Below are 57,671 nucleotides of genomic sequence, written 5' to 3' on the forward strand. Positions count from 1 at the left end.
GACTGCCCGGCGACCACCCCCGCGGACGAGACCCAGCGCCCATGGCACCGCGGACCCCGTCGGTGTTCAACCCCGGGTCAGTGACAGCAGGTCACGCGCGGGACCGGTCGGGCGGTGTCCCACCGGCCACACCGCCCTGAGGTCCCGGGTCAGGGCCACCCCTTCCACCGGCACCCGCACCAGCCGCCGCATCGCCAGCTCCTCCCCCACCGCCAGTTCGCTCAGCACCGCCGGGCCCGCGCCGCTCACCGCCGCCGCCTTCACCGCGGTCGTCGAGGACAGCTCGATGAGCGGCCGGGCCAGTCCTCCCAGCGCCGCGTCCAGGACCTGGCGGGTGCCGGAGCCCTTCTCGCGCAGGATCAGCGGTGTCGAGGCCAGTTCCCGCGCCGCCAGGGGCTGCCGGCGGCGGGCCCAGGCGTGGCCCGGGGCCGTCACCACGATCAGCCGGTCGTGGGCGATGACCACCGAGTCCAGCCCCGTCGGCACCGTCAGTCCCTCCACGAAGCCCACGTCGGCCTCGTCGGACAGGAGGCGCTGGGCGACCACCGTGGAGTTGCCCGCGTGCAGTGAGACCGCCGTGTCGGGCCGCTGCGTCCGCAGCGCCAGCAGCCACCCGGGCAGCAGGTACTCCGCGATGGTCATGCTCGCCACGACCCGCAGCCGCGAGTCGCGCCGGTCCCGCAGCGCCTGCGCGCCCGCGTCGAACGCCTCCGCCGCCTCGACGATCCGCCGCGCCCAGTCCGTCACCAGCGCGCCCGCGTCCGTGAGCCGGGAACCGCGGGGCGACCGGTCGACCAGCGCCACCCCGAGCTGCCGTTCCATCGACCGGATCCGGCTGCTGGCCGCGGGCTGGGTGATGCCGAGCTCCCGCGCCGCCCCGCCGAGGCTGCCGACCCGTGCCACCGCCAGCAGCAGCTCCAGGGCGCCGAGGTCCGGGACCCGGTGCGCCAGGGAACCGGTGACCGACGGGCCGGCCTGCTCATCCGCGTTACTCATAAACCCAGCTTATGCCGCCATAGAGGCGACCTCCCTGGTGGTGCGCCTCCCCCGTCCGGACCGTTGAGGCATGGTCACCGCCGCCCAGCCCTTCGCGCTCCCGAGGTCCGTCCGTCAGTTCGGGCCCGACTGGTACGCCACCGTCATGGGCACCGCCGTCGTCGCCACCGCAGGAGCGGGCCTGCCCCCGCACCTCCCGGGACTGCGCCCGGCGCTCGCCGCCGTCTGGGCCCTGTCCCTCGCCCTGCTGCTGACGCTGCTGTGCGCCCGGGCGGTGCACTGGGTGCGCCACCATGACCAGGCACGCGCCCACCTCCTCGACCCGGCGACCGCGCCCTACCACGGCTGCCTCGCCATGGCGCTGCTCGCGGTGGGCGGCGGTGTCCTCGGCGTCGGCCGGGACTGGATCGGCCTGCGGGCGGCCGTCGCGCTGGACGCGGTGCTCTTCACCGCCGGCACGGTCCTGGGGCTGGCCGCCGCCGTGGCCGTGCCGTACCTGATGGCCGTACGGCACAGGGTGGAGCCGGGGCAGGCCGCGCCCGTCTGGCTGCGGCCGCTGGTCGCGCCCATGGTCTCGGCCGCCGTCGGGCCGCCCCTCGTACCGCATCTGCCGCCCGGTCAGGCGCGGGAGACCCTGCTCCTGGTCTGCCTCGCGCGGTTCGGGCTGAGTCTGCTGGCGACGCTGGTGATGCTGCCGCTGGTCTTCGCCCGCCTGCTCACCGGCGGGCCGCTGCCCCTCGCCCTCACGCCGACCCTGTTCCTGGTGCTGGGCCCGCTCGGGCAGTCCACCACGGCGGCCGGCGCGTTCGCCGACGTCGCCCCCTGGGTCGTGCCGGCCCCGTACGACGAGGGGTTCGGGGTCCTCGCCGTGCTCTACGGGGTGCCCGTGATGGGGTTCACGCTGCTGTGCCTGCCTGGCCACGGCCCATGTGTGGCGCGCCCGGCGGCACGGGATGCGGTGCGCGATGACCTGGTGGTCCTTCACCTTCCCGGTCGGCACGTGCGTCACGGGCGCCGAGGCGCTGGGGCGGCACACCGGGCTGGTGGCGTACACGGGGCCGGCGGTGCTGCTGTACGGGGTGCTGGTCCTCGCGTGGGGCGCCGCGGCGGCGGGGACCGTGCGCGGGCTGGTCAGGGGCGAGCTGCTCGCAGCGCCCGCCCCAGCACCCGCGGCGCCTCGGCCAGCGACGGTCCGTACCAGGTCAGGTGCCGTCCGCTGACGAGCGCGCAGGGCAGGCCCCGGAAGGCCTCCGGGCCGTCGTCGGCGGTGAAGCGGTACGGCTCGTCCGGCAGGACCACCACGTCCGGGGCGGCGGCCCGCAGCTCCTCCAGCGGGATTCGGGGGTAGCGGTCGGGGTGCGTCGCGTACACGTGGCCGACGCCGAGGCGGGCCAGCACGTCACCGGCGAAGGTGTCGCGGCCCAGGACCATCCAGGGGCGGCGCCAGACCGGCACGACGGCCGTCCGCCGCGTCGCCGGCGGCGGCAGGGACGACCAGACGTCCTCGGCCTCGTCCAGCCAGCGCGGGTGGGACGGGACCCCGCAGGCGTCCAGGACCCGGTCCAGTTCCCGGAAGGCCTGCGGCACGTCGCGGACCTCCGTCACCAGGACCTCCGCACCGGCCTCGCGCAACGCCTCCAGGTCGGGTGCGCGGTTCTCCTCCTCGTTGGCGATCACCAGGTCGGGTGCGAGGGAGAGGATCCGGCCGGTGTCCGGGTTCTTGGTGCCGCCGACACGGACGACGTCCAGGTCCGGCGGGTGCGTGCACCAGTCGGTGGCACCGGCCAGTGCGCCGGGCGCGGACCTGGCGATGGCCTCGGTCAGCGACGGGACCAGCGAGACGGCTCTCACCGGTGTCCTCACCGGTCTCCTCACCGGTCTCCTCGCCGGCGCGGCCGGTCCCGGACCGCCTCGATGTGCTCGGCCACGGCGACGACGATCACGCGGGTGCCGGACTCGGCCGCCCGCCAGCGGTGCCGCACACCGCCGGTGAGGTAGAGCGTGTCGCCCCGGCCCAGACGGTAGGCGCGGCCCTCCGCCTCGATCTCCACCGCGCCGTCGGCGACGTACATCAACTGGTCGTTGCGGTACTGGAACTCACGGCCCGCGTCGTGTTCGCCGGTGAACTCGGAGGCGTGCATCTGGTGGTGTCCGCGCACCAGGGACCGGGTGCGCGGCCGGGACGGCGGTTCTGGCCCGCCGGCCCGGACGACGTCCACGCTGCACGCCGGGTCGGCCGCGGCGAGGAGTTCGACGGCGGTGGTGCGCAGGGCGTCGGCGACCTTCTCCAGGGAGCTGGTGCTGGGGCGCGCCCGGTCGTTCTCGATCTGGCTCAGGAACGGGACGGACAGGCCGCTGCGCTCGGCCACGACGGCGAGGGTGAGGTCCAGCGCGCGGCGCCGGCGGCGCACGGCGGCGCCCACCCGAAGGGGCTGTTCCTTGTGGTCGCCCATCGCTCCGGCTCCCTCCTTCGCGCGTCGATCCGCTCCCCGTGCCCCGGCGTCCCGGCGCACGCCGTGTGTCGAGTCGTGTGTCGAGCTGTCTGCACCCTACGCATGTTCGGCGAACCGTTTCATGCGCCCGTCACATCGGGGTCACGCGGGGAGGTGCGCGACCTCGCCTTTCGCGCCAGGGGATCCGCCGCGGGAGGCGGTGGGACGGGTGTTCCTCCGGGGGGAGAAGCAGGCGGGACAAGGAGGATCGGGGGGTGGTGCAGCGCTCTGTGGTTGTCCGGATCCCGTTCGCGGATCCCGGGGTGCGGGGCGGGACGCGGCGTGTCGCGGCCCGCCCCAGAACCCTACTGCGGTGTCATCCGGTTCAGCATGTCCGGGTGTTCCTCCAGCCACGCGGCGACGGCTTCCTCCTCGTGCCCCTGGCCGCGGTCCTTGATCGCGCTCTCCAGGCTGCCGAGCTCGTCCTCGCTCGTCCTGAAGTTCCTGGTGCACTGAGTGAGCTGCGGGTAACGCGCGGGGAACCGCTCGTTGGAGACGGTGCGGATGGTGCTGCCCTCGCCGAAGGCCTTGCGGGGTCCTCCAGCCTGGTCAGCTCGTAGTCGCGGTACGCCCAGTGCGGGGACCAGAGCGTGACGGCGATCGGCTCCTTCTCGGCGTAGGCGCGCTTCAGCTCGGCCAGCACGGCCGGGGTGGAGCCGTCGACGACCTTGTACTCCCCGTCCAGGCCGTAGCCCGGCAGGACCTCCTTCTTCAGCAGGTCCATCTCGCCGGTGCCGGGCTCGATGCCGACGATCCTCCCGTCGAAGCGGGCGGCCTCGCCCTTGAGGTCGTCGAGGGAGTCGATGTCCTGCATGTACGACGGGACGGTCAGCTCCAGGGACGTCTCGTCGTACCAGGAACCGAGGTCGTCGAGCTGCTCGCCGTACTTCTTCCAGTACTGCTCGTGGGTGGTGGGCAGCCAGGCGTCGGTCTGGAAGTCGAGGTCGCCGCTCGCCAGGGAGGTGTACAGCGGTCCGGCCTCCAACTGCTTGGTCTCGACGTCGTAGCCGCGCTGCTGGAGGGCCTCCTTCCGCAGGAAGGTGGAGGCGACGCCCTCGTCCCAGGGGATGGAGCCGATGCTGATCTTCTTGCCCCGGCCCACGTCGCCGTTCGCCGCGGTGGCGGTGCCCTTGCCGGCACCGCCGAAGACGCCCATGCCGCCCGCGACGAGCGCGAGCAGCACGACGCCGATCACGGCGACGGCCGGGCGGGGCCGGTACGACCAGATCGGCATGCCCTGGGCGGCGCGCGCCCGGGCCGCGGCGCGGCGGCCGAGCGGCGAGACCTGGGTGCCGAGGGCGCTGGTCATGCGGTCGAGGTAGATCGCGAGGATCACGATGGCGACACCGGCCTCGGAGCCGAGACCCACGTTCAGCTGCCCGATGGCCTCGTTGACGTCGCCGCCGAGACCGTCGGCGCCGACCATGCCGGCGGTGGCGGCCTTCGACAGGCCGAGCATGATGACCTGGTTGACGCCCGCCATGACGGTGGGCAGGGCGAGCGGCAGCTGGACGCGCAGCAGGATGTCGCGCCGGGACGTGCCGAACGCCTCGGCGGCCTCGACCAGTTCCCTGTCGACCTGCCGGATGCCCAGCTCGGTGATGCGGACGCCGGGGGCCAGCGCGAAGATCAGCGTGGCGACGATGCCGGCGGGGGCGCCGCTGCCGAAGAACAGGATCGCCGGGATGAGGTAGATCATCGCGGGCAGCGTCTGCATGAAGTCGAGCACCGGCCGGACCAGGCCTCTGACCGGGCTCCACGGTGAAGGACGCGTCGATCACGGCGGGGGTCGCGCCCTCGGCGCGCAGGTCCTCCCGGCCGGCTCCCTCCCTGAGCCGCTCGACCGCCCGGTCCGGTCTCCTGCCGAACACCTTGTACAGGCTCTCTGCCTCAAGCCTCGCTGACACGTTCACCTCTGTTCTCGACGGCAACGGAACGGAGCGAGGACAGGGCGCACAACAGTTGAAATGCGCAAACCGGCCTCGCTCCGGGGCGGCGCCCCCCTGGATCGCGGAAGGCAAACGCATACGTGGGGCGCCTCACAGGAGACGCGCAGGACGCAACGCGTCTGCGCACCGCGTGAGGCTGTCAGTGGTGTACGGCATGATGCGTGGCGTGACCGGACGACTGATGCTCCTCGACACCGCCTCCCTGTACTTCCGCGCCTACTTCGGTGTGCCCGATTCGGTCAGGGCACCGGACGGCACGCCGGTGAACGCCGTGCGCGGCCTCCTCGACTTCATCGACCGGCTGGTGAAGGACCACCGGCCGGAGGGGCTGGTGGCGTGCATGGACGCCGACTGGCGGCCGCACTGGCGGGTGGAGCTGATCCCCTCCTACAAGGCGCACCGCGTGGCCGAGGAGCGCGCGGCGGGACCCGACGAGGAGGAGGTGCCCGACACGCTGTCGCCGCAGGTGCCGGTCATCGAGGAGGTGCTGGACGCGCTCGGCATCGCGCGCGTGGGGGTCGCGGGCTACGAGGCGGACGACGTCATCGGCACGTTCACCGCGCGGGCGAAGGGCCCGGTCGACATCGTCACGGGCGACCGGGACCTGTACCAGCTGGTGGACGACGCGCGCGGGGTGCGCGTGCTGTACCCGCTGAAGGGCGTGGGCACGCTGCAGCTCACCGATGAGGCGGTGCTGCGCGAGAAGTATGGGGTCGGCGGCAGCGGGTACGCGGATCTGGCCCTGCTGCGCGGCGACCCCAGCGACGGCCTGCCGGGCGTCCCGGGCGTCGGCGAGAAGACGGCCGCGAAGCTGCTCGCCGAGTTCGGCGACCTGGCCGGGATCATGGCGGCGGTCGAGGACCGGCGGTCGAAGCTGACGCCGACACAGCGCGGGCGGCTGGACGAGGCGCGTCCGTATCTCGCGGTCGCGCCGAAGGTGGTCCGGGTCGCGGACGACGTTCCGCTCCCGGCGGTGTCGACGGCTGTGCCGCGCACCCCGCGCGACCCGGCGGCGCTGCGGACGCTGGCGACCCGCTGGGGGCTGGGCGGGTCGCTGGAGCGTCTGCTGGCGACGCTGGCGGCGTGAGCCTTCCGGGAGGAGGGTGGCACGACCTCCCCCGGGAGGTGTGAGAGGGGACCGAGGTGCTAACTTAGGTAACCCTAACCATGCGAGACAGGGAGGTCCTCATGGCAGAGCGACCGGGACGCCAGCCGCGCAGGACATACTCCGCCCAGGTCGTCCGCACCGAGCGGCTGACCCCTCACATGCAGCGTGTGGTGCTCGGCGGACAGGGCCTCGCCGACTTCGCGGCGCAGACGTGCACGGACCACTACGTGAAGCTGCTGTTCGCGCCCCCGGGCGTGACCTATCCGGAACCCTTCGACGTGCAGCGTGTCCGCGACTCGCTGCCGCGCGACCAGTGGCCCGTCACCCGGACGTACACCGTCCGCCAGTGGGACGCCGAACACCGCGAGCTGACGCTGGACTTCGTCGTCCACGGCGACGAGGGCCTGGCCGGGCCGTGGGCCGTGCGGGTCCGGCCGGGCGAGACCGTGCGGTTCATGGGACCCGGCGGGGCGTACGCGCCCGACCCGGAGGCCGACTGGCATCTCCTCGCCGGCGACGAGAGCGCGCTGCCCGCGATCGCCCGCGCCCTGGAAGCCCTGCCGCGCGGTGCCGGGGCCCACGCCTTCGTGGAGGTCTCGGGCCCCGAGGAGGAACAGAAGATCGACTCCGACGTGGAGGTCGTCTGGCTGCACCGCGGCGGCCGGCCCCGGGGCGAGGCCCTGGTCGAGGCCGTACGGAACCTGGAGTTCCCCGAGGGCCGGGTGCACGCCTTCGTCCACGGCGAGGCGCACTTCGTGAAGGAGCTCCGCAGTCTGCTGCGGGGCGAACGCGGCATCCCCCGCGAGGACCTGTCCCTCTCGGGTTACTGGCGGCTGGGCCACAACGAGGACGGCTGGCAGGCGTCGAAGCGCGAGTGGAACGCCCGGATCGAGGCGGAGCAGGAGAACACGCCGGCGGCCTGAGGCCCACCCCCCGGCACGGCCGGGCACTACCCCGGCACGACCGCCGGTCGTCCCGCACACGTGCTGTCCGCCGTCGCGCTCCGGCCTCGTACGCTGGGCCGCGATGAGACGCAAGAGCCGCATCCCGCCCTCTCCGCTGCCGCAGCGCCACGGTGTCGACCCGGTGCGCGTACGGCTGCCCGCCTCCGGCGCGTGGGGCACCGTGCGCGAGCACCTGGTGGAGCGGCTGTCCGGGGCGGGTGACGGCGTCGTCGACGGGATGTTCGAGGCGGGGCTGATCGTGGGAGCGGACGGTGCGGCCGTGCCGGCGGACGCCCCCTACGTGCCCGGGATGTTCGTGTGGTTCCACCGCGAGCTGCCCGCCGAGGTGCCGGTGCCCTTCCCGCTGGAGGTCGTGCACCGGGACGAGCACATCGTCGTCGCGGACAAGCCGCACTTCCTCGCCACCACGCCGCGCGGCGGTCATGTCGCCGAGACCGCGCTGGCCCGGCTGCGCCGCGGGCTGGACCTCCCCACGCTCGGCGCCGCGCACCGCCTGGACCGGCTCACGGCCGGACTCGTCCTGTTCACCGTGCGCCCGGAGGAACGGGGCGCGTACCAGACACTCTTCCGCGACCGGCGGGTGCGCAAGGAGTACGAGGCCGTCGCCCCCGTCGATCCCGCCCTCGCGCTCCCCCGGACCGTGCGCAGCCGCATCGTGAAGGAGCGCGGGGTGCTCACGGCCCGGGAGGTGCCGGGCGAGCCCAACGCCGTGAGCCGCGTCGAACTGGTCGAGCACCGGCCGCGGGGCACCGGCCGGCTGGGCCGGTACCGGCTGCTCCCCGCGACCGGCCGGACGCACCAGCTGCGCGTGCACATGACCGCGCTGGGCGTGCCGATCCTGGGCGATCCCCTCTACCCCGACGTGACCGCGCCCGAGCCGGCCTGTGACTTCTCCCGCCCGCTGCAACTGCTGGCGCGCTGCCTGGAGTTCACCGACCCGGTCACCGGCGAGGAGCACCGCTTCCGCAGCGCCCGGGTGCTCGCGGCCTGGGCGTCGTACGACCGGTGGGCCGCCGGGGCGGACAGCGGCCCGTCGGACGGTCGCTGACCGCGTCCCCCGGCAGCCCAGCGCCCGCGGCCCGGACGCCGTACGACCCGTGGACCGTCCCGGCGGTCAGCAGCCCGGACAGGTCAGCAGCCGCGCCACCAGGTCAGGAAGCGCTGCCGGACGCCCTTGCCGCGCACCGGCTCCCGCGGAACCGGCCGCGGGGGCGCCGCCCAGGGCTGAGGCTGTGCGGGAACCGGCTCGGGCTGTGGTTGGGGCTGGGCGACGGCGGCCGCGGGCTGCGGCGGGACCGTGCCCGTCGCGGGCTGGGGCTGGGCGGCCGCCGGGGCCGGTGAGGTGCCGATCGGCCAGTCCGCACGCTGGGGCGGGACCACCCCGTGGTGGGGCCTCTCGCTGACGTCCTGCGGCGGCTTGGGCGAGAACTGCACGGGCAGTTCCACCAGGTGCCGGGAGGCGATGGACGCCGTCCAGCGCAACTCGTCCTCGTGGCAGTCGAGTTCGACGTCCGGCAGCCGCAGCAGCAGCGCGTCGACGCCGACGTCGGCGATGGAGCGGCCGATGTCCTGCCCCGGGCACTCGTGCGGGCCGGCGCCGAACGCCAGGTGGGAGCGGTTGCCCTGCATGCCGGCCTTCAGGTCGGGCCGCACCCGCGGATCGACGTTGGCCGGGAGCGGGGCGAAGAGCAGCCCGTCGCCCCGGCGGATGCGCTGCCCGCCGAGCTCGGTCTCCTGCTTGGCGAAGTAGGCGAAGACCGTGCTGAACGGCGGCTCGTCCCACAGCGACTGCTCCACCGCCTCCGGCACCGTCAGCCGGCCGCCGTTGAGCTGGGCCCGGAAGCGCGGGTCGATCAGCACCGTGAGCAGCACGTTGGACAGCAGGTTGGTGGTGGCCTCGTAGGCGGCGAAGAGCACCAGGCGCAGGTGCTCCCGGACCTCGTCGTCGGTCAGGCGGGCGGGGTGGTTGATCAGGTAGCTGGCGAGGTCCTCCTCCGGCTGGGCGCGCCGCCGGGCGGTGAGCCGGCCGAGGGCGTCCATGACGTGGGCGTGGCTGGTGATGGCGGTCTCTGTGCCCTTGAGGGCGTCGCGGGCTGCCTCGACGAGACGGTCGTCGTACGCGTCGGGCATGCCGAGGATCTCGCACACCACGGCCATCGGCAGATGCTCGGTGAACTGGCCGACGAGGTCCGCCTCGCCCTGCTCGCAGAAGCGGTTGACGATGGCCTGGGTGCTGCGGTTGATGTAGCGGCGCAGGCTGCGGAAGTCGATGGTCGAGATGGCGCCCACGACCGCGCCGCGCAGCCGCCTGTGCTCGCCCTCGGCGTGCGAGGCGATGGGCTGCCAGGCGATGTGCGGCATCAGCGGGTGGTCGGGCTTGACCAGGCCGTCCCGCAGCGGGGTCCAGATGCGGCTGTCGCGGCAGAACTGCGAGGGCGAGCGGACCATGTGCAGGGGGACTTGCTGGTGGATATGTCAGGCAGCTGTCGGACTTTCCACACATAGAGGAACAAGCGCACGAATTCGCCTCAAGACGGTGCGCTGCGGGCGAGCTTAGTCCGAGCGGATCATCGCCGTGTCATATTCGGCATCCACCGGAAACCGGTCAGGAGGGAGAGTAGGCTCACTCGTTTACACGCTGCGACATCGTTCGAATGCTCTGCGTAACGACGAACGCGCGCACGAAAGCCCACTCGCCGTGACGGGTGAGTGGGCTTCAGTACGTTGCCGTGCCGGGGGCGGCGATCACCCCACCGACGAGTAGGCGACGACCCCCCGCAGCAGCAGATCGACGCCCTTGCGGGCGTTCTTCACGACGGAGGACCCCTGCGGCGCCGCCGCCGCGATCTGCCCCAGCACGTCGATGACCTGCTTGCACCATCGCACGAAGTCGCCCGCCGGCATCTCCGCCTCCCGCAGCACCTCGTCGAGCCCCTTGCCGTTGGCCCACATGTACGCCGCCCAGGCGAAGCCGAGGTCCGGCTCGCGCTGCCCGACCCCTTCGGTCTGGGTGATCCGGAACTCCTCCTCCAGCGCGTCCAGCCGCCCCCAGATCCGCACCGTCTCGCCCAGCGCGGCCTTGGCCTTCCCGGAGGGCAGCTTCGGCGCCAGCGCGTCGTCCCCGACCCGCGACTCGAACACCAACGCCGAGACGCATCCGGCGAGTTCGGCCGGGCCGAGCCCCTCCCAGACGCCCTCGCGCAGGCACTCGCTGGCCAGCAGGTCAAGCTCGCCGTAGAGCCGGGCCAGCCGCTTGCCGTGCTCGGTGACCTCGTCGCCGCGCAGATAGTCCAGCTCGGTCAGCAGCGCGACGATACGGTCGAACGTCCGGGCGATCGTGTTCGTCCGGCCCTCGATCCGCCGCTCCAGCTGGGAGGTGTCCCGCAGCAGCCGGTGGTACCGCTCGGCCCAGCGGGCGTGGTCCTCACGGTCGTTGCACCCGTGGCAGGGGTGGGCGCGCAGCGCGGTGCGCAGCCGGGCGATCTCGCGGTCGTCGGCCGCCTGGGAGCGCGGCTTGCGATGCCGGTCGGCCGGGATGTGCCCGGCCTTGGTGCGCAGCGCCGACGCCAGGTCCCGACGCGACTGCGGGGAGCGCGGGTTGAAGGACTTCGGGATCCGCATCCGCTCCAATGGCTCGACCGGCACCGGGAAGTCCATCGACGCCAGCCGCTTGACCTGCCGCTCTGCGGTCAGCACCAGCGGGCGGGGACCGTCGTGGTGGTCGAAGCCGCGGTGCCCGTTCGAACGGCCCGCGGGCAGCCCCGGGTCCAGCACCAGCGCCAGTCCCGCGTACTTGCCGGTGGGCACGTGGATGACGTCGCCGGGCTTCAGCTTCTCCAGCGCCACGGCGGCCTCCGCGCGCCGCTGTGCCGCGCCCTGCCGGGCCAGATCGTTCTCCCGGTCCTTGAGCTCGCGGCGCAGCCGCGCGTACTCCTCGAAGTCGCCGAGGTGGCAGGTCATGGAGGCCTTGTAGCCCTCCAGCCCTTCCTCGTTGCGCTGCACCTGACGCGAGATGCCGACGACCGACTTGTCGGCCTGGAACTGCGCGAACGACGTCTCCAGCAGCTCGCGCGAGCGGTGCCGGCCGAACTGCTCGACCAGGTTGACCGCCATGTTGTACGACGGCTTGAAGCTGGAGCGCAGCGGGTACGTGCGCGTGCCGGCCAGGCCCGCCAGGTGCTCGGGGCTCATGCCGCGCTGCCAGAGCACCACGGCGTGGCCCTCGACATCGATGCCGCGCCGCCCGGCCCGGCCCGTCAGCTGGGTGAACTCGCCCGGGGTGATGTCCGCGTGCTGCTCGCCGTTCCACTTGACGAGCTTCTCCAGCACCACCGAGCGGGCGGGCATGTTGATGCCGAGGGCGAGCGTCTCGGTGGCGAACACGGCCTTGACCAGGCCGCGCACGAACAGTTCCTCGACGACCTCCTTGAAGGTCGGCAGCATGCCGGCGTGGTGGGCGGCGATACCGCGCTCCAGGCCCTCCAGCCACTCGTAGTAGCCGAGGACGTGCAGGTCCTCCCGGGGGATCGACGCCGTGCGCTCCTCGACGAGGGAGCGGACGCGCTCGCGCGCCTCCTCGTCGTTGAGCCTCAGGCCCGCGTACAGGCACTGCTGGACGGCGGCCTCGCAGGCGGCGCGGCTGAAGATGAAGGTGATGGCGGGCAGCAGCCCTTCGGCGTCGAGCCGCTCGATGACCTCGGGCCGGCTCGGCGTCCACACCCGGGAGCGCTGTCGGCGCTCGCGCTCACGGTCGGCCTCGCGCAGCGACCGGCCGCGCCGGCGGTCCTGGTACGAGGGCCGGCTCGCCTCCATGCGCGCCATGCGCGTGAGGTCGGGGTTGACGGCCTTCTTCTGACCCTCGCCCTCCTCGAACAGGTCGTACATCCGCCGCCCGGCCAGCACGTGCTGGAACAGCGGCACGGGCCGGTGCTCGGAGACGATCACCTCGGTGTCGCCGCGGACCGTGTCGAGCCAGTCGCCGAACTCCTCGGCGTTCGACACCGTCGCCGAGAGCGAGACCAGCGTGACCGACTCGGGCAGGTGGATGATCACCTCTTCCCACACGGCGCCGCGGAAGCGGTCGGAGAGGTAGTGCACCTCGTCCATGACCACGTAGCCGAGGCCCAGGAGGGTCTGGGAGCCGGCGTACAGCATGTTCCGCAGCACCTCGGTGGTCATCACGACCACCGGGGCGTCGGAGTTCACGCTGTTGTCGCCGGTGAGCAGGCCCACCTTCTCCGTGCCGTAGCGGCGGCACAGGTCGGCGTACTTCTGGTTGGACAGCGCCTTGATCGGTGTCGTGTAGAAGCACTTCCTGCCCTGCCCGAGGGCGAGGTGGACGGCGAACTCGCCGACGATCGTCTTGCCGGAGCCGGTGGGCGCGGCGACCAGCACGCCCTTCCCCGCCTCGAGCGCCCGGCAGGCCTCGATCTGGAAGGGGTCGAGGCCGAAGTCGTACATCTCGCGGAAGGAGGCGAGCGCGGTGGCCTGCTCGGCAGCGCGCTTACGGGCTGCCGCGTACCGCTCGGCCGGTGAGAGATCCTCTGTCATCGTGGTTTCGAGCGTACCGGGCCGCACTGACAACAGGACGATCATTATCCGGATCCGTCCCCGTGGAACCGGGGAACGGCGCAGCTCAGCGGCGGCGGGCCGGGCGGGCCTCAGGGCCCGACGACCCGCACGCCCCCGCGCACGCAGCGCGCGCTCAGCGGCAGAGGCCCCAGCGGCTCCCCGTCCGCGTACCCCGTGATGCCCTCTGCGGCCAGTTCCACCCGGGCCGCCCTCAGCACGCTCACCTTCGGATGCTCGACGTGGGTGCCCCGGTAGACCCGCGGGAACACCCGCAGCAGCGTCCTGCGGTCGCAGTCCCCCACCACGGTGATGTCGAACAGCCCGTCGGTGAGGTCGGCGCCGGGGCAGATCCGCATGCCGCCGCCGTAGGACGGGCCGTTGCCGACGGCCACCAGGGTCGCCTCCAGCTCGCGGACCTCGCCGCCGTCGAGCCGGATCCGGTACGGCACGGGCCGGAACCCGGCGAGCTCGGGGACCATCGCGAGTTCGTACCGGAAGCGGCCGGCGATCCGGCCCATGCGGTTGCCGCGGTCGTTGACCCGGGAGTCGAGGCAGGCGGCGAGGACGGTGCCGAACCAGCGGTCGCCCACCCGGCCGAGGTCGATGTCGCGGACCCGGCCGCACTTGAGCGCGTCGGCGATCATGCGGCCCGCCGCGGCCGGTTCCCGCACCGGCAGGCCGAGGGCCCGGGCGAAGTCGTTGCCGGTGCCGACGGCGACCAGGCCGAGCGGGGTGCGGGTGCCCGCGACGGCCTGCAGGGCGAGGTTGGCCATGCCGTCGCCGCCGACGGCGATCAGCGCTCCGGTCCCGCCTGCGACGGCTTCACACGCGCGCCTGAGGGCGTCCGGGGCGTCCTCCCCGAGCACGGTGCGCACCGAGAAGCCGGCCGCCCGCAGAGCGGAAGCGGCCGGCTGCGCCGCGCGGGCGCCCCGGCCGCGGCCCGCGGTGGGGTTGACGAAGAGGGTGAGCTCGCTGGTCACGTGAGAGACCCTACGAGCTGCCCGGTGATCTTCAGGTCACGTCGTCATAACCGTTGACCCGGTCCGAACGGTCCGCGCCCGCCTGCTCCGGCAGCGCCGCACGGCTGGTCGTCACGGGCTCGATCCCGCCGATGTCCTCGGGCGTGAGATCCAGCACGGAGGCCTCGTCGTCGGCGGGCCCGAGGGCCTCGCGGCGGCTGCGCCGGCGGTCGTTGAGCAGGGAGAGGAGCGTGGCGCCGAAGTACAGGATCCAGATCGGCCCGGCGAGCATCAGCATGGTGAGCGGGTCGGTGCTGGGCGTGGCGATGGCCGCGAACACCGTGATGCCCATGATCATGCCGCGCCACCAGCCGAGCATGCGCTTGCCGGTGATGGCCCCGGTGAGGTTGAGCATCACCAGCAGCAGCGGCAGCTCGAAGGAGAGGCCGAAGACGAGCACCATCCGCATGACGAGGTCGAGCAGTTCGTCCAGCGGGAGGAGGTTGGACGTGCCGCCCGGGGTGAACTCCAGGAGCACCTTGGCCGTGGTGGGCAGGACCGTGTACGCGAAGTAGGCGCCGGTGACGAACAGCGGGGCGCCCGTGGCGACGAAGGCGTAGGCGTACTTCTTCTCGTGCCGGTGCAGGCCCGGCGCGACGAAGGCCCACAGCTGGTAGAGCCAGACCGGCGAGGCCAGCACGACACCGGCCATCAGCGACACCTTCAGGGCGAGCGTGAAGGGGGTGAGGAGGCCGTTGATCGTGATCTGCGCGCACGGCTCGGTGCCCGCCTGCGACCGGGCCAGTTCGGCGAAGGTCTTCTCACAGCCGACCGAGTCGAGGATCGGCTTGGTGATCAGGTTGATGATGTCGTTGTAGAAGAAGGCGGCGAAGACCGTGACGACGACGATCGCCAGAATCGCCTTGGCGAGCCGGTTGCGGAGCTCGCGAAGGTGCTCCGCGAGAGGCATCCGCCCCTCGGGGTCCTTCTCCTTCTTGCGGGCAGACTTCAGCAACCCACGTTCCCATCTCGTGCGGCGGGCCGGAGGTCACCGGCCCTGCGTCAGCGCTTGGTCGTGTCCGTCGGCTCGTTGACCGGGCGGGAGCTGGTCACGTCGCCGGGGGCTGCCTGGATGGTGCGCTGAGAGGGCTCGTCGTCGGAGGGAGGGCCGGCCGGGGTGGTGGACGACTTGTTCTCGTCCTTCATCGCCTTGGCCTCGCTCTTGAGGATGCGGGCCGACTTGCCGAGCGACCGCGCCATGTCCGGAAGCTTCTTCGCGCCGAACAGCAGGATGATGACGACGAGGATGAGAATGATCTCGGGGGCTCCGAGCCTTCCGAACATAAGTCTTTACCTTCTCACCGAGGCGGCTGTGGTGGGATGCCGTCCGACCGGTCGGACACATGTCCGAACGATCGTGCTGACAGCGATCGTAACGCTCGGGGGTGAACGTGAGGCAATCCCTCTGCGTCCCCCGTGCGTACTCCCGTCCGCGACCAGTGCCTCGTTAACCGGGTCGCGACCAGCAGCGTACCTGTCCGAAGCGCACGGGTGACAGGGCGAACCGCCCCAAAGCGCAACTCACGGGCACCGCTCGGACGGCTCACAGGGCGTCGGCGGACCGGGCCGCGCTCTCCGCCGCCCGCTCCAGGTCCTCGGCGGCCCGGTTGATGCGGCGCGCCGAGTCGGTGACCTGCCTGCCCAGGCGCTGCGCCTCCACGAAGACCCGTACGGCGAGCACCCCGAGGACGGCGAGACCCACGGACCCCAGAGCAATCGCGAACATCGGCCAGAACATGACGTCGAGCCTAGACCGTCCGGACGGGCCGGCCGCCCCGCCCCTCCGGACGGCGTCTGCCCTGCGGACCGGGACCGTCCCGGCCCCTCAGACGGTGGAGTGCAGCCGCAGCGTGCGCACGCCGCCGGCGGTGAGGAGTTCCACGATCCGCTCCCCCGCGGGCTTGCGGACGGACGCGCCACACGCCGGGCAGGTGAAGGAGTAGAACGTCGTACGGCTGGAGGCGCCGATGGCCAGGCGCAGGGCGCCCGCGGTCAGCTCGAAGCGCTCCCGGCAGTCCGGGCAGCCCGCCCGGAACACCACCGGAGCCACGCTTCTCATCCCGGAGAACGCGGACTCCACCGTCATGCCCCGCACACCGGACGTCGCCGACTCGCTCACAGTCGCTCCTCTTCCTGGGGTCGTTCGCCTCGGGGGCGGCACGGCAGGCCGCCCCGGACGCCCGCGCCGGGCCGCCGGCGCCGGCGCCGGTGAGCGCCTCGGCTCACGCGGGTCCGCCGTCGGGCCCGTCCGCGGCCGCGTGCGCCACGGGCACCGCGTGCGGCCCGGGCACCGCGGCCGGTTCCGCGCCGCCCACCTCGGCCGTCTCGATGCCGTCGTAGGCCGCCAGCGCCTCGCGCGCGGCCTGCCGCGCACTGTCGGCGAGCTCCGGCGGAGAGACGATCCGGCCGTCCCGGCCGAGCCGCAGCGCCAGGCGGCGCAGCGACGCCGGGTCGGGCGTCCGCAGAGTGATACGCAGCCCGCCGTCGGCCAGCTCATCCGCACTGTCGTGCGGGTAGTACTCGGCGACCCAGCGGCCGCCGGGCCCGACCTCGACCACGACCTCCGGGTCCTCGGCCGCGGGCTGCACCAGCGCCTCCGACAGGTCGCGCAGCTCGATCTCCGGGGGCGCCGACGGCTCGTCCAGGATCCTGATCTCGGCGACCCGGTCGAGGCGGAAGGTGCGGCGCGCCTCCGAGCGGCGGCACCAGGCCTCGACGTACGTGTGCCCGACGCTGACCAGGCGGATCGGGTCGATCTCCCGCTCGGTCACCTCGTCGCGCGCGGGCGAGTAGTAGCGGATCCACAGGCGGCGGCGCTCGGCGATCGCCCGGTCGACGTCCGCGAAGACGCCGCCCTCGGACTCGAAGGTGACCGACAGCCGTGAGCTGGCGCCCGCCGCCTCGCCGGCCGCGGTCTCCACCTTGGCGGTCGCCCGCAGCAGCGCCTGCCGGTCACTCTCGCGCAGTCCGGGCAGGGTGGCCACGGCCCGGGCCGCGACGAGCAGCGCGGTGGCCTCGTCGGCGGCGAGCCGGAGCGGTTCGGCGGCCTCCGCCGCGAGTGCGGCCGGGTTGTGCCACCAGATGCGCTCGCCGTCGGTGTCGATGTCGAGCAGGTCGCCACCGCGGAAGCTGGTGCCGCACATGGGCAGCACGTCGAGGTCGGAGACCAGCTCGTCCTCGGTGATGCCGAAGGCGCGCGCGACGTCCTCGACCCGCGCCCCGGGGCGCTCCCTCAGGTACGTCACCAGCGAGAGCATCCGCCGGGTCTGGTCGATGGCGTTCACGGGCCTGACCGGTTTGCCTGCCACTGTCTTGCTCCGCTCCCCCTCAGCCCTTGGCCACGGCCCGCAGCCGGTCCACGACGTCGGCCCGCAGCTCGGCGGGCTCCAGCACCACCACGTCCGGCCCGAACTCCACCAGCCAGGCGTCCAGCCCGTGGCCGTACGGAATCTCCAACTCGTCCCAGCCGTCGCCGAGTTCCCGGACCGCGGTGGCTTTCGCCCGAAGGGGGTACCCCGCGTCCGAGCGCAGCCGGATCCGGGCCGAGCGGTCGGCGATCTCCCCCGCCCAGCCGGCGACGGTCTCCCGGACGGTGACGACGTCCGGCACGGGAGCCGTGTAGCGGCCGCCGCGGGAGCGGACCTTGCCGGTGATCCGGGACAGCCGGAAGACCCGCTCGGCGCCCCGGTCGCGGTCCCAGCCCGCCAGGTACCAGTGGCCGCGCCAGCACTCCAGCGCCCACGGCTCGACGTGCCGCTGCTGGGGGTGGGCGGCGGTGGCCTTGCGGTAGTCGAACACGACGGGGCGGCGGTCCCGGCAGGCCAGCATCAGCGGTTCGAACGCCGCCTCGTGCACGGGGATCCGGGGCTCCAGCGCGCCGTGCGGCCCGTACGGGTCGACGTCCTCGGGGAGTCCCGCGGCGCGCAGCTTCTGCAGGGCACCGCTGGCCGCGCCGGCGAGCCGGGCCTGCTGCCACACCTTGGCGGCGAGGCCGAGCGCGGCGGCCTCCTCGGCGTCCAGGGTGATGGCCGGGAGGCGGTTGCTGTCGCGGCGGGCCAGGTAGCCGATCTCGCCCTCGAGGCTCTCGACGGTTTCGATGACCAGTCCGAGTTCGCGCAGGTCGTCCTTGTCGCGCTCGAACATGCGGTTGAAGGAGTCATCGGACCCGGTCGCGCCGTTGCCGGGCCCGAAGGTCTCGACGTAGGCCTCGATGGAGTCGCGCAGCTCTCGCTTGCTGAGCGGACGTCGCGTCCCGAGCAGACACAGCGCCAGGTTCATCAGCCGCTCGGCCTTGGCAATGGCCATCGACGCCCTTCGCCTCCCTATGGTGCTTGACGACGTCGACCGTACCGCTCCGCGGTGGCCCGGCAAAAGCCGAGGCCCATGCCCGAACAGGCATGGGCCCCGCTTGATCGGGTGTGTCGGACCCTGCTCAGACCCCGAGCAGGTCGACCACGAAGATCAGCGTCTCACCGGGCTTGATCGCCGGGGTCGGGCTCTGGTTGCCGTAGGCGAGGTGGGCGGGAATGGTCAGCTGGCGGCGGCCGCCGACCTTCATGCCCTGCACGCCCTGGTCCCAGCCCTTGATGACCCGGCCGCCGCCCAGCGGGAAGCGGAAGGGGGTGCCGCGGTTCCAGCTGGCGTCGAACTCCTCGCCCGTGCTGAAGGCGACACCGACGTAGTGGACGGTGACGGTCTGGCCGGCCTGCGCGACGGGGCCGTCGCCCTCCCAGATGTCCTTGATCTCGAGGTCCGCCGGGGGCTCGCCGCCCGGGAAGTCGATCTCGGGCTTGTCGATGCTCACTTCATCTCTCCTTGTTGCGTGACCTGCGTCGGGAACAGTCTCACAGACGATCGGGTCAGACCGTGCCGAGGATGTCCACCGTGAAGACCAGTGTGTTCTTGGCGAGCTCGCTGCTCGGGTTCGCGCCGTAGCCGAGCGAGGGCGGGATCACCAGCAGGACCCGGTCGCCCACGCGCTTGCCGACGAGGCCCTTGTCCCAGCCCGCCACCACGGAGCCGTTGCCGATCTGGAAGGCGGTGGCGCCGCCGTGGTCCCAGGAGGAGTCGAACTTCTTGCCGTCCTCCCACTTGACCCCGGTGTACTGGGCGATGAGCCCCTGACCGGCTTCGACCTTCTCGCCGTCGCCCTTGATCAGCACCTGCTCCCCGAGCTCCTTGGGTGCCTTGGCGCCCTCGGGGATGGTGATGGCCGCCGCCTTCCGCGACGGGGACTCCACCTCGGGCAGGCCCGCCTCGGAGGAAGCCTGCTCGCCCTTCACCTCGGCCCTGGTGTCGACGGAGGCGGCACCGACCGGGTCGACCACCCAGACCAGCACGTCCTTCGCGGCGATCCCCGAGGAGGTGTTCAGGCTCTGGCCGATCAGGTCGCCCGCGGTGCCCTGCACGAGGATCCGGCTGCCCGGCTTCTTGCCCTTCACCGCGTCGAGGACCTTCTCGGGCAGCTGCTGGCTCGGCTTGCCGATCTGCTCGACGGACTGCCGCCGGGGCCCCTGGCCGCCGGCCGACTGGGCGGACCAGGTACCGCCGAGTTCCTGGTCACCCCCCCACTTCTCGACGGTCCAGTCCAGGCGGACGAAGTCCGAGGCCTTGATCGCCTCGCCGGTGCCCTGCGACACCGTCTTGACCACGGTCTCCTCGGACGGCTCGGCGTCCTTGGGCACGGAGATCTCGGGCTTCGCCCCGACCTTCCCCTTGACCTCGGCGACGCCGCCGGCCGAGTCGCCGTTGTCACCGTCGTCCGATCCGCACGCGGCGGTGAACAACAGGGCGGGAACGGCCAGCAGCGCGGCCACGCGTCGTTTCGTGTTGTAGTTCATCAGTCCAACTGGGATCGGGGGTGGGGGGCCAACGGCCGCCACTCTACGGCGTGGGCGGCTCCGAGCACGGTTCACCGGGACACGGCGTCGCCCGGGCGGCTCACGAGGCCCGGGCGACGTCACCGCGTGTGCCGGTTCACCGGCGGCCGGTCAGGAAGCCGTGCCACCCTTCAGCGAGCGGAGCTTGCCGAGGAACTTCCCGCGGTCCATGCGGTCGGCCGGGCCCCCGTCGTGCGCTCCGTCCGCGTAGGTGGCGTCGACGACCGTGTCGCCGGTCTCCCGGTAGAGGAAGTTGGGCGTCATGGCCGGGGCCTTCTCCGAGTCGACCTTCTCGTAGGCGCTGCCGAAGACGACGAGCGAGGCGCCCTTGCGGAAGGTCTTCTTCGCCGGAGCCTCCTCGATCTCGTAGCGGACGCCGTCGGCGGTGCCGCCCATCGAACGGACGACGACCTCGGAGCCCTCCTTCAGGTGGCCCTTGTGCACCTCGTCGACCCGGACGACGACGGGCGTGTAGACGACCTCGAAGGCGGATCCGTCGTCGAGCAGGTCCTTGGCGTACACGTCGGGACGCGTGGCTACGACCGTGCCCTCGAAGACGTTCTCGTTCATCGGGAACGCGAGGGCGGCCGCGGGGCTGCTGTCGACCGCGTACGGGTGCCCCGAGACGACGCTGACGGCGTCGCCCGCGTCCTGCTCGGCCGCCCGGTCCCGGCTCTCGCCGCCGGTCCCGGCGCACGCCGTGGCGCCGAGGGCGGCCAGCGCGAGAAGCGCGGCGACGCGCGCCGGAGTGCTGTGCCGCTTGCTGCGTACTGCGCTCATCGTTCGTTTCCCCCGTTCAGTAGATGGCCCGGACGCCCGCGATGTCGTCGCTGTTCAGCGCGCGGCGGGTGCCGGTGTTGATCGCCGTCATGACCGACTTCTTCTCGGCGTCGGTGTACGACGTGCCGTCCGGGCAGTGCGGCGCCCACGGGTGGGCGAGGCCGGTGAAGTGGCCGACCTCGTGCACGGCCACCGTCTGCACGTCCGCCTTGCCCTGGCTGATGTTCTGGCTGCCGTTGACCCAGCGGAACCGGTTGGACAGGTACAGCGTTCCGCCGTTATGGGTGCGGCCGGAGCGCTGTGCTGCGGCGTATCCGGGCGCGCTGCCCATGAGGCTGGTGTAGCTGCAGGAGGCGCGGAAGGCGTAGATCTGCCAGCCGCTGGTGTAGACGGGCGTGTTGTAGCGCAGTGCGGAACCGCTGCGGTTCCACTGCCTGAGTCCGCCGTTCAGACCGGCCCGCAGGCCGCTGGGGAACGTGGTGTTGGCGGCTATGGTCCAGCCGTTGGAGGTGCTGTTCCACTTCGTCACGCCGGTGCGGCAGTACGCCTCGGCGGACGAAGCGCTCACCCCCACCAGCGCCGTCGCGATCACGGTTCCCGCGGTGGCGAGGACGGCCGCGTGACGAGTCCTTGCCGTGACAGAGCGCACGATGAGCCGCCGTTGTGTGTCGATGCTTCCGGGGCCCCGGGCGGGGCCCCACAGCGATGCCGTCAAACTGGTCATGGTCATGACGGCTGACCCAGAAGCTAACACCGGGCCACTGACAGGGACATGCGGTTTTGTGCGGGGCGGCGCACGAGGGCGGAACTCCCCCGGCGGACACCCCGTGCGCGTCACACCCGGCTGCCGGGCCGCGTGTGATAGAGGCGCGCCCGCGCTCAGCGCTGCACCATCGCCGCGAATCATTCCAAAGCGTGCGTGAATCAATGATTCCGGTCAGTGCGGCGCAGCACGTCGGCAAGTGAGATCCTTCACGCCAGATCTACGGAAAGACCCGATGCCCGGAGGTACGGGTACCTCCGGGCATCGGGTCGGGGGCGGGCCGGAACGGGCTCGCGGACACCGGCTCACATACCGGCGATCAGCTTCTCCACCCGGTCGTCCACCGAACGGAAGGGGTCCTTGCACAGGACGGTGCGCTGGGCCTGGTCGTTGAGCTTGAGGTGCACCCAGTCGACCGTGAAGTCACGGCGCTGCTCCTGGGCCCGCCGGATGAAGTCGCCGCGCAGCCGGGCCCGAGTGGTCTGCGGCGGAACGGACTTGCCCTCGAAGATCTTCAGGTCGTTGCAGACCCGGGCCGCCTGGCCCTTCTTCTCGAGCAGGTAGTACAGGCCACGACGGCGGTGGATGTCGTGGTACGCGAGATCTATCTGAGCGACCCGCGGATGCGACATGGTCATGTTGTTCTTGCTGCGGTAGCGCTCGATGAGCTTGTACTTCATGACCCAGTCGATCTCGGTGCCGATGCGGTCGAGGTCCTCGGTCTCGATCGCGTCCAGCGTGCGGCCCCACAGCTCCAGGACCTGCTCCACGGTGCCGGTGCGGATGCCGCGGCGCTCGCAGAAGTCCAGCGCCTTCTCGTAGTACTCGCGCTGCACCTCCAGGGCGGAGGCCTCCCGGCCGCTGGCCAGGCGGACCTTGCGGCGGCCGGTGATGTCGTGGCTGACCTCGCGGATCGCCCGGATGGGGTTCTCCAGGGTCAGGTCCCGCATCACCGTGCCCGCCTCGATCATGCGCAGCACCAGGTCGGTGGCGCCGACCTTGAGCAGCATGGTCGTCTCGGACATGTTGGAGTCGCCCACGATGACGTGCAGCCGGCGGTAGCGCTCGGCGTCCGCGTGCGGCTCGTCGCGCGTGTTGATGATCGGCCGGGACCGGGTCGTCGCCGAGGAGACCCCTTCCCAGATGTGCTCGGCCCGCTGGCTCACGCAGTACACGGCCCCGCGCGGGGTCTGCAGCACCTTGCCGGCACCGCACAGCAACTGCCGGGTGACCAGGAACGGGATCAGAATGTCCGCGAGACGCGAGAACTCCCCGTGCCGCGCCACGAGATAGTTCTCGTGGCAACCGTAGGAGTTGCCCGCCGAGTCGGTGTTGTTCTTGAAGAGGTAGACGTCGCCCGCGATTCCCTCCTCGTGCAGGCGTCGTTCGGCGTCCACCAGGAGTCCTTCGAGAATGCGCTCGCCGGCTTTGTCGTGGGTGACCAGTTCGATCACGTTGTCACATTCGGGTGTCGCGTATTCCGGATGCGATCCCACGTCGAGATAGAGGCGGGCGCCGTTTCGCAGAAAGACATTGCTGCTGCGGCCCCATGACACGACACGGCGGAAGAGGTACCGCGCCACCTCGTCAGGAGACAGGCGGCGCTGTCCCCTGAACGTGCACGTGACGCCGTACTCGTTCTCCAGCCCGAAAATGCGGCGGTCCATGAGGGAACATTACGCCCGATCCCCTGAACTGAAACGGGGTTCGGGGGCACGGTTCGGATCATTTTCCGAGCCGGCCGCAACGACCGCTCCCTGGCCGGGAGCTGCGACTACCCGTCCTGTGGCGGTCAAGACCAGCAGGGACACGCCACCCGCGGCGGCCGGGACGGCGAAGCCCCACAAGGCCCCGCCCGCCTCCACGACGGGCCCCGCGACACCCGCTCCGACCGAATGGCCCACGGTGAACGTCGTCACCAGCCAGGAGAACGCCTCGGTGACGGTGCCGCGCGGGGCGTGCCGGTCGACCAGGACGAACGCGCAGGCGATGGCGGGGGCGAGGAAGACCCCGGCGAGCGCCGCCAGCGCCACCATGGGCACCGCGTCCGGCATCAGCATCAGCGGCAGGTAACACACCACCAGAAGGGCCACGAGCACCCGCAGTCGCCGAGCGGGCTCACCGGCCCACTGCCGCGCCCCGTAGACCGCGCCGCCGACCAGGGCCCCGAACCCCAGGGCCGCCATCAGCCAGCCGTACACGGCGTCCCCGCCGTGCGCGTCGGCGTACGGCACGGAGGCGACCGTGATGGACCCCAGCGCCATGCCGATGAACAGGAACGCCGCGAGCAGGGCCAGCAGCCCCGCCGAGCGCAGCGCGCCCAGCCAGTGGGCCTCGCGCGGCGCCGACCGCCAGGCACGCGAGGGCGGCGACACCACCACCGACAGCGCCCCCAGCACCCCCACCCCGTTCAGCACGAGCAGCGCGGCCTGGGCCGACCAGAGGGACACGCACAGCGTCACCAGCAGCGGCCCGACGGTGAACATCACCTCCTGGGCCACGGCGTCCATCGCGTACGCCGTGTGCACCTGGTCCTCCCGGCGCAGGACCGCGGGCCACAGGGCCCGCAGCCCGCCCTCCAGGGGCGGCGTGAAGAGCCCGGCGGCCGCGACGGCCGCGTACGCGAGCGGCAGCGGCCCGGTCCCGGCGAAGGCGAAGACGGCCATGGCGAGGGCGGACAGGACGGCCGCGGGCAGTTGCACCAGCGGCTGTCCCCGCAGGTCCACCAGCCGCCCCAGCACGGGCTGCCCCACGGCGTTCGCGGCGCCGTACACGGCCGCCAGCGCTCCCGCGAGGCTGTACGAGCCGCCCTCGGCGCGGACGAACAGCACGATCGCGATCGCCGCCGTGGCGTTGGGCAGCCGTCCCACGAGCGTGCCGGCGAGCAGACGTGCGGCGTGTCGCGCCCGGAGGATCTCGAGGTATCCCGTGGCCATGTCCCCGCCTTAGGTTTTACGTATAACTCCGGCTTCCATACGTACCATGTCCGCTGTTCACGAGTCCAGACGAAGGAGCGGTCCCACGGTGGCACGAGGCAGCACCCGCCCCACGAGCCGGGACGTCGCCCGGGCCGCCGGTGTGTCCCAGGCGGCGGTCTCCCTGGTCCTCGGTGACAAGTGGCGGGGCCGCGTCTCCGAGGCGACCGCCGAGCGCGTCCGCGAGGCCGCCCGCGACCTGGGCTACCGCCCGAACCTCGCCGCCCGCAACCTGCGCCTGGGCCGCACGCGCACGGTCCTCCTGGTGGTCCCCGCCCTCACCACGGAGTTCTTCGCCGGCGTCTACACGGGCGCCACCCGCGTCGCCGCCGAGCACGGCTTCGGGGTGGTCCTCTACCCCTCCCCCGAGGGCATCGGTCCCGCCCGCGACCCCTTCGCCTCCGCGCAGGCCGCGCTGGACGGGGTCATCGCCTCGTCCATGGCCGCGGACGCCCTGACGGCCATCCGCGGTGAGGCGCTCCCCCTGGTCATGCTGGACAGCGACCCGGCGGGCAGCCTCGGAGCGGCGACGGTGAACCTGGACATCGCCGATGGCGTCCGCCAGGTCGCGGAGCATCTCCTCGCCCTGGGCCACCGCCGCTTCCTCCATCTGGCGGCGGACGTGCCGTCGTGGACCTTCGAGGTACGCGCCCGGGAGCTGGCGGCACGGCTGCGCGGGGTCCCGGGCACGTCCGTATCCACGGCCCGCTCCCCCATCTCCATCGAGGGCGCGGTGACGGCGGCACACACCGCCCTGGCGTCCGCCGACGCCCGTCCCACGGCCGTGGTCTGCGACGACGACCAGCTGGCCGCCGGCGTCTACAAGGCGGCCCGCCGCCTGGGCCTGCGCGTCCCCGACGACCTGTCGGTGACCGGCCTGGACGACCTGGCCCTCGCCACGGCGATCGACCCGGAGCTGACGACCGTCCGCCTGGACGCGGAGCGCTTCGGGGAGCGCGGGATGCAGGCGCTCCTGGCCGTGCTGGAGGGCCGTACACCCGGGGGCGGCGACATCCCGGTGGAGCTGGTGGTACGGGGCTCCACGGCCCCGCCTCGGTAAGGACACCCGGCGCTTCCGCCCGGGCCGGGTGGTTCCGCAACCCGGCGCAACGGGGTACCGCTGCGCCCACCCTCCCCCAAGCTCTCGGCTTCGCTCGAGCAGGGGGGACCCCCATCGCCCCAGCGGCACGCATGTCCGCAGCTGGGTGGGCGGGACCGGCACCCGCGCACGCACGGAAGGGGACGTGCCGGGGGGGGTGCCCGCCCGCAGCGGTCGGCGCGTCAACGAACAGCCAGCCGTTACGCAACTCCATCGCGCCGATCCGAGGACGGACACCCCCCGGCGCGGCCCCGCCCCACCACACGCGAAGAGGCGCAACCCGCACCCCCACCGAACAGCCACAGGCCGCCGCAGGCACACAAAAGCGCGCCCCGGCGGACGAACAGCCGGGGCGCGCCACTCCGCGACACGTCCTACTCGTCGGAGGACTCCTCCTCGGAGTCCGACTCGGCGGCGGACGCCGAGGCCGCCCCGCCCGCCTCCAGCAGCCGGGACAGCTGACGCCCACCGATCCGCTTGAACTTGCGCTTCTGCGGGCGCGTGCGGTCCAGCACCGCCACCTCCAGCCGCTCGGCGGGGATCTCCCGCTCGCTGCCGTTGGTGTCGCGGGACAGCGCCTGCACCGCGAGCTTCAGGGCCTCGGCCAGCGTCATACCGTCCTGGTGCCGCTGGTCGAGGTAGCCGCTGATCTGCTCCGCGTTGCCGCCCACCGCGACCGAGCCGTGCTCGTCCACGATGGATCCGTCGTGCGGCAGCCGGTAGATCTGGTCGCCCTCCGGCGTCTCCCCGACCTCCGCGACGACCAGTTCCACCTCGTAGGGCTTCTCCGCCGAGCTGGAGAAGATCGTGCCCAGCGTCTGCGCGTACACGTTCGCCAGGCCCCGGGCGGTCACGTCCTCCCGGTCGTAGGTGTAACCCCGCAGGTCGGCGTAGCGCACACCGCCGATCCGGAGGTTCTCGTACTCGTTGTACTTGCCGGCGGCCGCGAAGCCGATCCGGTCGTAGATCTCGCTGAACTTGTGCAGCGCACGGGACGGGTTCTCCCCGACGAACACGATGCCGTCGGCGTACTGCAGCACGACCAGGCTGCGGCCACGGGCGATGCCCTTGCGGGCGTACTCCGCCCGGTCGGCCATCGCCTGCTGGGGTGAGACATAGAACGGCGTCGACACCGGTTATCCGTCCCTCTCTTCAGAATTGCGTCGATTCACTGGACCACCTCGTCAGCACAGCCGGCCGCTCACAGCAGCGCGGCCCGCGGACCGTCCGGCTGTTCCAGGCGGCGCTCCAGGATCGAGCGCGCGATCTCGGAGGCCTCGCCGTCGGAGAGCCGGCGGAAACCGTCCTCGGTGATCACGGTGACGATGGGATAGATCCGGCGGGCGACGTCGGGACCACCGGTCGCCGAGTCGTCGTCTGCCGCGTCGTAGAGCGCCTGGACCACGAGCGTCGTGGCCTCGGCCTCGCTCAGGTCGTCCCGGAAGAGCTTCTTCATCGCACCGCGCGCGAAGATCGAACCGGAACCCGTGGCCGCGTACCCGTGCTCCTCGGAGCGCCCGCCCGTGACGTCGTAGGAGAAGATCCGCCCCTTCTCCCGGTCCACGTCGAACCCGGCGAACAGCGGGACGACGGCCAGGCCCTGCATGGCCATGCCCAGGTTCGAGCGGATCATGGTGGACAGCCGGTTCGCCTTGCCCTCCAGGGACAGCTGGGCGCCCTCGACCTTCTCGAAGTGCTCCAGCTCCAGCTGGAACAGCTTCACCATCTCCACGGCCAGACCGGCCGTGCCGGCGATGCCCACCGCCGAGTACTCGTCGGCGGGGAAGACCTTCTCGATGTCCCGCTGCGCGATGACGTTTCCCATGGTCGCCCGCCGGTCGCCGGCGAGGACGACGCCGCCGGGGAACGTCACGGCGACGATCGTGGTCCCGTGCGGGGCCTCGATCACGCCCTGGGTGGGGGGCAGCTGCCGGTTGCCGGGCAGCATCTCCGGCTGGTGCTCGGACAGGAAGTCCATGAAGGAGGAAGACCCCGGCGTCAGGAAGGCAGCTGGTAGACGCCCGGTGCTACGAGTGTTGGCTTCCACGCGATTCCTCCCACGTAAGCGACAGCCCGCCCTGTGACGTCGGGCCGATCCTTGGAACAACCCCGGCCCGGTTACGACCGGGGGCACGGTATGGCAGGGACCCTACCCGCCCTCCGCCGATGATCCACATGCCCGGCGGCTCCAACTCCACCGGGCGGCGGCGCACGTGCCGTGACGCCCGCCCTCCCCCTCAGGAGGGGCCCGGCGGGGCTCCGGACGCCACCGACGCCCGGAGCGCCGCACACGAAGGCATCGCATCACCCACTGCCCCGCGCGCAGCGCTCCGCGCTTCGCCCGTCCATTACCCGCGCGCCCCGTTCACCTTCGGTACGAAGGTGAAGGCGCCTTACTGGCCACCCTTTTGAACGAAGGACCGCACGAAGTCCTCGGCGTTCTCCTCGAGGACGTCGTCGATCTCGTCCAGAACCGAGTCCACGTCGTCGCTCAGCTTCTCCTGACGCTCCTTGAGGTCCTCCGAAGCCTGCGACTCCGCCGCCTGCTCCTCGACCTCCTCGGTGGACCGGGTGGCCTTCTGCTGTCCGCCGCCGGTGTCCTTGCTCGCCATATCCCTCACCCCGCTCGGTTCGCCCGACACAGTTGCTCGGTACAAGATCAGACCCTACTCGCCGGGTCCGACAACGGCCCCGTAGTTGCTCCAACGTACGGGGACCACCTCGATGATTCCCGGACCTGGGGTTTTCCACCCTGCCCGGCGGGCCCCACCCGAGTACCCCCGATGCGCGCTCACCCCCCGGACAGGACCCTGACCAGGTCTTCCGCCGTACGGCAGCGGTCCAGGAGCTCCTTGACGTGATTACGCGTTCCGCGAAGCGGTTCCAGGGTTGGAACACGCTGCAGGGAGTCCCGGCCCGGCAGCTCGAAGATCACCGAGTCCCAGGAGGCCGCGGCGACGTCGTCCGCGTACTGCTCCAGGCAGCGGCCGCGGAAGTAGGCGCGGGTGTCCTCCGGCGGGCTCGTACGGGCCCGCTCGACCTCCGCCTCGTCCAGCAGCCGCTTCATGCGCCCGCGGGCCGCCAGGCGGTTGTACAGCCCCTTCTCGGGCCGCACGTCGGCGTACTGCAGGTCGACCAGGTGCAGCCGGGCCGCGTCCCAGTCGAGGTCGTCGCGGCGCCGGTAACCCTCCATCAGCTCCCGCTTGGCGACCCAGTCCAGCTCGCCGGCCAGACTCATCGGGTCGTGCTCCAGACGGGTGAGGGTGTCCTCCCAGCGGGACAGCACGTCCTTCGTCTGGTCGTCGGCGTCGGCGCCGCAGCGCTCCTCCACGTACTTGCGCGCCAGCTCGTAGTACTCCATCTGGAGCTGGACCGCCGTCAGCGTACGGCCGCTGCGCAGCGTGACCAGGCGCTTCAGGGACGGGTCGTGCGAAACCTGGTGGAGGGTGCGGACCGGCTGGTCGACGGCCAGGTCGACGGCGATGAAACCGTCCTCGATCATGGCCAGGACCAGCGAGGTCGTGCCCAGCTTGAGGTAGGTCGAGATCTCGGAGAGGTTCGCGTCGCCGATGATCACGTGCAGGCGCCGGTACTTCTCGGCGTCCGCGTGCGGCTCGTCGCGGGTGTTGATGATCGGGCGCTTGAGCGTCGTCTCCAGGCCGACCTCGACCTCGAAGTAGTCGGCTCGCTGGCTCAGCTGGAAGCCGTGCTCGTGCCCGTCCTGGCCGATGCCGACGCGGCCCGCTCCTGCGAAGACCTGACGGGAGACGAAGAACGGCGTCAGGTGGCGCACGATGTCCGAGAAGGGGGTCTCCCGCTTCATCAGGTAGTTCTCGTGCGTGCCGTAGGACGCGCCCTTGTTGTCGGTGTTGTTCTTGTACAGGTGGATCGGCTGGGCACCGGGCAGCTGGGCGGCCCGCTCCGCGGCCTCCGCCATGATCCGTTCGCCGGCCTTGTCCCACAGGACGGCGTCCCGGGGGTTGGTCACCTCGGGAGCGCTGTACTCGGGGTGGGCGTGGTCGACGTAGAGCCGTGCGCCATTGGTGAGGATCACGTTGGCCAGGCCGATGTCCTCGTCCGTGAGCTGGCTGGAGTCGGCGGCCTCGCGGGCGAGGTCGAAGCCTCGCGCGTCCCGCAGCGGGTTCTCCTCCTCGAAGTCCCAGCGGGCCCGGCGGGCCCGGTGCATCGCGGCCGCGTAGGCGTTCACGATCTGGGACGAGGTGAGCATGGCATTGGCGTTGGGATGGCCGGGGACGGAGATCCCGTACTCCGTCTCGATGCCCATTACTCGCCGTACGGTCATGCGGCCCTCCTTGCCCGGCGGCACCCTCGGTCGTGGGCGCCACTCAGATACCGCTGGCGCTCGGCTGCGTGTGCGGTGCCCGTCCCCGCACTGCGCGACTCGGCGGTACGCAAGAGCCTAGAACGCCTTTGCGCTGGTGGGGAGATCATTTGCGTCATTGCGTTGCTCCAGCCGTGGCCTGAAAAACAGTCGGCTGCGGGTACCCGCCGAGGGCACCCGCAGCCGCCCTGCCTTTTACAGGTACTGACCGGTGTTCGCCACCGTGTCGATGGAGCGCCCGGTGTCCGCGCCCTGCTTTCCGGTGATGAGCGTACGGATGTACACGATCCGCTCGCCCTTCTTTCCGGAGATCCGGGCCCAGTCGTCGGGGTTGGTCGTGTTCGGCAGGTCCTCGTTCTCCTTGAACTCGTCCACACAGGCCTGGAGGAGGTGGGAGACGCGGAGACCCTTCTGGTTCTTCTCGAGGAAGTCCTTGATCGCCATCTTCTTGGCTCGGCCCACGATGTTCTCGATCATGGCGCCGGAATTGAAGTCCTTGAAGTAAAGGACTTCCTTGTCACCATTAGCGTAAGTGACTTCCAGGAAGCGGTTCTCCTCGGACTCGGCGTACATCTGCTCCACGGCGGTCTGGATCATGCTCTGGACCGTGGAGGCCTTGGAGCCGCCGTGCTCGGAGAGGTCGTCGCCGTGCAGCGGGAGGCGCTCGGTGAGGTACTTGCCGAAGATGTCCTTGGCCGCCTCGGCGTCCGGACGCTCGATCTTGATCTTCACGTCCAGCCGGCCGGGACGCAGGATGGCCGGGTCGATCATGTCCTCGCGGTTGGAGGCGCCGATCACGACCACGTTCTGCAGGCCCTCCACACCGTCGATCTCGGCGAGCAGCTGCGGGACGATGGTGTTCTCCACGTCCGAGCTGACACCGGAGCCGCGGGTGCGGAAGAGGGACTCCATCTCGTCGAAGAAGACGATGACGGGCGTGCCCTCGCTGGCCTTCTCACGGGCCCGCTGGAAGACGAGGCGGATCTGCCGCTCCGTCTCACCGACGTACTTGTTGAGCAGCTCCGGGCCCTTGATGTTGAGGAAGAAGCTCTTGCCGGCGGCCTGGCCGGTCACCTCGGCGACCTTCTTGGCCAGCGAATTGGCCACGGCCTTGGCGATCAGCGTCTTGCCGCATCCGGGCGGTCCGTAGAGGAGGACGCCCTTGGGCGGCCTCAGCTCGTGCTCCTTGAACAGGTCCGGGTAGAGGTAGGGGAGCTCGACGGCGTCCCGGATGGCCTCGATCTGGCCGCCGAGACCGCCGATCTGCTCGTAGCCGATGTCGGGGACCTCTTCGAGGACGAGCTCCTCGACCTCGCTCTTGGGCACGACCTCGTAGACGTAGCCGGAGCGGGGCTCCAGGAGCAGGGCGTCGCCGGGGCGGATGGTGACGTCCAGCAGCGGCTCGGCGAGCCGCACCACCCGCTCCTCGTCGGTGTGCCCGAGCACCAGGGCCCGCTCGCCGTCCTCGAGGATCTCCTTGAGGGTGACGATGTCGCCGACGCGCTCGAACTCCATGGCCTCGACCACGTTGAGCGCTTCGTTGAGCATCACTTCCTGGCCGCGCCGGAGCTCCTCGAGCTCGACGCTGGGGCTGACGTTCACCCGGAGCTTGCGGCCCCCGGTGAAGATGTCGGCCGTGCCGTCCTCGTTCGCCGTGAGGAAGACACCGAAGCCGGCCGGCGGCTGCGCGAGCCGGTCGACCTCCTCCTTGAGGGCCACGATCTGGTCGCGGGCCTCACGGAGCGTGTTGGCGAGTCGCTCGTTCTGCGCGGACACGCCGGCCAGATTGGTCTGCAGCTCGACGATCCGCTCTTCGAGAATCCTCGTGTGTCGCGGAGAGTCGGCGAGCTTGCGTCGCAGGACGGCGATCTCCTGCTCAAGGTAGGCGATCTGCCCGGCCGGGTCGTCGGACCCGCGTCCCGGGCGGATGCCGCGGTTCATGTCGTCGTCGTGGGCTGCCACGGTCCTCACCTCCTCCAAGGGGAGCTGGACGCTTCCAGACCCTACCTGGGCGGGTGTCGATTGAAACCCCTAGATCACAAAGACGGTCGGGGTGTGTCCGATCTTCACCCTTGCGCTCTCCCTCACGCCAGGGGGATACCCAGCGAACATGACGGGAACCCCGCCGGGGGTAGGGTCGAAGCGTTCAACACCCGTCAGAGCTGGCCGGATTCCCCGTACGGCTCGACGCATGAAACGGCAGGAGACATGAGCGTGCAGCAGGAGGCCGGGGTCGAGGGCGAGGCGCTGGAGGTGTGGATCGACCAGGACCTGTGTACCGGCGACGGCATCTGCGCCCAGTACGCGCCCGAGGTGTTCGAGCTGGACATCGACGGTCTGGCCTATGTGAAGGGCCCCGACGACGAGTTGCTCCAGGCGAAGGGCGCGACAACGCCCGTACCGCTGCCGCTTCTCACGGATGTGATCGACTCCGCCGAGGAATGTCCGGGCGAGTGCATCCACGTACGTCGAGTTTCGGACAGGGCCGAGGTCTACGGCCCGGACGCCGAGTGACCCGTTCTCTACGCTCCGTCATCACTGTCCGTCATCTCACACGCCGTTCCCACGCGGACGTCACACGCTGCGGGCCCCGGAGGGGGTGGAGCGGACGAACGAGCCGTTCTGCCAACGCCATTTCACGTCGCTCTTGACGTCGGGGCAGCAACGCGGCACGTCGGTCGAGGAGTAGCCGAGGACCGTCGCCGTGACGACGCGGCCGCGCACGGCGAAGCCGTCGACGGTGCTGCGGTCCTTCGGGTCGAGCAGGGTCGCCACCACGCGCGGCTTACCGCTGTCGCCGCCCCGGGTGAGGACGTAGACGCCGTCGGGCGGGGTGCCCATCGGGGAGTCGCAGTGGACGACGGCCACCGTCTCGGGCCTGCCGTCGCCGTCGAGGTCCCCGGAGGCCTTCTCCTGCACCACCGGCCGCACCGGCCCGCACTCGATCGGGAACGTCACCGCGGCCGGGTCGGGCGGGGCGATGCGCGCCGGGGCGGTCTTCGTACGGGGAGCGGCCGACTGGGCCGCCGTCGCCGCGCCGGGCTGCAGGACCGAGGAGAGGGCCACCACACCGGCGACGGCCGTGGCCGTGGCGAGCCAGTGGATGGGACGGGTGGGGCTGTGGGCGAGCTCCGGAACCGCGGAAGGCTGCACTAGGAGTGTCTCCTGAGGGCTGTGCCGTTGGTGGGGTGGCCAAGATGGTGCCACACGTCACACGGCGAGGGAACGGCGGGGGGTGTGCACCTTTCACGCCGGGGAAGTCGGACCGGTCGCGGATGCTGCCGTCGTGTCAGCTGACGGGCGCCGGCCGGGGCCGCTGACCGCGGGCGGGGCCCGCGGCGGACGTCCCTGGGGGGTCGCCCTTGGGCGGTGGGTCTCTGGTGGAGGGCAACGGAAGGGCGCGGTGGCGGAGTTCCGGAGCGGGTCCGGGAACTCCGCCACCGCGCCCGTGCGTTGTGCGCGTGGCGGGTCGCCTCAGCGGCCGGAGCCGCCGTCGGCGTTGGGGCCCGCGTAGTCCTCGCCGTAGGCGCCCTTGGCGGGGCGGCGGCGGCGCATGGGCGGCTCGACGCCGTCGGCGAGGCGGCGGGCGGTGAGCAGGAAGCCGGTGTGGCCGATCATCCGGTGGTCCGGGCGGACGGCCAGGCCCTCGATGTGCCAGTTGCGGATCATCGTCTCCCACGAGGTCGGCTCGTTGAAGCAGCCGATCTCGCGGATGGACTCGACGGTCCGCGCGAGCTGGGTGGTGGTGGCCACGTAGCAGCAGAGGATGCCGCCGGGGACGAGTGCCTTGGAGACGACGTCCAGGCACTCCCAGGGGGCGAGCATGTCGAGGATGACGCGGTCGACGTCCGTGTCGGACAGGTTGTCCTGGAGGTCGCCGACGGTGAGGTGCCAGGCGGGGTGCGGGCCGCCGAAGTAGCGCTCCACGTTCTGCTGGGCGATCTCCGCGAAGTCGGCGCGGCGCTCGTAGCTGTGCAGCATGCCCTGGTCGCCGATGGCGCGCAGCAGGAAGCTGCTGAGCGAACCGGAGCCGACGCCGGCCTCGACGACGCGCGCGCCGGGGAAGATGTCGGCGAAGGCGAGGATCTGCCCCGCGTCCTTCGGGTAGACGACGGCTGCCCCGCGGGGCATGGACAGGACGTAGTCGGGGAGCAGGGGGCGCAGCGCGAGATAGGCGACGTTCCCCGTGGTGCGGACGACGCTGCCCTCGGGAGCACCGATCAGTTCGTCGTGCGGGAAGGAACCCTTGTGGGTGTGGAAGTTCTTCCCGGCCTCGAGCGTGAACGTGTAGTGGCGGCCCTTGGGGTCGGTCAGCTGTACCTGGTCCCCGACCTTGAAGGGCCCGCGCCTGCGGGCGGCACCGGTCGGTTCGGACATGTGACCAGCCTACCGGCAGCCGAAAGGGCCTCCGACCACTAGGACGGCCTCGCCATCGCCTTCACGAAGGCGCGCTCCACGTCCGCGGCGGACAGCACGCCGTAGATCTCGCCGGTCTCCTCGACGACCAGGTACTCGGTCGCCGGGGTGGTGCGCAGGGCGTCCAGCAGATCCTCCCCCGCCAGCTCCGCCGAGACGCGCATGCCGTCGGTGAGTTCCTGGGCTAGGCCGCTGACCGCGACCCAGGGGCGGCGGTGCTCGGGCACGCCGACGATGGCGGCCTCGCGGACGAGGGAGAGGGGGTTGCCGTCGGCGTCGACGACGACCAGGGCGCGGGCGCCGGCGGCGTTGGCGCGGCGCAGCGCCTCGGAGAGCGGGGTGTCGGTCTCGACGGGGACGGCCCGGCGGGTGAGGGCGCGGGCGCGCAGCTCGGGCAGGTGCTCGCGCAGGCGCGCCATGCGCAGGCTGTTGCCGGCGCCGGTCCAGATGATCGCGGCGAGGATGGCGGCCAGCAGGGCGTCCAGGACGGTGTCCATGCCGACGTTGTCGACGGCGTCGGAGCCGAGGGCACCGGACTGGGTGAGCAGCGGCAGGCCGATCAGGACGCAGACGGCCAGGGCGCGGCCGACCCAGGCGGCGGCGATGGTGCCGGTCATGGGCCTGCCGGTGAGTTTCCAGACGACGGCACGGAGCATGCGGCCGCCGTCGAGGGGCAGGCCGGGCAGGAGGTTGAAGACGGCCACGATGAGGTTGGAGATCATCAGGCCGGCCAGCAGCACGCCCGGGACGGTGCCGGGTTCCACGGCCTGCAGGGCGCCGTAGAAGACGCCGGCCAGGGCGAGGGAGAGCAGCGGTCCGACGAAGGCCAGCCAGAACTCCCGGCCGGGGGTCTCGGCCTCCTTCTCGATCTCGGAGACGCCGCCGAAGAACTGCAGCTGGATGCGGCGGACCGGGAGCTTGAAGCGGAGGGCGGCGACCGTGTGGGCCAGCTCGTGGACGAGTACGGAGGCGTAGAAGGCCACCGCAAAGAACAGGGAGACCAGGTACCGCACGGCCCCGAGCTCCGGCAGCACACGCTCCAGCTGCCCGCCGAACACCCAGGTGATCAGCGCGGCGACGAGGAACCAGCTGGGCGCCACGTAGACGGGGACGCCGAAGGGCCGGCCCATGAGGAGCCCGCCCCGGGGCTCGGGGGGCCGCTGGGGAGAGGGGCCCTTGCCGTCGGCGGAGTGGGCGAGGTGGCGGGGGCCGGAGGCGGAGGGGTGGTGGGGCGCGGCCGGGGGCGTGGAGGGACGGTCGGGCACGCCGGTGTCCGGGGCCTTCGCCGCACGCTGCTGGCCGCCGCCGGTGTGCCGGGTGTCCGCACCGGGCTCACCGGGGGCGGAGCCGGTGTGCGGTTCACCGGCGGAGGACGTGTGCGGCTCACCGGCGTAGGCGCGGTCGGGGTGCGCGTCGGCCTCCGGGGGCCGGGGCTCCTCGGGCCGGTGGGAGGCGGGGGCGTCGTCCGCGTGGGCGTCGTCCTCCCCGGCCGGCCCCGGGGGGTGGCGCGGGTCTTCCGGGTCACGGCCCGCTGCCGCTCGCGTCGGCTGTCCGGGAGCGTGAGTGCGACCAGGGGCGGAGTGGTCATCGGAGGCGGTGTGCACGTGGGGCCGGGCCGGCGAGGGGGCGGGGACGTCGCGCGCCGGGACGTCGGAGTCACCCGCTGCACGCGTGTCGCCCGCGCCTGCACGGGTGTCGGTGCCTCCGGTCGTGGCGGCGGCGTCAGGCGCGGGAGTAGCGGGGGCGGCGTCGCGCGCGGACGTACCGGGGTGCGGTGCGGGGTCGGCGGGGTCGCGCTCGGGGCGCACGTGCTCTCCCCTCGCGGGCCGTTCGTCGGCGGGGGTCGGGTCGGCGGCCCGGGCCGGTGCCTGTGCGTGGCGGTCGGCCGACTCCTCGTTGCCGGATCGCGGCTGCCCGCGCCCGCCGCTCTCGTCCACCGGTGTCCCCTCGTTCGAAGAAGTCCGAAGAAGCGTCTCCCGCGCCTGCCGGACGGGAGGGTCTTGTGTCGATGGTATGCGTCCGCCGGGGTGCGTTCCGCCCCGGCACCCGTGTGTTTCCCGTACCTCGGCCTTCCCCAGCAGTTGGGCCGCGGTGTCGGGACCGACTCCGCAGACGGCCCGCAGCCCGGGGTCATGGACGGTGACCTGGTGGTCCAGGGCCCGGGTCAGTGCCTCGTGCTCGGCGGTCAGCTCCCTGACGCGTCGGGCGAGGCTTTTGAGTGCGGTGAGGAGCGCGGTGTGGACGGTGTCCCCGGAGGGCCGCAGCCGGGCCAGGGTGTCGGTGCGGTTCGTTCCTGCGAGGTGCCCGTACTTGGTGCGGATGGTGTCGGGGGCGGTGACGAGGAGGTGGCCGATCTGGTTCAGGGCGGCGGTGCGGGCCTTGATGGCGGAGCGGGCGGCGTTGCGCGCGGCGCGTATGCCGGCGACGGTGTCGTCCTTCGGTGCGCCGGAGGCCCGTCCGGACAGGGCGGCGCGGGCGGCTGCGTCGGCGTCGACGGGGTCGGACTTGCCGATGCGGCGGCGTTCGGCCCGGTCGGGCCGGTTGACCTCCACGATGTGAAGGCCGGCCGAGCGGGCGGCCCGGGTGAAGCCGGCTCCGCAGGAGGCGGTGCCCTCCACGCCGATCGCGATCACGTGGCCGTGGGAGGTCAGGAAGGCCAGGGCCGCGGCGTACCCGGCAACGGTGGTGGCGAACTCGGCATCGGCGAGATGGCCGCCGTTGTCAGTGATGACCGCGACGTGGAGGGTGTCGGCGTGGGAGTCGACCCCGCCGAACACGTCCTGGGCCGTTGTGTCCGGTGCCGCCGCCGATGTGATGCTGATGCTGCCCCTTCCCGGCTGGAGGTGGGCATCGGCCGGGTGGCACAGACAGGACATCGGGGGGCTTCCGGGCCAAGCTCCTGTCAGGTCATGCTCCGCCCGGCCGGAGCCATGAGAACAGGTCCCGGCGACCGGACAGAACAGCGGGAAGACAACCCAGCAGGGCGTCAGTCAGTGGCTGGGCCACGATCACCGGAACCTGAGTATCAGCATCGATGTCACTGGCGGGCCGTATGGTCTGGGGCATGGACACGAGCACCGAGGGCGTGGGGACGGCACGGACGGCGGCGGAGGAAGCCGCGGAGACGGTGGCGGCGGCAGCGGCCGAGACCGCCGCCGTCAGCGAGCTCGTGACCGGGACCAGTGCCATACCGCCCGCCTCGCTGTCGCCCTCGCGTGCGAGCGACTTCATGCAGTGCCCGCTGCTGTACCGCTTCCGGGTCATCGACCGGCTCCCGGAGAAGCCCAGCGAGGCGGCGACGCGGGGCACGCTGGTGCACGCGGTCCTGGAGCGCCTCTTCGACGCCCCGGCGGCCGAGCGCACACCGCCGCGGGCGAAGTCGCTGATCCCCGGCCAGTGGGACCGGCTGCGCGAGACGCGCCCCGAGGTGGACGAGCTGTTCGCCGACGACCCACAGGGCGAGCGGCTGGCGCGCTGGCTGGGCGAGGCGGAGCAGCTCGTCGAGCGCTGGTTCACGCTGGAGGACCCGAGCCGGCTGGAGCCGGCCGAGCGGGAGCTGTTCGTCGAGGCCGAGCTGGAGTCGGGGCTGCGCCTGCGGGGCATCATCGACCGGGTCGACGTGGCGCCCACGGGCGAGGTCCGGATCGTCGACTACAAGACGGGCAAGGCGCCCCGCCCCGAGTACTCCGAGGGCGCCCTGTTCCAGATGAAGTTCTACGCCCTGGTCGTCTGGCGGCTGAAGAACGTGGTGCCGCGGCGGCTCCAGCTGGTCTACCTAGGCAGCGGCCAGGTGCTGACGTACGACCCGGTCCTCGCCGACCTGGAGCGGGTCGAGCGCAAGCTGCTGGCGCTGTGGGACGCGATCCGGCTGGCGACGGAGTCCGGCGACTGGCGGCCGCGCCCCACGAAGCTGTGCGGCTGGTGCGACCACCAGGCGCACTGCCCGCAGTTCGGCGGTACTCCCCCGCCCTACCCGCTGCCGGTGACCGCGGCGGGCCGGGTGCCCGCGCCCGCCCCGGAGGGGGCGGCCGGCTTCGGTGGCGGGGCCGGGGCGGAGGCGGCGCCCGCCGGTGAGGGCGGCTGAGTCCGGCGGACCCGCGCAGGGCAGAATGGGGCCGGCCTAGCGAAGGAGACTCACGTGGCCATCCGCGTCCTATTGGTCGACGACCAGCCTCTGCTCCGTACGGGCTTCCGGATGATCCTGGAGGCCGAGCAGGACCTCGCGGTCGTCGGCGAGGCCGGTGACGGCCTCCAGGCGCTCGACCAGGTGCGGGCCCTGCAGCCCGACGTGGTCCTGATGGACATCCGCATGCCCCGGATGGACGGTGTGGAGGCGACCCGGCAGATCACCGGCCCCGGGCGCGACGGCCCGGCGAAGGTCCTGGTGCTGACCACGTTCGACCTCGACGAGTACGTGGTGGAGGCGCTGCGCGCGGGCGCCAGCGGGTTCCTGCTGAAGGACGCCCCGGCGAACGAACTGGTGCAGGCCATCCGGGTCGTCGCAGGGGGCGAGGCCATGCTCGCGCCGAGCATCACGCGTCGGCTGCTCGACAAGTACGCCACGCACCTGCCGTCGGGCGAGGAGCCGGTACCGGACACGCTGCACACGCTCACCGACCGCGAGGTCGAGGTGCTGAAGCTGGTGGCGCGCGGGCTGTCCAACGCCGAGATCGCCGCGGACCTCTTCGTCAGCGAGACGACCGTCAAGACGCACGTCGGTCACGTGCTCACGAAGCTCGGCCTCAGGGACCGCGTGCAGGCCGCCGTGTACGCCTACGAGAGCGGGCTGGTGCGCCCCGGCGCGCAGCAGTAGGCCCGGCGGCCCCTCCGCCCCAGGAGGAGAGGGCGCCCCCTGCCGAGCAGGAGGCGCCCTCTCTCACACCCGTGCGTCAGACGTCCTTGCTCAGCTCCCAGAAGCGGAACACGGTCGACGCGTCGAGGCAGTACTCCAGGCCGTAGACGCCGTCCCGGACGACCGCGTACTGCTTGGCCTGCCACACCGGCAGCACGGGGAGCTCGTCGGCGACGATGTCCTGCAGCTCGCCGAACTCCTTGTCGGTGGCGGCGCGGTTGGTCAGGGCCGCGGTGCGCGGGATCAGCGACTCGGTGATGGTGCGGTTGTCGTAGTTGTTGTTCAGCACGTTGCCCTTGCCGAAGAAGGGGGCCGTGAAGTTGTCGGCGTCCGGGTAGTCGGGGACCCAGCCCTTGACGTAGACGCCGTACTTGCCGGCCGCGATGTCCTTCTCGTACTGGCCGAAGGGCACGGACCTGACGTCGGCCTCGAACAGGCCGCTGGCGTTGAGCTGCCCGGCGATGGCGGTCAGTTCCTCGTCCGTGGCGGGGCCGTAGCGGGAGGGGGTCGACCACAGGGTCAGCTTCACCTTGCCGGTGATGCCGTCCTTGCGCAGCGCGGCCGCCGCCTTGGCTTTGGAGGGCCGGGCGCCGTAGGTGTCGAAGAAGGCCGTGTTGTGGCCGGCGATCCCGGCAGGGATGATCGAGTAGAGCGGGGTCGCGGTGCCCTGGTAGACGTCCTTGATGAGGGCCTCGCGGTCGAGCAGGTGCGCGATGGCCTTGCGGACGCCGATCTTCCCGGCGACAGGGTGGTCCATGTTGAACACCAGGTGCTGGACCTCGGCGCTGCTGCCCTCGACGACCTCGGCGCCGGTGCCGTTGTCGGCCTTCTCCATGTCGGCGACGTCGCCGGCGGTGAGGCCGCGGTAGGCGATGTCGACCTCTTCCTCCTCGATGGCCTGCTTCAGGGCGGTCTGGTCGCCGTCGAAGAACCGGAGGGTGACGCCGGTGTTCTTCACCTCGGCGGTGCCCTCGTAGTTCTCGTTGACGGAGAAGACGGCCTGCTCGTCGTCGATCGAGTCGAGCCGGTAGGGGCCGGAGCCGACGGCCTTGCCGTCCTTGCGGAGTTCGCCCGCGTCGTAGCTGCGGTGGTCGACGATGGAGCCGGCACCGGAGGCGATCTTGCTGGGGAAGGTGGCGTCGGCCGTGTTGAGGCGGAAGACGACCGTCTTCTCGTCCGGCGTCTCGACCTTCTCCAGGGTGGGGAACATGATCGCCGGCCCGTCGGGGTCGTTGATCTTCAGCATGCGGTCGAAGGAGAACTTGACGTCCTTCGAGGTGAGGTCGTCACCGTTGCTGAACTTCAGGCCGTCCTTGAGCGTGCACTTGTAGACCGTGGTCTGCGCGTCGCTGAAGGCGCAGCTCTCGGCGGCCTCCGGCTGGGGCTCGGTGGCGCCCTTGGGAAAGCTGAGCAGCGACTGGAAGACGTTGTTGAACAACAGCCAGGAGCCGGGGTCGTAACCGGAGGCCGGGTCGGTGGCCAGGACGTCGTCGGACATTCCCACGATGACGTTGGAACCGTCCCCCGCGGAGTCGCCGGTCTCCGTGCCGCAGCCGGTCAGCAGGCCGGAGGCGAGGCCCGCCACGATCGACAGGACCGGCCACTGGTTGGGTATGTTCACGTTTGCGCCTTGTCGTCGGTTCTCGAGAACGCCCGGAGCATGTCCCTGGCCCCGGCGTACGGTCCCCCGAAGGCCGCGGTCACCGGCCCCTGGTCCCACGAAGTGCGTCAGTCGCTCACTCCGCGGCCCAGCTCCCACAGCTGGAGCGTCGACGCCGAGTTGAGGGCGTACGCGGTACCCGTGATGTCGTCGCGGGCCGCGACGTACTGCTTGCCCTGCCAGAGCGGCAGCACCGGCACGTCACTGGCGACGATGTCCTGAATGTCCGTCAGGCTGGTGGAGGCGGTCAGCCGGTCAGCCTCACGGCGGGACTCCGGGATCAGAGTGTCGCGGATCCGGCTGTTCACGTAGGGCGAGCCGAGGATGTTGTCCTCGTCCAGGAACGGCGCGAGGAAGCTGTCGGCGTCGGGGAAGTCGGGGAACCAGCCCATGCCGTAGACGTCGTACTCGCCCTTCTTCTCGGCCGGGCGGAACGTCTCCCAGGGCGTGCCCTTGATGTCGACGTCGAACAGGCCGCTGGAGTTCAGCTGGTCGCGGAGGACCTCGAACTCCTGCTTGGTGGCGGGGCCGTAGTGGTCGGTCGTGTAGTGCAGGGTCAGCTTCACCGGCGTGGTGACGCCGGCCTGGGCGAGCAGTGAGCGGGCCTTGGTGACGCTCGGTTCGCCGTACTTGTTGAAGAACGAGTTGGAGTGGCCGGTGACGCTGGCCGGGACGAGCGAGTACAGCGGCTCGGCCTGGGAGCCGTAGACCTTGGAGACCAGCTCGCTGCGGTTGACGACGTGGGCCATCGCCTGGCGTACGGCCTTGGACCTCACGCTCGGGGCGTCGGTGTTGAAGCCCAGGTAGCGGATCTCCAGGCCGGGCATCTCGACGAGGTCGATGTCGGTGTCGGCGTCACCCGAGAGCTTGCGGATCTGCTCCGGCGCCATGGTGCGGGCCATCAGGTCGATGTCGCCCTCGTCCAGGGCCTCGCCCATGGAGTCGGTGTCCGTGAAGGACACCATGTCGACCTTGTCGTTGTTCACCTCCAGCGCGCCCTTGTAGTTCGGGTTGCGGGTGAACCGGGCCTTGACCATCTCGTCGCCCTCGACGTCGGCTTCGAGGGTGTACGGGCCGGAGCCGTCGAGGTCGAAGCCCTCGCGCAGCCCGTCCTTCGGGTAGTCGTCGGGGTCGACGATGCCGGCGACCGGGGTCGACAGCTTGTACGGGAAGGTCGCGTCGGCCGTCTTGAGATGGAAGACGACCTCGCGGTCGCCCTGCGTCTCGACGGTGTCGATGGTGGACAGCAGGGCGAAGACACCGCTGTCGGCCTTGAGGGAACGGGCGCGGTCGATGGAGTACTTGACGTCCGTCGCCGTGATGGGGTCGCCGTTCGCGAACTGCAGGCCGTCGCGCAGGGTGCAGGCGTAGCGCTCGTTGCCGGTGTCGGTGAAGCCGCACCGCTCGGCGGCCTCGGGCACCGGCTCGCCCTCGCCGCGGGGCTGGACCATCAGGGTCTGCACGGTCTGGCGCAGGATGTTCCAGGAGCCGACGTCGTAGGCGTACGCGGGGTCGAGGGGCGCGGGAGCGTCCTTCGAGGCGGTGAACCGGTCCGTGGTGCCGACGACGACGGCGTCGCTGCCGTCGCTACCGCTGTCGGTCCCGCCGCAGGCGGCGAGCCCCGGCGCGAGCAGGCCGATCACGGCCGGCAGCACCAAAGTCTTGCGGTTCATGCTCGAGTTTCTCCAGAGCTGTCTACTCCGTGTACCCGGCATACAGGGGTGGCGCAGCCGATCACGGGGGTGGGGCGATGTTCTCGCGACGAGATTAGTCCGGGCCGGCAGGAGGTTTCGCAGCCACCGGAGTCGAGCACCCATCACGCTGCGGAACGGTGCGCGGACACACCGAAAACCCGATGGGGGAAGCTTTGGTGCAGCGTTCTACCAATCGGGACACAAGGGCACGCCCGAAGCTCCCCGAAGGGGGTGCGCAGCACATGTCGGATCGGCTGTCGAGCCCGGTCCGCGTGGGGAACGTCACACACGCAAACAGGTTCGAGGGTACGGGAATTCGATCGGCCGGCAGGCCTGAATTCGCCGTCGGAATTCGCGCCCTTAGAGCGCTGCACGCTGGGTGAACGGTCGGCGCATTTGCGTCATCAGAGCGCCATCAGCCCGTGCAGAAATGCCAGGTCGACCTCTTCCAGGGAGCCGACGACCGTACGCCTCAGGGCCGGCGGGATGGGGGCGACGGAGGGAACGGCCACCACGTGGCAGCCCGCGGCCTCGGCGGCGGCGACGCCGGTGGCGGTGTCCTCGATGACGGCGCACCGCATCGGGTCCACGCCCAGGCCGGAGGCGGCGGTGAGGTAGGGGTCGGGATGGGGCTTGGTGCGCGGCACCTCGTCGCCGGCGACCGAGAGGCCGAAGTGGTGGGCGCCGAGCGAGGTGAGCACCCGGTCGATGATGCGGCGGTGCGAGGCGGAGACGAGCGCTGTGGGGATCTCGTACTCGTACAGCTCGGCCAGCAGCCGCCCGGCGCCCGGCATCAGTGGCAGCGCCGTGTCGATGCGCTCCTCGAAGCCGTCGTTGAGCAGGACCGTGAGTTCGTCGAGGGCGATGTCGGCGCCGGTGGCCTCGATCAGGAACCCGGCGCTGCGGGTCATGGGCCCGCCGACCACCACATGGCGCCAGGAATCGTCGAGCGTGTGGCCGAGGGAGGCGAAGACCTCGACCTCCACGTCCCACCAGAAACCCTCCGTGTCCACCAGGGTGCCGTCCATGTCGAGGAGCACGGCCTGAAGGGCCGACCCGTCGGCCGTCCGGGTGCCCGGTGAGGGGACCGTACTGGTCATCCACCTACCTCCTTGAGGGACGATCAGGCCGGTTCCCACGAGGGGAACCGGCCTGCAGTGGACCGACCAGTCTACGTCGTGCGCGGCGGAATCGCTCGTTCGACGGCTGTGCCAGCGGGCACAGCCTGCGTACGGCCGGTGGGGTGCTGCGGCGTGCGTCCGAGGGGCCCGGTGGGACCGCTCAGCGGGCGTTGAAGTACTTCGCCTCCGGGTGGTGGAGCACGATGGCGTCGGTGGACTGCTCCGGGTGCAGCTGGAACTCCTCGGACAGGTGGACGCCGATGCGCTCCGGCTGGAGCAGGTCGGCGATCTTCGCGCGGTCCTCCAGGTCGGGGCAGGCGCCGTAGCCGAGGGAGAAGCGGGCGCCCCGGTACTTCAGCTCGAACATGCCCTGCATCTCGTCCGGGTCCTCCCCCGCGAAGCCGAGTTCGGAGCGGACGCGGGCGTGCCAGTACTCGGCGAGGGCTTCGGCGAGCTGGACGGACAGTCCGTGCAGTTCGAGGTAGTCGCGGTAGGCGTTGGCCTCGAACAGCCGTGCGGTCTCCTCGCCGATGCGTGAGCCGACGGTGACGACCTGCAGGCCGACGACGTCGGTCTGGCCGGACTCCTCGGGGCGGAAGAAGTCGGCCAGGCACAGGCGGCGGCCGCGGCGCTGGCGCGGGAAGGTGAAGCGGGTGCGCTCGTTGCCCTGCTCGTCCAGGATGATCAGGTCGTCGTCCTTGGACACGCACGGGAAGTAGCCGTAGACCACGGCCGCCTCCAGCAGGTTCTGCGTCTGGAGCTTGTCGAGCAGGCCGCGCAGGCGGGGCCTGCCCTCGCTCTCGACGAGCTCCTCGTACGTCGGGCCGTCGCCGGTGCGGGCCTGCTTCAGGCCCCACTGGCCCTTGAACAGGGCACCCTCGTCCAGCCAGCTCGCGTACTCCTTGAGCTGGATGCCCTTGATCACGCGGGTGCCGGTGAAGGGCGGGGTGGGGACGGGGTGGTCGGTGGCCACGTCGGAGCGGACGTGCCCCTCCTCGGGCCGCTCCTCGACAGCGGCCGGGGCGGTGGCCCGGACCCGGCGCTGCTTCAGCTCGGGCAGCTTCGCCCCCGGCACCCCGCGCTTGACGCCGATCAGGGCGTCCATCAGCCGCAGGCCCTCGAAGGCGTCACGCGCGTAGCGGACCTCGCCCTCGTACAGCTCGTGCAGGTCCTGCTCGACGTAGGCGCGGGTCAGGGCGGCACCGCCCAGGATCACCGGGAAGCGGGCGGCCAGCCCCCGGGTGTTCAGCTCCTCCAGGTTCTCCTTCATGATCACGGTCGACTTGACCAGGAGCCCGGACATGCCGATCACGTCGGCCCGGTGCTCCTCGGCGGCCTCCAGGATCGCCGAGACGGGCTGCTTGATGCCCAGGTTGACGACGTTGTATCCGTTGTTGGTGAGGATGATGTCGACGAGGTTCTTGCCGATGTCGTGCACGTCACCACGGACCGTGGCCAGCACGATGGTGCCCTTGCCGGCCTCGTCCGTCTTCTCCATGTGCGGCTCGAGGTGGGCGACGGCCGCCTTCATCACCTCCGCGGACTGCAGCACGAACGGCAGCTGCATCTGGCCGGAGCCGAACAGCTCACCGACGACCTTCATACCCTCCAGCAGGGTCTGGTTGACGATGTCGAGCGCGGGCCGCTCCTGGAGGGCCTCGTCCAGGTCGGCTTCCAGGCCGTTGCGTTCACCGTCGATGATGCGCCGCTGCAGGCGCTCCTCCAGCGGCAGGGCCGCCAGCTCCTCGGCCCTGCCGGCCTTGAGAGACGTCGCGGTGGCCCCCTCGAACAGCTGCATCAGCCTCTGCAGCGGGTCGTAGCCCTCGACGCGGCGGTCGTGGATGAGGTCCAGGGCGGTTCGGACCTCCTCCTCGCTGAAGCGGGCGATCGGCAGGATCTTGCTGGCGTGCACGATCGCCGAGTCCAGGCCCGCCTTCACACACTCGTCCAGGAACACACTGTTGAGCAGGATGCGGGCGGCCGGGTTCAGACCGAACGAGATGTTCGACAGGCCCAGCGTGGTCTGCACCTTCGGATGGCGCCGCTTCAGCTCCCGGATGCCCTCGATGGTGGCGATGCCGTCCTTGCGGGACTCCTCCTGACCGGTGCAGATGGTGAAGGTCAGGCAGTCGACGAGGATGTCCTCCTCGTGGATGCCCCAGTTGCCGGTGAGGTCCTCGATCAGCCGTTCGGCGATCTCGACCTTCTTCTCGGCGGTGCGGGCCTGGCCCTCCTCGTCGATGGTCAGCGCGATCAGCGCGGCGCCGTGCTCCCTGGCAAGCTGGGTGACCTTGGCGAAACGCGACTCGGGGCCGTCGCCGTCCTCGTAGTTCACCGAGTTGATCACCGCGCGGCCGCCCAGCTTCTCCAGACCCGCCCGGATGACGTCGACCTCGGTGGAGTCCAGCACGATCGGCAGCGTGGAAGCGGTGGCGAAACGCCCCGCCAGCTCCTCCATGTCGGCGACGCCGTCACGGCCGACATAGTCCACACACAGATCGAGCATGTGCGCGCCCTCACGGATCTGCTCGCGGGCCATCTCCACACAGTCGTCCCAGCGACCCTCCAGCATCGCCTCACGGAACTTCCTGCTGCCGTTGGCGTTGGTGCGCTCACCGATGGCCAGATACGAGGTGTCCTGCCGGAACGGCACGCTCTGGTAGAGGGAGGCGGCGCCCGGCTCGGGCTGCGGGGTGCGCTCGGTGGGGGTGACGTCCCGGACCCGCTCGACCAGCCGCCGCAGGTGCTCGGGGGTGGTGCCGCAGCAGCCGCCCACGAGGGACAGGCCGTAGTCGCGGACGAAGGCCTGCTGCGCGTCGGCCAGGCCCTCCGCATCCAGCGGGAAGTGCGCGCCGTCCCGGGTCAGGACCGGCAGACCCGCGTTCGGCATGCACAGCAGCGGGATCCGCGAGTGGCGGGTCAGATACCGCAGGTGCTCGCTCATCTCGGCCGGGCCGGTGGAGCAGTTCAGACCGATCATGTCGATACCCAACGGCTCCAGCGCGGTCAGGGCCGCACCGATCTCGGAGCCCAGCAGCATCGTGCCGGTGGTCTCGAAAGCCATCGAACACAGCAACGGCACCTCGACGCCCGTGGCCTCCATGGCCCGCCGGGCACCCACAACCGACGCCTTGGTCTGCAGCAGATCCTGCGTCGTCTCCACGATCAACGCGTCCGCGCCACCCGCGAGCAAACCCTCCGCGTTGGCCTGATAACCGTCACGGATCACGCCGAAGGCGATATGACCGAGCGTCGGCAGCTTGGTACCCGGGCCGACCGAACCCAGCACCCACCGGGGCCGGCCGTCACCCGCGGCGTACTCATCGGCCACCTCACGAGCGATACGGGCACCCGCCTCCGACAACTCGAAGACACGCCCGGGAATGTCGTACTCCGCCATCGCCGAACGGTTCGCACCGAAGGTGTTGGTCTCCACACAGTCCACACCGACCGCGAAATACGCCTCGTGCACCGAACGCACGATGTCCGGCCGGGTGACGTTCAGCACCTCGTTGCAGCCCTCGAGATCCTCGAAGTCCTCAAGCGTCGGGTCCTGCGCCTGGAGCATGGTGCCCATCGCCCCGTCGGCGACCACCACACGGGTGGCCAGCGCCTCTCGGAGCGCGGACACACGGGCCCGGCTGTCGGTGGAAGAGGTCGGCGGCAACGAGGCCATGAAAGGGGCTCCCTCGGGTGCGACGGCTGTCGGCTTTGCGGCTTCCCTGACGTCCGGGGGCATCCGGGAAGGACGCACCGCGCCAGCGTAACCGCCCGTGGGCTTGGATGGGCAGAACGTCCACGGGGCGGACGCCGATGGCGCGCGAACGGCCGATCGTGCGAGGAATCCGCGGCGGACCGGGCCGCCGCGGCGCAACAAATGGTGACCCACCATTAGCGAGAGGTCGGCATCGACCGGTAGTGTTCGACATTGCCGAACAAGGGCTGCCGGCCCCGCTGGTCGGCGGTCGAAGGGGACGGAGGCAGTACGGCGATGGCACGGAACATCCAGTCGCTCGAGCGGGCGGCCGCGATGCTGCGGTTGCTCGCGGGCGGCGAACGGCGGCTCGGCCTGTCGGACATCGCCTCGTCGCTGGGCCTGGCCAAGGGCACCGCCCACGGCATCCTGCGCACCCTGCAGCAGGAGGGCTTCGTGGAGCAGGACGACACCTCCGGGCGCTACCAGCTGGGCGCGGAGCTGCTGCGGCTGGGCACCACCTACCTCGACGTCCACGAGCTGCGGGCCCGCGCGCTGGTGTGGACCGACGACCTGGCGCGCTCCAGCGGCGAGAGCGTCTACCTGGGTGTCCTGCACCAGCAGGGCGTGCTGATCGTGCACCACGTCTTCCGGCCCGACGACAGCCGGCAGGTCCTGGAGATCGGGGCCATGCAGCCGCTGCACTCCACGGCCCTGGGCAAGGTGCTGTCCGCCTACGACCCGGTGGCCCACAGCGAGGCCCTGGAGGCCGACCGCAAGGCGTTCACCGACCGGACGGTGTGCGAGCCGGAGGACTTCGAGCACATCCTCGACCTCACCCGCGCGCGCGGCTACGCGGCGGACGTGGAGGAGACCTGGGAGGGCGTGGCCTCGCTGGCCGCACCCATCCACGACCGACGGCGGATGCCGGTCGGCTCGGTCGGCATCACCGGCGCCGTGGAGCGGCTGTGCCGGGACGGCGAGCTGCGCCCGGAGCTGATCGCGGCGGTCCGGGACTGCGCCCGGGCGGTCTCGCGGGACCTGGGCGCCGGACGCTTCTGACGACACAGGACGGGACCGGAACGCGCACGGCGTTCCGGTCTTCGGCATGTCCACGCCCACCTGCGGCAATGATCCAGGAGACGCAGGCGATCAGTAACGATCGTGTTTTCGACTACACAGCTCTTGACGTGCTCGTAACGCCGAAGCAAGACTCCCGTCCATCGGTCGACATTGTCGAACAGCTACCGGCAATACGCGCTAGAGTGTGACAACGCCAGGCCGGTATCGAACTTCCCTGGACGTAGGACAAAGGAGTCGCGGGTGTCCAGCTCCGACATCTTCATCGGCGAGACCATCGGTACCGCCATACTCATCCTCCTCGGCGGCGGAGTCTGCGCCGCCGTCACGCTCAAGGCCTCCAAAGCACGCAACGCCGGCTGGCTCGCCATCACCTTCGGGTGGGGCTTCGCGGTGCTCACGGCCGTCTACACCTCGGCGCCGATATCCGGCGCCCACCTGAACCCGGCCGTCACCCTCGCGCTCGCGATCAAGGACGGCGACTGGAACAACGTCCCGGTCTACTGGGCCGGACAGCTCCTCGGCGCCATGATCGGCGCGGCCCTGGTCTGGATCGCCTACTACGGCCAGTTCCACGCGCACCTCACCGACCGCGAGATCGTCGGCGGTCCGGGCGCCCAGGACACCGCCAAGGCCGTCGAGGCGCGGGAGCAGGCCGCCGGCCCCGTGCTCGGCGTCTTCTCCACCGGCCCCGAGGTCCGGGTCGCCTGGCAGAACGTCGCCACGGAGGTCATCGGCACGATCGTGCTCGTGCTGGCCGTGCTCACCCAGGGCCTGAACGACGAGGGCAACGGCCTCGGCACCCTGGGTGCCCTGATCACCGCGCTCGTGGTGGTCTCGATCGGTCTGTCCCTCGGCGGGCCGACGGGCTACGCGATCAACCCGGCCCGTGACCTCGGTCCGCGGATCGTGCACGCCCTGCTGCCCCTGCCCAACAAGGGCGGCTCCGACTGGGGCTACGCCTGGGTCCCGGTGGTGGGTCCGCTGCTCGGCGGCGCCATCGCCGCAGGGATCTACAACGTCGCGTTCGCCTAGGAGCAATCCTCGCGTTCTTTGCGAAACTCTCCGCACGCGCCGTACGTAAAGCCCCATAAACACGGAACTTCCAGGAGCACACAGTGACCGACGCGCACACCGCCGGCCCCTTCATCGCCGCCATCGACCAGGGCACCACCTCCAGCCGCTGCATCGTCTTCGACCGGGACGGCCGGATCGTCTCCGTCGACCAGAAGGAGCACGAGCAGATCTTCCCCAAGCCGGGCTGGGTCGAGCACGACGCCACGGAGATCTGGACGAACGTCCAGGAGGTCGTCGCCGGGGCCATCGACAAGGCCGGCATCACCCGCGACGACATCAAGGCCATCGGCATCACCAACCAGCGCGAGACGACCGTGCTGTGGGACAGGAACACCGGTGAGCCCGTCCACAACGCCATCGTCTGGCAGGACACCCGCACCGACGCCCTGTGCCGCGAGCTCGGCCGCAACGTCGGACAGGACCGCTTCCGCCGCGAGACCGGCCTCCCCCTCGCCTCCTACTTCGCCGGCCCCAAGGCCCGCTGGCTGCTCGACAACGTCGACGGCCTGAAGGAGCGCGCCGAGGCGGGCGACATCCTCTTCGGCACCATGGACACCTGGGTCATCTGGAACCTGACCGGCGGTGTCGACGGCGGCAAGCACGTCACGGACGTCACCAACGCCTCGCGCACGATGCTGATGAACCTGCACACCATGCAGTGGGACAACAAGATCTGCGAGTCGATCGGCGTCCCGAAGCAGGTCCTGCCCGAGATCCGCTCCTCCGCCGAGGTCTACGGGGAGATCAAGGGCGGCAAGCTGGGCGACCTGCTCGGCGGCATCCCCGTCGCCTCCGCGCTCGGCGACCAGCAGGCGGCCCTGTTCGGCCAGACCTGCTTCTCCGAGGGCGAGACCAAGTCGACCTACGGCACCGGCACCTTCATGGTGATGAACACCGGTGACAAGATCATCAACTCCTACAGCGGCCTGCTGACCACGGTCGGCTACAAGATCGGCGACCAGGACACGGTCTACGCCCTGGAGGGCTCGATCGCCGTCACCGGTTCGCTGGTGCAGTGGATGCGCGACCAGATGGGCCTGATCTCCACGGCCGCCGAGATCGAGACCCTCGCCCTGTCCGTCGAGGACAACGGCGGCGCCTACTTCGTGCCGGCCTTCTCCGGCCTGTTCGCCCCGTACTGGCGCTCCGACGCCCGCGGTGTGATCGCCGGCCTGACCCGGTACGTCACCAAGGCGCACCTGGCCCGTGCCGTGCTGGAGGCCACCGCCTGGCAGACGCGGGAGATCGCCGACGCCATGACGAAGGACTCCGGCGTCGAGCTGGCCACCCTGAAGGTCGACGGCGGCATGACCTCCAACAACCTGCTGATGCAGACCCTCGCCGACTTCGTGGACGCCCCCGTGGTGCGCCCGATGGTGGCCGAGACCACCTGCCTCGGCGCCGCCTACGCCGCCGGTCTCGCCGTCGGCTTCTGGAACAGCACCGACGACCTGCGCGCCAACTGGCGGCGGGCCGCCGAGTGGACCCCCCGTATGGACGCGGAGACCCGCGCCCGTGAGTACAAGAGCTGGCTCAAGGCCGTCGAGCGGACCATGGGCTGGCTCGAGGACGAGGAGTAAGAAACAGCATGACCACTCAGTCCACCCTGCAGTCCGTGCCTGCCCTGGGGACGCACCCGGCCTCCGGCTCCCACCCGAGCCGGGCCGAGACCAGGGAGCAGCTCTCCAAGGCGTCGTACGACCTTCTTGTGATCGGCGGCGGCATCCTGGGCATCTCCACCGCCTGGCACGCCGCGCAGGCCGGCCTCAGGGTGGCTCTGGTGGACGCCGGCGACTTCGCCGGAGCCACGTCCTCCGCCTCCTCCAAGCTCCTCCACGGCGGTCTGCGCTACCTGCAGACCGGCGCGGTGAAGCTGGTGGCGGAGAACCACTTCGAGCGGCGTGCGGTCTCCCGCCAGGTGGCCCCCCACCTGGCGAACCCGCTCACGTTCTACCTCCCCGTGTACAAGGGCGGGCCGCACGGCGCGGCGAAGCTGGGCGCGGGCGTCTTCGCCTACTCCGCGCTCTCCGCGTTCGGTGACGGCGTCGGGCACCTGCTCTCCCCGGCCAAGGCCGCGCAGGACGTACCCGAGCTGCGCACCGAGAACCTCAAGGCCGTGGCCGTGTACGGCGACGACCAGATGAACGACGCCCGCATGGCGCTGATGACGGTCCGCGCGGCCGTCGAGGCGGGCGCGGTGGTCCTGAACCACGCCGAGGTCACCGGGCTGCGCTTCACGCAGGGCAGGGTCACGGGCGCGGAGCTGAAGGACCGCCTGTCCGGCGACGAGTTCGGCGTCAACGCCCGGCTGGTGCTGAACGCCACCGGACCGTGGGTCGACCACCTGCGCAAGATGGAGAACCCGAACGCGGCGCCCTCCATCCGCCTGTCGAAGGGCGCGCACCTGGTGCTGAAGCGCACCTCCCCCTGGAAGGCCGCGCTCGCCACCCCGATCGACAAGTACCGCATCACCTTCGCCCTCCCCTGGGAGGACATGCTGCTGCTCGGCACCACCGACGAGGTGTTCGAGGGCGACCCGGCGGACGTCTCGGTCACCGAACAGGACATATCCCAGATCCTCGACGAGGCGGCCTTCTCGGTCCGCGACCAGCAGCTCAGCCGCGACCTCATCACCTACTCGTTCGCCGGCCTGCGCGTGCTGCCCGGAGGCCCCGGCGACACCGCCAAGGCCAAGCGCGAGACGGTCGTCACCGAGGGCCGCGGCGGCATGCTGTCCGTGGCGGGCGGCAAGTGGACGACCTTCCGCCACATCGGACGGACGATCATGAAGAAGCTGGAGTCGCTGCCCGGCCATCCGCTGGGCGACGACTTCGAGCCGGTCGGCTCGCTGCCGAAGAAGCTGCCGCTGCCGGGGATCGCCAACCCGCGCGCGGTCGCCCACCGGCTGCTGACCGACCGCCCGGCGCCCGGCCCGCGCATGGCGCCCGAGACGGCCCGGCACCTGGCGACCCACTACGGCTCGCTGGCCTTCGACATCGCCCGGATCGCCAACGAGGACCCGGAACTGGCCGAGCGCGTCCACCCGGACGCCCCGGAGATCTGGGCCCAGGTCGTCTGGGCCCGGGACCACGAGTGGGCCGAGACGCAGGACGACGTGCTGCGCCGCCGCACGACGCTGACGATCCGCGGCCTCGCCACGGACGACGTCCGCTCCAAGGTCCAGGACCTGCTCGACAAGAAGTAGGCACCCCCTGGGCGATCCCGGCCCGGGAGGGGCGGCTCCACTCCGGCGGAGTCGCCCCTCCCGCCTTCCCGCACCGCCGTGATGACCGGTCACGCCGAAGGCCTGGGACGACAGGGAGGCCGGGCGGGGCAGTCACCGACGAGGCGATCGAGAAGATCAAGGGCGTGATCGTCTCCGGCGCCCTGCGGCCGGACGACCGGGCTGCCCAGGGAGAACGAACTCGCCGCCGGGCTCGGGCTGTCCCGCAACTCCCTGCGCGAGGCCGTCCGCGCGCTCTCCCTCATCCGGATCACGAACGTCCGCCGGGGCGACGGCACGTACGTCACCAGCCTCGCTCCCTCATTGCTGCTGAAGGCGCCGAGCTTCGTCGTGGACTTCCAACGCGACGACACGGCCCTGGAGTTCCTGGCGGTGCGCCGCATCCTGGAGCCGGCGGCGCCGGCGGCGCGCATCGGCGAGGAGCGGCTCGACACGCTCGCGGCACAGCTCGACAAGCTCGGTGACGACCCGTCCGTGGAGGATTGCGTCGCCTGCGACCTGGAGTTCCACCGGGGCATCGAGGAGAGCGCGGGCAACCCGGTGCTGTGCGCGCTGCTCGACGGACTGTCCGGCCCCACCACCCGGGCCCGGATCCGGCGGGGCCTCACCCGGGAGAACGCCGTGAGCCGCACGCTGCACGAGCACCGGGCGAGCCTGGCGGCGCTGCGCGAGAGGGACGCCGAGGCGCCGCGCTCCTGGGCGACCGTGCACCTCGCGAGCGTGGAGCGGTGGCTGCGCTCCGGCCGGTGACCAGGGCCTCACGGACAGCTCGGACGACTCAGGGGTGTCCGGGGGTTGATCACGGGGCAGTGATGGGGGCACTGCCCCTGCAAGGGGGCTGCGGACGCCCCTGTCGTACGCCGTAAGGTTGGGGCGTACGCGAGGGTACGTCGGAAGGAGGCACTGGGTGATCGAGCTCGAGGGGGTTCCCGAGCTGATCGACCCGGTCATGGTGGCCGCGTTCGAGGGCTGGAACGATGCCGGCGACGCCGCCTCCACCGCGGTCGCGCATCTGGACAGGGAATGGAAGGGCGAGGTGTTCGCGGCGCTGGACGCCGAGGACTACTACGACTTCCAGGTGAACCGCCCCACGGTCTTCGTGGAAGCGGGCGTCCGCAAGATCACCTGGCCGACGACGAGACTGTCGGTGGTGCGGGTCGGCGGTGACAAGCCGCGCGACCTGGTCCTGGTCCGGGGCATCGAACCGTCCATGCGGTGGCGCTCGTTCTGCAACGAGCTGCTGGGCTTCGCGCACGAACTGGGGGTGGAACTGGTCGTCGTCCTGGGCGCGTTGCTGGGCGACACCCCGCACACCCGCCCGGTTCCGATCAGCGGGACGACGTCCGACCCGGACCTGGCCCGCCGTATGGACCTGGAGGAGACCAAGTACGAGGGGCCCACGGGCATCGTCGGTGTCCTGCAGGAGGCGTGCACGCACGCGGGGGTGCCGGCCGTGTCGCTGTGGGCGGCGGTGCCGCACTACGTGTCGCAGCCGCCCAACCCGAAGGCCACGCTGGCTCTTCTGAACCGGCTGGAGGACCTGATCGACGTGCGCGTCCCGCTGGGCGAGCTGCCCGAGGACGCGCGTGCCTGGCAGGTGGGGGTGGATCAGCTGGCCGCGGAGGACAGCGAGGTCGCCGAGTACGTCCAGTCGCTGGAGGAGGCCCGTGACACCGCGGAGCTGCCGGAGGCGTCGGGCGAGGCCATCGCCCGCGAGTTCGAGCGTTATCTGCGGCGCCGGGACGGCGGCGGACCGCCCGCGACGGGCGGGCACGCCACGGCGGACGGCAGCGACAGCACGTCGTACCTGCGGGACAACCCCAGCGGCCGGACGCGACCGCCGAAGCGGCCCAAGCCGGGCGCTGCGGACGACGAGGAGTCGTCGGAGGACTGAGACACGGCGACTGAGGAACGAGAACGACGAAGGGGCGTCTCCCGGTCGGGAGACGCCCCTTCGTGCGGTGTACGGCTAGAGCGCCACGCCCAGCAGCGCGTCCACGGCCCGGGAGACCACGCCGGGCGCGCCCGGGTCCGTGCCGCCCTCCCGCTCCTGGAGCGCGGCCCAGCGGTCGACCGCGGTGAGTGCGGCAGGGGCGTCCAGGTCGTTCGCCAGGGCCGCACGGATCTCGTCCACGAGGGCCTCGGCAGGCGGTCCGTCGGGCCGGGAGACCGCGGCCCGCCAGCGGCCCAGCCGCGCGACGGCGTCCCGGAGGACCTGGTCGGTCCACTCCCAGTCGGCGCGGTAGTGGTGGGCGAGCAGCGCCAGCCGGACGGCGGCCGGGTCGACGCCGTCGTGCCGCAGCCGGGAGACGAAGACCAGGTTGCCCTTGGACTTGGACATCTTCTCGCCGTGGAGGGCGACCATGCCGGCGTGCACGTACGCCTTGGCCATGGGGTGTTCGCCGGTGAGCACCTGGGCGTGCGAGGCGCCCATCTCGTGGTGCGGGAAGGCGAGGTCGGAGCCGCCGCCCTGGATGTCGAAGCCCATGCCCAGGTGGTCGAGGGCGATGGCCACGCACTCGATGTGCCAGCCGGGCCGGCCGCGGCCGAGTGAGCCGCCGTCCCAGCTGGGCTCGCCGTCGCGGGCCGCCATCCACAGCATGGGGTCGAGGGGGTTCTTCTTGCCCGGCCGGTCCGGGTCGCCGCCGCGCTCCGCGGACAGCAGCCGCATGGCCGCCGCGTCCAGGCGGGAGACCTCGCCGAAGTGCGGGTCGGACTCGACGGAGAAGTAGACGTCCCCGTCGAGCTCGTAGGCCGCGCCCAGGTCCCGCAGCCGCTCCACGAGCGGCACGATCCCGGGTATGGCCTCCACGGCGCCTATGTAGTGCCGCGGCGGCAGCATGCGCAGGGCCGTCATGTCCTCACGGAAGAGGGACGTCTCCTGCTCGGCGAGAGCGGCCCAGTCGAGGCCGTCGCGCTGCGCCCGCTCCAGGAGGGGGTCGTCGACGTCGGTGACGTTCTGGACGTAGTGAACCTGCCGCTTGGTGTCGAGCCACACGCGCTGCACGAGGTCGAACGCGTTGTAGGTCGCCGCGTGTCCGATGTGGGTGGCGTCGTACGGGGTGATGCCGCACACGTAGATACGGGCGACGGGACCGGGGTCGAGGGTGACGAGTCCGCCGGTCGCGGTGTCGTGGATCCTCAGGTCGCGGCCCTGACCAGGCAGGGCGGGGACCTCGGAAGCGGGCCAGGCATGCATGCCAAGAGCCTAACCGGACTGAAGTTCCATATACGAACGGGAGCGGCCGGACGGCCGAGAAGGCGTTCTTGCGGTGAGCGGCGTGTTGTGCTGCGTACCCGCCGGTGGCGCCGCTACACGGGTGGCCAGGGAAGGGCCGGCCATTCCCCGCTCGGTTCGGGGTGCGTTCCCGAGGCGAGCAGGGCGCCGACCCGGGCGCGGGTGGCGTCGATCTCGGCGGTCGTGATCAGCGGTTCGAGCCGTGTGCTGAGGGACCCGCCCTCCGCCAGGCCCTTGCGAAGGCCTTCGAGGACGTCCACGGCCTCCGCGGTGAGGGGCTCGCCCGCCCACCCCCACAGCAGGGTGCGCAGCTTGTTCTCGGCGTTGAAGGTCACGCCGTGGTCGATGCCGTACAGCCGGCCCGCGCCGCCTGGCAGCAGGTGACCGCCCTTGCGGTCGGCGTTGTTGATCACGGCGTCCAGCACGGCGAGCCGCCGCAGCCGCGCGTCGTCGGCGTGCACGAGCAGGGCGGTACGGCCCCCGCCGACCTCGGCGAACCCGATCGCCTTCCAGCCGGGCCCGGGCTCCTCGCCGTCGACCAGCGCGAGCAGCTCCGCCTCCGGCACCGGCTCGATCCACAGCTGGCACATGCCCTCGCCGTAGGGGCCGTCGCGCAGCACGGTGGGCGGGACGAGGCCCCAGCCGGTGGCCTCGCTGACCTCGTAGGCGGCTACCTCGCGCCGGGCGAGCGTCCCGTCGGGGAAGTCCCACAGGGGCCGCTCCCCGGCGACCGGTTTGTAGACGCAGGCGGCCTCCCGGCCATTGTGGGAGACCGTGCAGTACAGGGCCGCGTTGGACGCCTCGCGGATGCTTCCGCGCACGGTCAGTTCACCCCGGGCGAGCAGCCCGGCGGCGTCCGGGGGAGGTGTCACGCTCCGCGGCGGTATCCGTTCTGGCGCGGACATACGTGTCCTTCCGGGTCGAGCGGGAGGCTGCACAGCGGGCACGGCGGCCGCCCGGCGTTGACGACGTCGAGGGCGCGCTTGGCGAAGGCCCTGGCCTGCGCGCCGGTGAGCCGGACCCGCAGCATCGGGGGACCGTTCTCCTCGTCCTGGAGCAGCCGCTCCTCGGCCTCGGCGAGGTCCTCCTCGGACTCGGCGTCGAGCTCGACGAGCGCCTGCGCCTCGACGATCATGAGCTGCTCGTCGCCGTCCCAGGCGAGGGCCATGGTGCCGACCCGGAACTCCTCCTCGATGGGGGTGTCCAGCGGGGCCGTGTCGGTGATCTCCGAGGGGGCGACGGCGGGGACGGAGGCGCTGCCGCCGCTACGGCGCGCGACCTCGTCGAGCAGCTCGTCCATGCGCTCGGCGAGCGCGGCGACCTGGGTCTTCTCCAGGGCCACGCTGGTCACCCGGGTGCCGGCCGAGGCCTGGAGGAAGAACGAACGGCGTCCGGGCAGTCCGACCGTGCCGGCCACGAAACGCTCCGGATGGTCGTAGAGGAACACCTGACGGGACACGTCCTGTCTCCATGGGATCGTGGGAAACCGTGTGAGTACGGCACTGCTGCGACGGAATCACCCTACTGCGGCCGACGATCACGGTGCGCCCGCATCACCCCCGACTTCGGCGTCGTCGCCCGGCGGGGTCTCGCGGGGCACCAGCGAGGTGAAGTCACCGGTGTCGCCGAGGCGGACGAGAAACGGCCGCAACCGGGT

Annotated in this window: 45 protein-coding genes and 6 pseudogenes (1 of these 51 running past the window's edge); 14 read left to right on the forward strand and 37 right to left on the reverse strand. The window is 71.5% G+C overall.

The features are described from left to right. Positions 1-66: 66 nt before the first annotated feature. Positions 67-996: a LysR family transcriptional regulator gene (locus tag ACFW6P_RS04450; RefSeq protein ID WP_386358242.1), complete on the reverse strand. Its 930-nt coding sequence runs from the start codon at positions 994-996 to the stop codon at positions 67-69. 70 nt (positions 997-1,066) lie between these two features. On the opposite strand from ACFW6P_RS04450, the pseudogene ACFW6P_RS04455 reads away from it, so the two are divergent. Then, positions 1,067-2,216, forward strand: a pseudogene (locus ACFW6P_RS04455) (TDT family transporter). Here ACFW6P_RS04455 and ACFW6P_RS04460 read toward each other — a convergent pair. From ACFW6P_RS04460 to ACFW6P_RS04475, 4 genes and pseudogenes are all read right to left on the reverse strand, one after another. Beyond that, positions 2,128-2,847 carry a helical backbone metal receptor gene (locus tag ACFW6P_RS04460; protein WP_386358281.1) on the reverse strand — a complete coding sequence of 240 codons (720 nt, stop codon included), beginning with the start codon at positions 2,845-2,847 and terminating at the stop codon, positions 2,128-2,130. The pseudogene ACFW6P_RS04455 and the gene ACFW6P_RS04460 sit on opposite strands and share 89 nt — an antisense overlap. A 20-nt stretch (positions 2,848-2,867) precedes the next feature. Next, positions 2,868-3,449 carry a helix-turn-helix domain-containing protein gene (locus ACFW6P_RS04465; protein WP_386358244.1) on the reverse strand — a complete coding sequence of 194 codons (582 nt, stop codon included), beginning with the start codon at positions 3,447-3,449 and terminating at the stop codon, positions 2,868-2,870. Positions 3,450-3,799: 350 nt separating this feature from the next. Further along, positions 3,800-5,238, reverse strand: a pseudogene (locus ACFW6P_RS04470) (ABC transporter permease/substrate binding protein); the annotation flags it as partial. Continuing rightward, positions 5,234-5,395 (reverse strand): annotated as a pseudogene (locus tag ACFW6P_RS04475) (glycine/betaine ABC transporter ATP-binding protein); the annotation flags it as partial. The pseudogenes ACFW6P_RS04475 and ACFW6P_RS04470, both read right to left, overlap by 5 nt. Before the next feature lie 199 nt (positions 5,396-5,594). On the opposite strand from ACFW6P_RS04475, the gene ACFW6P_RS04480 reads away from it, so the two are divergent. The 3 genes from ACFW6P_RS04480 (at position 5,595) to ACFW6P_RS04490 (ending at position 8,558) form a co-directional block, all read left to right on the forward strand. Then, positions 5,595-6,524 carry a 5'-3' exonuclease H3TH domain-containing protein gene (locus ACFW6P_RS04480; protein ID WP_386358283.1) on the forward strand — a complete coding sequence of 310 codons (930 nt, stop codon included), beginning with the start codon at positions 5,595-5,597 and terminating at the stop codon, positions 6,522-6,524. A gap of 101 nt (positions 6,525-6,625) precedes the next feature. Continuing rightward, positions 6,626-7,468, forward strand: coding sequence for a siderophore-interacting protein (locus ACFW6P_RS04485; protein WP_386358246.1), 843 nt, complete (start codon positions 6,626-6,628; stop codon positions 7,466-7,468). 103 nt (positions 7,469-7,571) lie between these two features. Beyond that, entirely contained in the window at positions 7,572-8,558 is a 987-nt protein-coding gene (locus ACFW6P_RS04490; protein ID WP_386358247.1) for an RluA family pseudouridine synthase, read from the forward strand. A gap of 83 nt (positions 8,559-8,641) precedes the next feature. Here the strand turns inward: ACFW6P_RS04490 and ACFW6P_RS04495 are convergent. From ACFW6P_RS04495 to ACFW6P_RS04565, 15 genes and pseudogenes are all read right to left on the reverse strand, one after another. Beyond that, a pseudogene (locus tag ACFW6P_RS04495) lies at positions 8,642-9,964 on the reverse strand (cytochrome P450); the annotation flags it as partial. Between the two features lie 291 nt (positions 9,965-10,255). Beyond that, the gene (locus tag ACFW6P_RS04500) at positions 10,256-13,105 is read right to left on the reverse strand and encodes a DEAD/DEAH box helicase (protein WP_386422913.1); all 2,850 of its coding nucleotides are present in this window, start codon (positions 13,103-13,105) and stop codon (positions 10,256-10,258) included. A 65-nt stretch (positions 13,106-13,170) separates the two neighbouring features. Continuing rightward, positions 13,171-14,061: a diacylglycerol kinase gene (locus tag ACFW6P_RS04505; RefSeq protein WP_386422914.1), complete on the reverse strand. Its 891-nt coding sequence runs from the start codon at positions 14,059-14,061 to the stop codon at positions 13,171-13,173. A gap of 31 nt (positions 14,062-14,092) precedes the next feature. Further along, positions 14,093-15,055 (reverse strand): twin-arginine translocase subunit TatC, encoded by a 963-nt coding sequence (gene tatC / locus ACFW6P_RS04510; RefSeq protein WP_386422915.1) that lies wholly within the window; start codon positions 15,053-15,055, stop codon positions 14,093-14,095. A 47-nt stretch (positions 15,056-15,102) separates the two neighbouring features. Beyond that, entirely contained in the window at positions 15,103-15,384 is a 282-nt protein-coding gene (tatA, locus tag ACFW6P_RS04515; protein ID WP_386358255.1) for a Sec-independent protein translocase subunit TatA, read from the reverse strand. Between the two features lie 259 nt (positions 15,385-15,643). Next, positions 15,644-15,838, reverse strand: a complete 195-nt coding sequence (locus ACFW6P_RS04520) for a hypothetical protein (protein WP_386358257.1) — start codon at positions 15,836-15,838, stop codon at positions 15,644-15,646. 87 nt (positions 15,839-15,925) lie between these two features. Next, positions 15,926-16,219, reverse strand: a complete 294-nt coding sequence (locus ACFW6P_RS04525) for a hypothetical protein (protein WP_386422916.1) — start codon at positions 16,217-16,219, stop codon at positions 15,926-15,928. A 103-nt stretch (positions 16,220-16,322) separates the two neighbouring features. After that, on the reverse strand, positions 16,323-17,408 hold the full coding sequence (locus ACFW6P_RS04530; RefSeq protein ID WP_386422917.1) for a helix-turn-helix transcriptional regulator: 1,086 nt from the start codon (positions 17,406-17,408) through the stop codon (positions 16,323-16,325). A 19-nt stretch (positions 17,409-17,427) separates the two neighbouring features. Continuing rightward, positions 17,428-18,405, reverse strand: coding sequence for a helix-turn-helix transcriptional regulator (locus ACFW6P_RS04535; protein WP_386422919.1), 978 nt, complete (start codon positions 18,403-18,405; stop codon positions 17,428-17,430). A 127-nt stretch (positions 18,406-18,532) separates the two neighbouring features. Then, positions 18,533-18,904 (reverse strand): FKBP-type peptidyl-prolyl cis-trans isomerase, encoded by a 372-nt coding sequence (locus ACFW6P_RS04540; protein ID WP_019754140.1) that lies wholly within the window; start codon positions 18,902-18,904, stop codon positions 18,533-18,535. 55 nt (positions 18,905-18,959) lie between these two features. After that, on the reverse strand, positions 18,960-19,940 hold the full coding sequence (locus tag ACFW6P_RS04545) for an FKBP-type peptidyl-prolyl cis-trans isomerase (protein WP_386358265.1): 981 nt from the start codon (positions 19,938-19,940) through the stop codon (positions 18,960-18,962). Positions 19,941-20,090: 150 nt separating this feature from the next. Then, positions 20,091-20,759: a hypothetical protein gene (locus tag ACFW6P_RS04550; protein ID WP_386422921.1), complete on the reverse strand. Its 669-nt coding sequence runs from the start codon at positions 20,757-20,759 to the stop codon at positions 20,091-20,093. 16 nt (positions 20,760-20,775) lie between these two features. Beyond that, complete coding sequence (locus tag ACFW6P_RS04555) at positions 20,776-21,351, reverse strand: matrixin family metalloprotease (protein WP_386422923.1); 576 nt, start codon at positions 21,349-21,351, stop codon at positions 20,776-20,778. Between the two features lie 476 nt (positions 21,352-21,827). Beyond that, complete coding sequence (gene pafA, locus ACFW6P_RS04560) at positions 21,828-23,189, reverse strand: Pup--protein ligase (protein WP_386358270.1); 1,362 nt, start codon at positions 23,187-23,189, stop codon at positions 21,828-21,830. 9 nt (positions 23,190-23,198) lie between these two features. Then, positions 23,199-24,458, reverse strand: a complete 1,260-nt coding sequence (locus ACFW6P_RS04565; RefSeq protein ID WP_386422924.1) for an MFS transporter — start codon at positions 24,456-24,458, stop codon at positions 23,199-23,201. Between the two features lie 88 nt (positions 24,459-24,546). Between ACFW6P_RS04565 and ACFW6P_RS04570 the strand changes: the two genes are divergently transcribed. Next, complete coding sequence (locus tag ACFW6P_RS04570; RefSeq protein WP_386358273.1) at positions 24,547-25,557, forward strand: LacI family DNA-binding transcriptional regulator; 1,011 nt, start codon at positions 24,547-24,549, stop codon at positions 25,555-25,557. A gap of 413 nt (positions 25,558-25,970) precedes the next feature. On the opposite strand, the gene prcA is transcribed toward ACFW6P_RS04570, so the two are convergent. The 5 genes from prcA to arc all read right to left on the reverse strand — a co-directional run bounded on the left by prcA (position 25,971) and on the right by arc (position 31,900). Then, a complete protein-coding gene (gene prcA, locus ACFW6P_RS04575) occupies positions 25,971-26,729 on the reverse strand; it encodes a proteasome subunit alpha (RefSeq protein WP_386350749.1) in 759 nt (252 codons plus the stop codon). 68 nt (positions 26,730-26,797) lie between these two features. Beyond that, positions 26,798-27,643, reverse strand: a complete 846-nt coding sequence (gene prcB, locus ACFW6P_RS04580) for a proteasome subunit beta (protein ID WP_386350746.1) — start codon at positions 27,641-27,643, stop codon at positions 26,798-26,800. 346 nt (positions 27,644-27,989) lie between these two features. Continuing rightward, positions 27,990-28,208, reverse strand: coding sequence for a ubiquitin-like protein Pup (locus ACFW6P_RS04585; RefSeq protein ID WP_386350743.1), 219 nt, complete (start codon positions 28,206-28,208; stop codon positions 27,990-27,992). 179 nt (positions 28,209-28,387) lie between these two features. Next, positions 28,388-29,899, reverse strand: coding sequence for a depupylase/deamidase Dop (gene dop, locus ACFW6P_RS04590; RefSeq protein WP_386350740.1), 1,512 nt, complete (start codon positions 29,897-29,899; stop codon positions 28,388-28,390). Between the two features lie 234 nt (positions 29,900-30,133). Continuing rightward, on the reverse strand, positions 30,134-31,900 hold the full coding sequence (arc, locus tag ACFW6P_RS04595; RefSeq protein WP_386350738.1) for a proteasome ATPase: 1,767 nt from the start codon (positions 31,898-31,900) through the stop codon (positions 30,134-30,136). Between the two features lie 246 nt (positions 31,901-32,146). Here arc and ACFW6P_RS04600 point away from each other — a divergent pair, with 246 nt between their 5' ends. Further along, positions 32,147-32,452, forward strand: coding sequence for a ferredoxin (locus ACFW6P_RS04600; RefSeq protein ID WP_386350736.1), 306 nt, complete (start codon positions 32,147-32,149; stop codon positions 32,450-32,452). A gap of 60 nt (positions 32,453-32,512) precedes the next feature. On the opposite strand, the gene ACFW6P_RS04605 is transcribed toward ACFW6P_RS04600, so the two are convergent. The 4 genes and pseudogenes from ACFW6P_RS04605 to ACFW6P_RS04620 all read right to left on the reverse strand — a co-directional run. Continuing rightward, complete coding sequence (locus ACFW6P_RS04605) at positions 32,513-33,091, reverse strand: hypothetical protein (protein WP_386350734.1); 579 nt, start codon at positions 33,089-33,091, stop codon at positions 32,513-32,515. Between the two features lie 321 nt (positions 33,092-33,412). Then, a complete protein-coding gene (locus ACFW6P_RS04610) occupies positions 33,413-34,315 on the reverse strand; it encodes a tRNA (adenine-N1)-methyltransferase (protein ID WP_386350732.1) in 903 nt (300 codons plus the stop codon). Positions 34,316-34,353: 38 nt separating this feature from the next. Continuing rightward, positions 34,354-35,958, reverse strand: coding sequence for a site-2 protease family protein (locus tag ACFW6P_RS04615; RefSeq protein WP_386350773.1), 1,605 nt, complete (start codon positions 35,956-35,958; stop codon positions 34,354-34,356). A 744-nt stretch (positions 35,959-36,702) separates the two neighbouring features. Beyond that, positions 36,703-37,230, reverse strand: a pseudogene (locus ACFW6P_RS04620) (transposase); the annotation flags it as partial. A gap of 188 nt (positions 37,231-37,418) precedes the next feature. On the opposite strand from ACFW6P_RS04620, the gene ACFW6P_RS04625 reads away from it, so the two are divergent. Together ACFW6P_RS04625 and ACFW6P_RS04630 are read left to right on the forward strand one after the other, a co-directional pair. Continuing rightward, on the forward strand, positions 37,419-38,438 hold the full coding sequence (locus ACFW6P_RS04625) for a RecB family exonuclease (protein ID WP_386350729.1): 1,020 nt from the start codon (positions 37,419-37,421) through the stop codon (positions 38,436-38,438). Between the two features lie 54 nt (positions 38,439-38,492). Further along, positions 38,493-39,167: a response regulator gene (locus ACFW6P_RS04630; RefSeq protein WP_386350726.1), complete on the forward strand. Its 675-nt coding sequence runs from the start codon at positions 38,493-38,495 to the stop codon at positions 39,165-39,167. Between the two features lie 76 nt (positions 39,168-39,243). On the opposite strand, the gene ACFW6P_RS04635 is transcribed toward ACFW6P_RS04630, so the two are convergent. From ACFW6P_RS04635 to metH, 4 genes are all read right to left on the reverse strand, one after another. After that, positions 39,244-40,827, reverse strand: coding sequence for an ABC transporter substrate-binding protein (locus tag ACFW6P_RS04635; protein ID WP_386422926.1), 1,584 nt, complete (start codon positions 40,825-40,827; stop codon positions 39,244-39,246). A 107-nt stretch (positions 40,828-40,934) separates the two neighbouring features. Continuing rightward, entirely contained in the window at positions 40,935-42,539 is a 1,605-nt protein-coding gene (locus ACFW6P_RS04640; RefSeq protein ID WP_386350720.1) for an ABC transporter substrate-binding protein, read from the reverse strand. Between the two features lie 425 nt (positions 42,540-42,964). After that, positions 42,965-43,660 carry an HAD family hydrolase gene (locus ACFW6P_RS04645; protein ID WP_386350718.1) on the reverse strand — a complete coding sequence of 232 codons (696 nt, stop codon included), beginning with the start codon at positions 43,658-43,660 and terminating at the stop codon, positions 42,965-42,967. Between the two features lie 181 nt (positions 43,661-43,841). Further along, the gene (metH, locus tag ACFW6P_RS04650; RefSeq protein ID WP_386350715.1) at positions 43,842-47,357 is read right to left on the reverse strand and encodes a methionine synthase; all 3,516 of its coding nucleotides are present in this window, start codon (positions 47,355-47,357) and stop codon (positions 43,842-43,844) included. 315 nt (positions 47,358-47,672) lie between these two features. Between metH and ACFW6P_RS04655 the strand changes: the two genes are divergently transcribed. The 6 genes and pseudogenes from ACFW6P_RS04655 to ACFW6P_RS04680 all read left to right on the forward strand — a co-directional run bounded on the left by ACFW6P_RS04655 (position 47,673) and on the right by ACFW6P_RS04680 (position 54,670). Next, on the forward strand, positions 47,673-48,437 hold the full coding sequence (locus ACFW6P_RS04655; protein WP_386350712.1) for an IclR family transcriptional regulator: 765 nt from the start codon (positions 47,673-47,675) through the stop codon (positions 48,435-48,437). A 261-nt stretch (positions 48,438-48,698) separates the two neighbouring features. Next, positions 48,699-49,490, forward strand: a complete 792-nt coding sequence (locus ACFW6P_RS04660) for an MIP/aquaporin family protein (protein WP_386350709.1) — start codon at positions 48,699-48,701, stop codon at positions 49,488-49,490. An 83-nt stretch (positions 49,491-49,573) separates the two neighbouring features. Then, the gene (gene glpK / locus ACFW6P_RS04665) at positions 49,574-51,112 is read left to right on the forward strand and encodes a glycerol kinase GlpK (RefSeq protein ID WP_386350707.1); all 1,539 of its coding nucleotides are present in this window, start codon (positions 49,574-49,576) and stop codon (positions 51,110-51,112) included. An 8-nt stretch (positions 51,113-51,120) separates the two neighbouring features. Further along, complete coding sequence (locus ACFW6P_RS04670; RefSeq protein ID WP_386350704.1) at positions 51,121-52,737, forward strand: FAD-dependent oxidoreductase; 1,617 nt, start codon at positions 51,121-51,123, stop codon at positions 52,735-52,737. Positions 52,738-52,883: 146 nt separating this feature from the next. Further along, positions 52,884-53,526 (forward strand): annotated as a pseudogene (locus tag ACFW6P_RS04675) (FadR/GntR family transcriptional regulator). 157 nt (positions 53,527-53,683) lie between these two features. Further along, positions 53,684-54,670 carry a PAC2 family protein gene (locus ACFW6P_RS04680; protein WP_386350701.1) on the forward strand — a complete coding sequence of 329 codons (987 nt, stop codon included), beginning with the start codon at positions 53,684-53,686 and terminating at the stop codon, positions 54,668-54,670. Positions 54,671-54,745: 75 nt separating this feature from the next. Here the strand turns inward: ACFW6P_RS04680 and mshC are convergent, their stop codons facing one another. The 4 genes from mshC to ACFW6P_RS04700 form a co-directional block, all read right to left on the reverse strand. Further along, positions 54,746-55,975 (reverse strand): cysteine--1-D-myo-inosityl 2-amino-2-deoxy-alpha-D-glucopyranoside ligase, encoded by a 1,230-nt coding sequence (gene mshC, locus ACFW6P_RS04685; RefSeq protein ID WP_386350699.1) that lies wholly within the window; start codon positions 55,973-55,975, stop codon positions 54,746-54,748. 113 nt (positions 55,976-56,088) lie between these two features. Then, a complete protein-coding gene (locus tag ACFW6P_RS04690) occupies positions 56,089-56,919 on the reverse strand; it encodes an SCO1664 family protein (RefSeq protein WP_386350696.1) in 831 nt (276 codons plus the stop codon). Beyond that, positions 56,883-57,473, reverse strand: a complete 591-nt coding sequence (locus ACFW6P_RS04695) for a DUF3090 domain-containing protein (protein ID WP_386350693.1) — start codon at positions 57,471-57,473, stop codon at positions 56,883-56,885. Before ACFW6P_RS04695 ends, ACFW6P_RS04690 begins: the two co-directional genes overlap by 37 nt. Positions 57,474-57,551: 78 nt before the next feature. Then, positions 57,552-57,671 carry the end of a histidine phosphatase family protein gene (locus tag ACFW6P_RS04700; RefSeq protein WP_386422928.1) on the reverse strand. The gene runs 567 nt beyond the window's last position, so the window shows 120 of its 687 coding nt (coding positions 568-687); its start codon lies off the right edge, out of view; its stop codon occupies positions 57,552-57,554.

It is taken from the genome of Streptomyces sp. NPDC058741 (assembly GCF_042746715.1).
In the GTDB taxonomy this organism is placed as follows: Bacteria; Actinomycetota; Actinomycetes; order Streptomycetales; family Streptomycetaceae; genus Streptomyces.

What these genes read in the sequence shown, in the direction of transcription:
- ACFW6P_RS04500 (WP_386422913.1), bottom strand. Translation starts at nt 13,105, where the DNA reads ATGATCGTCCTGTTGTCAGTGCGGCCCGGTACGCTCGAAACCACGATG.
- ACFW6P_RS04480 (WP_386358283.1), top strand. Translation starts at nt 5,595, where the DNA reads ATGCGTGGCGTGACCGGACGACTGATGCTCCTCGACACCGCCTCCCTG.
- ACFW6P_RS04600 (WP_386350736.1), top strand. Translation starts at nt 32,147, where the DNA reads ATGAGCGTGCAGCAGGAGGCCGGGGTCGAGGGCGAGGCGCTGGAGGTG.
- ACFW6P_RS04585 (WP_386350743.1), bottom strand. Translation starts at nt 28,208, where the DNA reads ATGGCGAGCAAGGACACCGGCGGCGGACAGCAGAAGGCCACCCGGTCC.
- ACFW6P_RS04625 (WP_386350729.1), top strand. Translation starts at nt 37,419, where the DNA reads ATGGACACGAGCACCGAGGGCGTGGGGACGGCACGGACGGCGGCGGAG.
- mshC (WP_386350699.1), bottom strand. Translation starts at nt 55,975, where the DNA reads ATGCATGCCTGGCCCGCTTCCGAGGTCCCCGCCCTGCCTGGTCAGGGC.
- ACFW6P_RS04690 (WP_386350696.1), bottom strand. Translation starts at nt 56,919, where the DNA reads ATGTCCGCGCCAGAACGGATACCGCCGCGGAGCGTGACACCTCCCCCG.
- tatA (WP_386358255.1), bottom strand. Translation starts at nt 15,384, where the DNA reads ATGTTCGGAAGGCTCGGAGCCCCCGAGATCATTCTCATCCTCGTCGTC.
- ACFW6P_RS04640 (WP_386350720.1), bottom strand. Translation starts at nt 42,539, where the DNA reads ATGAACCGCAAGACTTTGGTGCTGCCGGCCGTGATCGGCCTGCTCGCG.
- ACFW6P_RS04465 (WP_386358244.1), bottom strand. Translation starts at nt 3,449, where the DNA reads ATGGGCGACCACAAGGAACAGCCCCTTCGGGTGGGCGCCGCCGTGCGC.
- ACFW6P_RS04610 (WP_386350732.1), bottom strand. Translation starts at nt 34,315, where the DNA reads ATGTCCGAACCGACCGGTGCCGCCCGCAGGCGCGGGCCCTTCAAGGTC.
- metH (WP_386350715.1), bottom strand. Translation starts at nt 47,357, where the DNA reads ATGGCCTCGTTGCCGCCGACCTCTTCCACCGACAGCCGGGCCCGTGTG.
- ACFW6P_RS04565 (WP_386422924.1), bottom strand. Translation starts at nt 24,458, where the DNA reads ATGGCCACGGGATACCTCGAGATCCTCCGGGCGCGACACGCCGCACGT.
- ACFW6P_RS04520 (WP_386358257.1), bottom strand. Translation starts at nt 15,838, where the DNA reads ATGTTCTGGCCGATGTTCGCGATTGCTCTGGGGTCCGTGGGTCTCGCC.
- ACFW6P_RS04670 (WP_386350704.1), top strand. Translation starts at nt 51,121, where the DNA reads ATGACCACTCAGTCCACCCTGCAGTCCGTGCCTGCCCTGGGGACGCAC.
- dop (WP_386350740.1), bottom strand. Translation starts at nt 29,899, where the DNA reads ATGACCGTACGGCGAGTAATGGGCATCGAGACGGAGTACGGGATCTCC.
- ACFW6P_RS04485 (WP_386358246.1), top strand. Translation starts at nt 6,626, where the DNA reads ATGGCAGAGCGACCGGGACGCCAGCCGCGCAGGACATACTCCGCCCAG.
- ACFW6P_RS04535 (WP_386422919.1), bottom strand. Translation starts at nt 18,405, where the DNA reads ATGGCCATTGCCAAGGCCGAGCGGCTGATGAACCTGGCGCTGTGTCTG.
- ACFW6P_RS04490 (WP_386358247.1), top strand. Translation starts at nt 7,572, where the DNA reads ATGAGACGCAAGAGCCGCATCCCGCCCTCTCCGCTGCCGCAGCGCCAC.
- ACFW6P_RS04450 (WP_386358242.1), bottom strand. Translation starts at nt 996, where the DNA reads ATGAGTAACGCGGATGAGCAGGCCGGCCCGTCGGTCACCGGTTCCCTG.
- ACFW6P_RS04655 (WP_386350712.1), top strand. Translation starts at nt 47,673, where the DNA reads ATGGCACGGAACATCCAGTCGCTCGAGCGGGCGGCCGCGATGCTGCGG.
- pafA (WP_386358270.1), bottom strand. Translation starts at nt 23,189, where the DNA reads ATGGACCGCCGCATTTTCGGGCTGGAGAACGAGTACGGCGTCACGTGC.
- ACFW6P_RS04645 (WP_386350718.1), bottom strand. Translation starts at nt 43,660, where the DNA reads ATGACCAGTACGGTCCCCTCACCGGGCACCCGGACGGCCGACGGGTCG.
- ACFW6P_RS04550 (WP_386422921.1), bottom strand. Translation starts at nt 20,759, where the DNA reads ATGAGCGCAGTACGCAGCAAGCGGCACAGCACTCCGGCGCGCGTCGCC.
- ACFW6P_RS04545 (WP_386358265.1), bottom strand. Translation starts at nt 19,940, where the DNA reads ATGAACTACAACACGAAACGACGCGTGGCCGCGCTGCTGGCCGTTCCC.